Origin of the sequence: Zobellia alginiliquefaciens (assembly GCF_029323795.1) — a bacterium.
Lineage (GTDB): Bacteria > Bacteroidota > Bacteroidia > Flavobacteriales > Flavobacteriaceae > Zobellia > Zobellia alginiliquefaciens.
This window is the reverse complement of record NZ_CP119758.1, coordinates 2,825,900-2,883,570: the sequence shown is the minus strand read 5'-3', so window position 1 is coordinate 2,883,570 and position 57,671 is coordinate 2,825,900. Positions and strand designations below refer to the sequence as shown.

The window sequence follows — 57,671 nt, the reverse complement described above, 5'->3', positions numbered from 1 at the left end:
CTTTATTTGTTGATTCCCGTTACCATAGCCAGTAGTTGTGCCTTTATGCTCCCCATGGCCACACCGCCCAATGCCATAGTATTTGCCAGTGGCTACATAAAAGTGAATGAGATGGCACGGGTAGGTATTATCCTGAACGTTATAGCCGTTGCCCTTTTGGTTTTGATGTTTCAATTTGTAGTGCCCTTATTATTTTAAAATCGATTTAAATACATTGCCTTGCATCCTTATCATTTTAAGGAAAGGTGTGTCACCCAGAAAAACAGGATTTTATGAGAAGTTCTGTTTGCTTGTACCTTCATTTTCTTATTTTTATCAAATTCGATGTAACAAAAAAATAGCATTGTCATTTACCCACTAATTTAATCGCTCTTGATGAAAAAAATTTTTCTCCCCTTATTGTTCCTTGTTCTTTTCAGCAGTCATATCATGTACCTGAAATTGGACTCTTATTTTTTGAAACCCAACAAATCTGCTACCATTCAACTGTTTAACGGCACTTTTGACAAGAGTGAAAATGTAATAGACAGAAACCGCATGTTAGATGTTAGTCTGCTAAACAATGGTCAGAGAATTAAGGTAGAAGAATCTCAGTGGAGCGAAAAGGATAGTATTACTTTTTTAAATTTTAGAACCGGTGACCCCGGAACTTATGTGGTAGGAGTTTCTACGGCACCTAGGTCTATTGAAATGGACGCGGAGGCATTCAACACCTATTTGGAACATGAGGGCATACAGGATATGCTTGCATGGAGACGTGACAATGACGCTTTAGACGGTGATGCCGTTGAGCGATATTCCAAACATGTAAAAACCATTTTTCAAGTTGGGGATAAACGTACGGATGATTGGCAGAAAGAACTAGGGCACCCCATTGAATTTATACCGCTTGACAATCCGTACGAATTAAATACCGGTGACGATTTTAAATTTAAACTACTATTTAACGGTAAACCTTTAGCGAACCAGTTGGTGTACGCCAATTACAAAGGCAGCTCGGAAGAACACAGTCACGGAGCATCCGAAAAGGAGCATAGCCACACTGATAATCAAAAAGAAGTCCACAGTCACGAAAGCAACGAAGCAAAACACAGTCACGATCATACTAAGGAAGAAACACACAGCCACGGAAAAAACGAAGAAAAACATAGTCACGACCATGGTAAAGAAGAAGAACATAGCCATGACCCAGAAGTAGGTGGACACACCCACACTTCCGGACAGCAGCTTAGAACCGATTCCCAGGGAATGGCAACCGCTAAGCTTACTGCAGATGGAATTTGGTATCTACAGACCATTCACCTAGAAAACCTGGAAGATGAAGAAATTACACATGAATCCAACTGGTCTACCTTAACGTTTGAAGTTTCTCATGCACACGGCACGGATACGCATACCCATGCCCCGGCAGAAGAAGAATTTCCTTCTTACGTCTATTGGGTAGGTAGCTTATTTTTAGTAGCCGTATTATTCTTTTGGTTTAACAGAAAAAAATAAATGAGTCCACATTTAAAAAAGCTTCCGGTAACATTACTATTTCTATTTACTCCATTTTTATTGGCTGCTCACGGCGTTAGTTCTGCGGACCAAGAAATACTTAATAACGGTGGTTTGCTCTCTTATATTTATGTAGGGGCAAAACACATGGTTACCGGCTATGACCACCTCTTATTTTTAGTAGGGGTCATTTTTTACTTAAGCGGGTTTAAAGACATTGTTCGTTTTATTACGGTTTTCACCATAGGGCACAGTATAACCCTAATTGGCGCTACCTATTTGGGTATTAAGGCCGATGAACATTTAATAGATGCCGTTATTGCCTTAAGTGTCCTGTATAAAGGGTTTGAAAATTTAGGAGGCTTTCAGAAATACTTAAAATTTGAATCGCCCAACCTTTTATTAATGGTCTTTATTTTTGGGCTTATTCACGGGTTTGGCCTATCTACAAGATTACAATCTTTTGATGTGGGGAACTCTCAGTTTCTGGCTAAAATCGTTAGTTTTAACGTTGGCGTAGAACTGGGACAGATTTGCGCATTGATTCCTATTGTTTTTATAATAACCCAATGGAAGCCTAAAAAAAGTTTCAATGCCTTTTACAAAGCCGCTAATGTGTATCTCATCATTGCCGGAATAGGGCTATTTATATATCAGATGTACGGTTATTATTATGGTGGCCATTAAACAACATATTCTTACATGTTACCCTATAAAATGGAAGTTGGGAACAATATATAAGTAAACTACCTCGGGGCAAGCCCGCGAGGCATTAAAAGGAATACACCTTGATTTCGAGGCAAGCTTCGGAGCATTTAATCTCCATTATCGGGTAAAAAACAAAACCCCTGTTTTCTCACAGGGGTTTCGCTAGCTAATTCAAATAATTTACAATGGTTAATTGTTCCTTATATACGGATTATATCCGCTTGGTAGATGTTTCTTTGTATCAAAATCTAGAGAAACTTCATCGTTCTCATCAATATAATTAAAACCTTCTACATTCTTAGGGAATGCATAGGCATTAAAGTCTTCTGGAAGGTATTTTGTAGTGCTTAAAATTACTTTAGCATCAGACTCTATAAAATCTATTGCATCTAGGTTTACATAAATTTCGTTGGCATCAAAATCCTCGGGCAGATAATCCGCTGTATCAAAGCCAAGGTCAAAATCAGTATCCTCTTCAATATAGTTTATAGAATGAATAACCGTATCATCTTTCTCTGTTAATGGATCAGCCGCAAAAACTCCGTTTGCAAATATAAGGCCCAATAGCATGCTTATTTTTAAACTCTTCTTGTTCATAACGTTGTAGGTTTGTTTATGAGTCTATATAACGCAGAAACATCTCTTTATTGTTCTTTCTATTTTGTGGGAGCTTTCCTAAAAACACCTAAATAACCATATTCGTAAAAAGTGGACTAAAACGATAAGAACTTCGCATTTTAACATCTTTCAATTTGCCATACACGCACGTAACTTGTTGTTTTTTTATATCGAAAAAATTCACACTTTATTTCCGACATTCCCCACCTAACAAGCGGATTATAAGCTAATCGGAATTTTTATACCGTACACCGAAGCTTGAAAAAAAGGAACGATTAAGAAAAGGCAAGTAAATTTTGTTTATAGCATCAAAATCAGTTTAATCAACCTTAAAAGATAAAGTATCTAAAAATATTATATTTACAAGCATTAGTAGGAATCCTGTATCAAGCCGGCTCCCTTTTTCAAGTGTAGTACCTAAACTTCTAACCAAAATTACATGCTCAAAACAGTTTTTACCCAATTGGTTTTTTCTTTATTAGTTATCAGCTCCCTATCCGCGGAAGCGCAAATTTTCAAAAAGAAAAAAGACAATACTGAAAAGTCGGATAAAAAGGGAGATGACAAAAAGGACAAAATAAAACCTTACAACAAGGTCATTACCAAAGATGCCAAAACGGACAAAGGTCTTTTTGATGTACATGTAGTTGATGAAAATCACTTTTACGAAATACCGGATTCCCTTTTTAACAAAGAAATGTTGATGGTGAGCCGTATTTCTAAAACGGCTACGGGAATTGGTTTTGGTGGTGGAAAAATTAACACCCAAGTGCTTCGCTGGGAAAAAAAGTCTAAAAAAGTTTTACTCCGTGTGGTGAGCCACGGTGTTGTCGCCGCAGATTCCTTACCGGTACATGAAGCCGTTGTAAACTCCAATTTTGAACCGGTACTCTTTGCCTTTGACATCAAAGCCCTTAAAAAGGACACAGTTAATCCTTCTACGGTAATTCAGGTAAACGAACTTTTTGAAAAAGATGCACAAGCTTTGGGTATGCCCGATTCTTACCGGGAAAAATATAAAGTCTCCCGTTTGGATGAGGCTAGAAGTTATATTGAGTCCATTAAAAGTTACCCCTTAAATGTAGAAGCACGGCATGTAAAAACATACTTGGCAAAAAAACCGCCCAGTAATGGCAGTTTAGGTTCAATTTCCATAGAGATTAATAATTCTATGATTCTTCTTCCTGAGGAACCTATGAGACGCCGGTATTTTGATGAGCGTGTTGGCTGGTTTGCCAGTACCCAAACGGATTATGGTTTGGATGTTCAAGAAAGCAAAACCGTGAAATTTTTGGATCGGTGGCGTTTGGAAGTCAAAGATGAAGATTTGGAAAAGTTCAAAAATGGAGAACTGGTAGAACCTAAAAAACAAATAGTTTATTATGTTGATAGGGCTACACCCAAAAAATGGATTCCTTATATAAAACAGGGTATTGAAGATTGGCAGGTTGCTTTTGAAGAAGCCGGTTTTAAAAATGCCATTGTTGCAAAAGAGCCACCAACTGTTCTGGAGGACCCGGATTGGTCTCCGGAAGATGTACGTTATTCTGTAGTACGTTATCTGGCATCACCTATTCCTAATGCTAACGGACCGCATGTAAGTGACCCACGAACTGGGGAAATCTTAGAATCGGATATTAACTGGTACCACAATGTTATGACCTTGTTGCGCAACTGGTTTTTTGTGCAGACCGCCGCTATAAATCCAGATGCCCGCGGAACCGAATTTAAAGATGAAATCATGGGACGTTTAATTCGGTTTGTATCCGCTCATGAGGTGGGACACACTTTAGGTTTGCCCCACAATATGGGTAGTAGTGTTGCATACCCAGTAGATTCTCTACGCTCCGTTTCATTTACCAAAAAATATGGCACGGCCCCATCTATAATGGATTATGCCCGTTTTAACTACATAGCTCAGCCAGAAGATGGCGATGTGGCCCTGATGCCCGATATTGGGGTTTATGATAAATATGCCATTAAATGGGGTTACAAGCCAATTTTAGATGTTTCCACTGAAGAAGAAAATAAGGTTTTGGACTCTTGGATTTTAGAGCATGCAGGTGACCCTTTGTATCGGTTTGGACATCAACAAGTGGGTGATGTTGTTGATCCAAGTTCGCAAACAGAGGATTTGGGTGATGATGCCATTAAAGCTGGTCTATACGGGATAGAAAACTTAAAGCGCATAGTACCCAATCTTATTACATGGACAAAGGAAGATGGAAAAACCTATAAAGACCTGAACAAATTGTACGGTCAGGTCATCGCACAGTTCAACCGTTACATGGGGCATGTATCGAACAACATTGGCGGCGTTTATGAATATCAAAAAACCTATGATCAAGAAGGTCCCGTTTACATACCGGTTACTAAAGAACATCAGCAAAATTGTATGGCTTTTTTACAAGATCAACTTTTTGCCACACCCCAATGGCTTATTGACCAGAATATCTTTAATAAGATTCAATACTCAGGTTTTATAGAAAAAATCAGGGCTATGCAGACCAAAACCTTGGATAACATCCTAAGTTTAGGAAAACTACAACGTTTGGTAGAAAATGAAACCGCTAATAAAGCGGAAGCCTATAGTCTAACGGATATGATGAACCAACTGCGTAATGGCATCTGGTCAGAACTCAATACCGGAAACGCTATTGACACCTATAGAAGAAACCTACAAAAAGCACACATAGACCGGTTGGCATATTTGATGACCGCAGAAAACCAAAAGAAAAAACCTGATTTTGGCGGATATCAAAAATCTACGGTGGTGAACACCAGCCAATCGGACATTCGTTCGGTAGCCCGTGGTGAGTTAAGTAATTTACAACGAACTATTAAAAGGGCTATTGGCCGAACTTCGGATACGATGAGCAAATATCATTTGGAAGATGTAAACAAGCGAATAGAGCTAATACTTGACCCCAAATGATAAGCCAAGATAATTTTCTAAATAACATATTCACGCCTTCTAATTTTTCGGATGAAGAACTGGCCACAATTATTCCTAAATTTAAAAAAGTTACTTTCTCCAAAAACGACTTTATACTAGAAGAAGGAAAAACGGAAAATCACTATTGGTTTATTGAAAGTGGCTTTGCACGTTCTTACGTAATGAATACCGAAGGAAAAGACATCTCTACTAATTTTTATGCCGTTGGTGATATTGTTATTGATTGGACTTCTTTTTTCCTAAGAAACCCTACTAGAGAAAACATTCAAGCTTTGACGGATTGCGTATGTTGGCAGTTAGATTTTGATACTTTTCAAGAACTCTTTCACAGCATACGCAGTTTTAGGGAACAAGGGCGCACAACTTTGGTAAACAGTTATTTCGCTTTAAAAAAGCAAAGTGTAGCTATGATTGCGGACCAAGCTTCCGAGCGGTACCTAAAACTTTTAAGAGAAAAACCACATATTATTCAGAATATTTCGCTTAAACATATTGCTACATATTTGGGTGTTACGGACACTTCTTTAAGCCGAATTAGAAAAGAGATTTCGGGCGAATAGGTTTTCTTGCCCTATGACAAGTTTTATTTTTTTTAATGCAGGTAGCTTAGCCTCATCGAAATATATAAACCATAAAACTTTGACAATGGAAAATCTTCAAGACTTCATGTTGCTATTCCGGATGCAACCTAGCACCGAACACCCCACTACTGACCAATTAAGTGAAATGCAGCAAAACTGGGGTTCTTTTATTGGTGGTATTGCTGCACAGGCTAAACTTGTAAGCACAACTCGGTTGGCTTTTGAGGGAGCTACAATTGACAACCAATTAAATGTTAGCACAGGAATTAGCATAGCGAACAACGAGACCCTAAGTGGAAACATGGTCATTAAAGCAACCACCGTTAAAGAGGCTACTGAAATAGCAAAAGGATGCCCTATTCTTGCCATGGGCGGTTCTGTAGAAGTGAGAGGCATAATACCAATGGAAGCTTAAATCTGGCAAAAGATGAAAACAATTTTTGAAAACGAAACAATTGCCGAGTTAGTGGATAGAATAAACTCCCTTCAAGAACACAATCAAGCTCAATGGGGCAAAATGAACGCTTACCAAATGCTTAAACATTGCACATTAGGCGAAGAATTGTTCCATGGTAAAAAAAGCTACAAGCGTTTGTTTATTGGGAGGCTGTTTGGCGGCATGGCGTTGCGCAGTATTTTAAAAGACGAGCAACCGATGAAAAAAAATCAACCTACCCATCCTGAGTTAAAGATTACGGGTACGGGCAACTTTGAAAACGAACGCAAAAAATGGATTGAATTGCTTCAAGAATATGACTCCTTTTCAAACCCTGATTTTGTACATCCGTTTTTTGGAAAAATGACCACAGAGCAGATCGGAGTTTTTGTTTACAAGCATACGGACCATCATTTAAGGCAATTTGGAAACTAACGCTATGCTACAGTATCTATTTATTGCGACTACCCTTTTATCCTTAATTCTGTTCTATCAAGCAACCGGAAAAGATAAAAGGGTTCTTGTTTTTAGTATACTTTGGCTCCTTCTTATAGGTGTAATTGCATACAACGGATATTTCGAAAACACCGAAATAAAACCGCCCCGGTTTATTTTTGCTATTATACCTTCCTTCTTCGTTTTTGCATGGATTTATAAATCTATAGCTATAAACTCACTCATACCTAAATTTTTAGTAGCCGTTCATATGGTTCGCATACCGGTAGAACTCATACTCTACCAATTATTTCTACAGAAGAAAGTCCCAATATTAATGACATTCAAGGGGTGGAATTTTGATATTATAATGGGTATATCCGCTGCAATTATTCTTATTTACATGACGTTTACCAAAAAAACGTTATCTAGACTTTTTCTCTTAACCTGGAATGTGTTAGGACTTGTATTACTAACCACGATTGTCTTGATTGCCATACTTTCATCACCACTACCTATACAATTACTCGCATTTGACCAACCCAATCTAGCAGTTTTACAATTCCCATATATTTATCTACCCACTTACATTGTTCCCATAGTTTACGTTACACACATTTTGGCAATTCAGAAAAGTTAGAATTTATATAGGTAAACTTGTACGCAACAACATTTAAACTCAAAACAGCTCTAAAATGGACATTATTCGGTTCTGTGTATCGACCAAATACATGAAATTCTGATGAAATGATTTTGCAAACAACAAGTTTGGACAATTTGACCACATCCTATGGTGGCTTTACAACAAGCTTTTCACCCGCCTTATTGTTTTATCTAAATTAGTATCAGAATCAAAAAACATACGCCATGTCTCAAAAACTTAAAAGTTCTTTATACCTAGCAGGATTCGTAATTGCATCAATTATTTATTACAATCAAACCAATTCTGAACAGTCTCCCCAGACTATAGAAATGGCATCTGCAGATATGGAACAAGTTATTTCCCCGGAGGCACTGGATTAGAATACACAAACATTGAACGACCTACTATGTGAGGGCGAAGAAGCACTTCTTCGCCCTTTTTTATGCTCTAAAACCACCTCTAATTACCTGTTAATTAATTGATAAAAAAACAACGGACGTTAAACCATTCTTCATTTTCCCACTCTAAGAAGTATAATCATTAAAATTAAAAACATGAAAAAGATACTTGTAGCATTAGTATGTATGGTTGGGCTTACCGCAATGGCCCAAAGAGAAAAAGGACATGGTAGAGATCAAATGAAAGATTTGACCGCAGAGCAAATGGCCACACTTCAAACTAAAAAAATGACTTTGGCATTAGACCTTACCTCTGGTCAACAGCAGAAAATAAAAGCCATTCATTTGGAAGAAGCAAAAGAGCGTAAAGCTAAACATGAAGAACGCAAAGCACAGAAAGAAGAAGGTGAACGTAAAAAACCTACTTCTGAAGAAAGATATGCCATGCAGAATGCAAGGTTGGATAAAATGATTGCCTTTAAAGCGGAAATGAAAGAGATACTTTCTGCTGAGCAATATGAGAAATGGGAGAAAATGCACAAACGCAGAGGGAAAAAGCACTCCAAAGAGAACAAGGGAGAGCGTAAAGCGAGGAGATAAACAGAACAAGTTCATTTCTAAGAAAAAAGAGTTGCCGCAGTGCAACTCTTTTTTTTGCGTTTAATTTTATACATATTTATTAGGTTTACAGTACCGTAAAAGAACTACTCTATTCTTTTAAAACTTAGAACCTACCTATGATTATCTCAATAAAAAATACCATCTCTCAGGTCTATAAACCCTTAAGTTTATCTCTAGCAAACCTTGAAACCGAAATAGAAAGTCAAGATTATGATGCTTGTAGGTTTCATCTTGGGTCAAAAATAATTATCTTTAGGAAAGCGAAAATAACTCCAAAGAAAGTTGGACAATTTGTTACTTTCTGGAAACGCGCTAAAACGGGTGTAATTTGTCCTTTTGAAGAAAGCGATCATTTCGACTTTTTTGTAATAGCTGCCAGTAAAGATAATTTTTCCGGGCAATTCGTTTTTCCAAAAAAACTCTTGCTAGAGAAAGGTATTATCTCAACCGGCAAAAAAGAGGGCAAAAGAGGTTTTCGTGTATATCCCCCTTGGGATGTGACAAAAAGTAAACAGGCCATTACAACTCAAAAATGGCAGGAAAAGTACTTTTTTCACATCCATGATACACTAGACGAAAATAGAATACGAATGCTTTATAACTAGCATAAATGCTAATCATAAAAACTGACCTATGAAAACAATGACCTGCAAGCAATTAGGGGGAGCCTGTGACACAAAATTCTCTGCTAACACCTTTGAAGAAATAGCTGAATTGAGTAAAAAACATGGAGCGGAAATGTTTCAAAAGAAAGATTCCGCCCATTTAGAAGCTATGAATGACATGCGCAATCTCATGCAATCGCCCGAAGGTATGCAAGCATGGTTTGAAAACAAACGAAAAGAATTTGCTTCACTGCCCGAAAACTAGTGATTAAAATTCTATCTTTTTTAAAGCGGCCACGGTGGCATCAATATCATCATACGTTAAGGCATCATTTAAGAAGTAACTCTCAAAAGCACTTGGTGGCAGGTAAATACCGTTCTCCAACATACCATGAAAGTACTTTTTAAAAGTGTCATTATTTCCTTTTGCAGAACTTTCAAAATCAACAACCTCATCTTCTGTAAAATGAACAGATATCATACTACCAAATCGGTTGATTTGATACGGAATCCCTTTTTCCTTTAAAACGGCATCTAAACCTTCATGAAGGTAAGCCGTCTTTTTAGCCAAGCTTTCAAAAACTTCCGGATTATTGTTCAATTCAGTAAGCATAGCCAATCCTGCAGCCATTGCTAATGGATTTCCACTTAAGGTTCCTGCCTGATACACCGGGCCTTCAGGTGCCAAATGCGACATAATTTCGGCGCGTGCGGCAAAAGCACCTACAGGCAAACCGCCACCAATAACTTTACCGAAACACACGATATCGGCATCTATACCCAAAACTTCCTGAGCACCACCTTTTCCTAAACGGAAACCGGTCATCACCTCATCGAACAACAAAAGGATTCCTTCTTCGGTACAAAGTTCCCGAAGACCTTTTATAAACTCATCCGAAGGAATAATACATCCCATATTACCCGCAACCGGTTCAATAATTACCGTTGCTATTTCACCTTTATTGGCCGCAACCAATTCACGAACACTCTCTAGATCGTTGTACTTTGCCAACAAAGTATCTTTTGCCGTGCCTTGGGTAACACCAGGGCTATTAGGACTACCAAAAGTAACCGCACCACTACCCGCTTGTATTAAAAACGAATCTGAATGACCATGGTAACAACCCGCAAATTTTATAATCTTATCCTTTCCGGTATATCCACGTGCCAAACGAACTGCACTCATACAGGCTTCCGTTCCGCTATTTACGAATCTAATTTTATCAATATTAGGTACCATTGAAACAGCCAATTGGGCAAGCTGGGTTTCAATTTCGGTAGGCATACCAAAAGAAGTACCTTGCTTTGCTTTCTCGATTACCGCATTTATTACGGGTTCATGAGCATGTCCCAAAATAAGGGGGCCCCAAGAGGCAATATAGTCTATCAACTTATTACCATCTTCATCATACAGGTAAGCGCCTTTAGCTTTCTTTACGAAAATTGGATCACCGCCAACTGCTTTAAATGCACGAACGGGTGAATTTACACCTCCTGGAATATATTTTTGTGCCTCTGCAAACAAGGCGCTACTTCTTTGATATAACATCTATTTATTGAAATTTTGTGTCTTTACAGTAAGTTTTTGACCAATGGCCAAATTATTATCATACATGTAGTTCCATCTTTTTAAATCATCAACGGAGACCGAATATGACCTAGATATAGAGTATAGCGTATCTCCCTTCTGAACTACATGAACTTGACTTTTGGCACGAATAGCAACAACCGGCGCTTCTTTTCTTTGTCCGTAGCCTTGCTTCGCAATTTCAGTATCAAAAGCATACAATTTATAACGCTCAATTAATGAAATTAGCTTCTGTGGATAATGCTTATCCGTGGCATATCCGGCCTGTCTGAGACCCTTTGCCCACTTTTTATAATCATCATTTCTATAATCGAACAAAAAGGCATAGCGAGAACGGTTTCTTAAAAAAATACTATGATCACGATAGGAGTACATGGGGTGATTGTATTTCCTGAAGCACTCCCCTTTCTCATCATCATCATGAAAATCATAATCGCCCTCCCAGCCTGTGTGACATTTTATCCCAAAATGATTGTTTGTTTTTAGTGCCAAAGCGCCTTTTCCAAGTCCACTTTCCAATAGTCCTTGTGCCAAGGTGATACTTGCTGGAATACCGTAAGCCTTCATTTCCATCTGAGCGACTTCGGAGAAGGTTTCAATATACTCTTCCGGCGAGTTAATCGTAAAACGAATGAACTTACCGGTATCTTCGGGCATAGGATAAAGTCCATCGTCAGTAATCTTCGTTTCTTTCTTTACGACTACAGCCTCAGTTCTCTTAGGAGGAGCTTCTTTTCGGGTAGAAACCGTTCGTTTGGCCTTACATCCTATAAAAAATATACTTAGAAGCGATGCTATTATCAGTCTACGTATCATACGTTTATTAATGGTAGTTTTTTCTTTTGCAAAATGCGATTCATTCCTTCTATACCCTGTAGACCTCCTGTGTGGATAGCCAAAATATTAGTTTTTGGAGAGAAATAATCTTTTTGGACCAAATCCATTATTCCAAAAAGTAATTTTCCCGTATAAATGGGATCCAGCTGAATTTTCGTCTTCTTAAAAAAAGTATTCATAAAGTCCACCAGCTCCCCAGTAACCTTGGCATAGCCCCCAAAATGATAATCGGATTGCAATTCCCAATTATTTCTTGCTGCGAATTTACAAATATCTTCTTGTAAAAAATCGCCTTTGAGTGCTGGAAACCCCAAAACTTTTTGTGAACTAGAAGCCGCATTGCTAATACCGGCAATTGTACCGCCTGTACCTACAGCACAGCAGATTACGTCAAAATCAGCATCGGCAGGGGCTAGAATCTCCTGACACCCCTTTATGGCCAAAGGATTGGTTCCTCCCTCCGGTAAAAGATAAAAATCTCCGAATTCATTTTTTAGCTCCTCTAAAAAATTGGGGGTTTCCTTTTGCCTATAGAGATCCCGTGAAACAAACTTAAACTTCATACCATGGGATTGGGCCAACTTTAAAGTACTGTTCTCCTGCCATTTTTGAGCAATTTCTTCTCCTCTAATAACGCCAACAGTCTTCAAATTGTGAATTTTCCCTGCATAGGCAGTTGCCGCAATATGATTGGAAAAAGCACCTCCAAAAGTCAAAAGTGTACCAAAACCTTCTGCTTTTGCTTCCTCTAGATTGTATTTTAGCTTTCTGTATTTGTTACCAGAAATTAAGGGGTGGATGCGGTCTTCCCTTTTAATAACAAGAGAAACCCCTTTTTGGGCCAGTATTGGCAAATGTACTTCTTGATTGTCAGTTGTTACACGCATATTTCACAAAAGTAGTGTGAAATACAGTACTATTAAAACCTAGCAACAACTATGCTTAATAGATTAAGCTTCTTTTCTGTATAAATATTTAAAGAAACTAAATGCATTACGTTCACTCGTATAATTTAGGTTCTTCTCATTTGAGTAGGCCTCCCTCTCAAAGCTAATATTCTGGTACGCCTTATAACTATCCAAATAGAATATGGTACGTATTAGCCATTCCGAGATATAGAAAAAGTAGAAGAAAACAATCAACAGTTCTTGTTGTTGTTTTAAATGAATCTTCTCATGATTGATCAAAACAATATCTTCTTTGAGCTCATCATGTTTTAAAATGATAAAAGGCCAAAGTGATAGACCAACATAGTTCTTATAAAAAAAATGTTTAAAGACTAAGATCATAATCAAAGGTTTAAACGGCACTTAACAAAGTTAATTGTTACTAGACCATCTTATTCGATAACACAACTTTGCCGCTATAATTGTAATCATTCGTTAAAATACTGCTAAAGGCTATAAGATGTACGTTTTTAGAATCCTTTTTAGCTCTTTATCAACAATAATGCAGTAATTTTAATCTAGAATGAAACGGAAGATAAGTTAATGAAAAAAATAATTCCGCCAGAAGAAGGCGACTTCTACCTATCGGAAGAAGGGTATAGAGTTTTTACAAAACAGTATCATTTAAAGAGAGGCTATTGTTGCGAGAGTGGTTGCAGACACTGCCCATATGGTTTCGACCCTAAAACGAACCGTCAATAAACACCGTTGTTCGGCATGATTTTTGAGACTATTTTCCTGAAGAAAATGATGTATTAACACCAAATACGATAATTAGTTATGAAAAAGATTAAAATTTTAGTGGTGCCCATGCTCGTGTTGCTATTTTTAAGTTCGTGTACCTCTGTACGTGTGCTTTCTGACTACGACAAAGAAGCCAATTTCAACAGTTACAAATCCTATGCTTTTTATAAGACCGGAATTGACAAAGCCCAAATTTCCGATTTGGACAAAAAGAGAATCCTTAGAGCCATTGAGTCCGAAATGACCAAACGTGGCTTTACCAAATCTGAAAACCCAGATATTTTAGTGAGCATCTTCACTAAGGAAAAAGAACAAGTTGATATCTACAACAACTACTGGGGTGGTGGTTGGGGCTGGGGCTGGAACCCATATTACTGGGGGCCAGGCTGGGGCGGTGGCAATAATGTCAGCACCCGCACCGAAGGTTCATTATACATAGACCTAATAGACTCAAAAAGTAAAGAATTAGTTTGGCAAGGTAAGGGTGTTGGAAACCTAACAACCACCGGTAACATAGCCAAAAAAGAGGAGCGTATTCAAGAATTCGTATCTGAAATTCTAATGCAATACCCACCTAATATTGTGGCCACTAAATAATGGGAATAAATTAGGCACACCAAAAATACCAAAGCTCTTTTAATCAAAAGAGCTTTTTTTAGGTCTTTCTCGTTTATCGAAAAAGAATTAAAAGAAAAAACCCTATCTGCCCTTTTTTGTACCTTTATAAAAGAAACCCTCTAGTATGACGTACACTAGCAATCCTGTTTTAGACAAACTGCCCGTGCATTTGCAGCAGTATATAAAACCGCAAGACTATAGTGACTATTCCGCTATAGACCAGGCTGTTTGGAGGTACGTAATGCGTAAGAACGTGGATTACCTAAATAAAGTAGCCCATACTTCCTACTTGGAGGGCTTACAAAAAACGGGGATTTCCATTGACTATATTCCTAATATGTACGGCATGAACCGTATTTTAAAAGAAATAGGTTGGGCAGCGGTTGCTGTGGATGGTTTTATACCGCCATCTGCATTTATGGAATTTCAGGCATATAATGTTCTTGTCATTGCTTCTGATATTCGTCAACTAGACCATATAGAGTATACTCCTGCACCAGATATAATTCATGAAGGAGCTGGTCACGCCCCTATTATAGCTAATCCTGAATACGCCGAATATCTAAGACGATTTGGCGAAATAGGTTCCAAGGCCATTTCTAGTGCCAAAGATTACGAATTATATGAAGCTGTTCGCCACCTTTCTATCATAAAAGAGGCCCAAGGTACTCCACAAGATGAAATTGACAAGGCTGAAAACCGAATTAAAGAGCTACAGGAGAACATGGGCGAACCCAGTGAAATTGCACTCATACGCAACTTGCACTGGTGGACCGTTGAATACGGGCTTATAGGCACACCGGAAAATCCGAAAATATATGGCGCTGGACTCCTTTCCTCTATTGGCGAAAGTGCTTGGTGCATGACCAATGAAGTTGAAAAAAAACCCTATTCTTTAGATGCCGCCTATACTTCTTTTGATATTACAAAACCACAGCCCCAGCTTTTTGTTACTCCAGATTTCGCTTACCTAAGTCAGGTTTTAGAGGAGTTTGCGAATACCATGGCTTTGCGAAAAGGCGGTTTGAGCGGAATAAACAAATTGATTGCATCCAAGGAACTAGGTACAATAGAACTCAGTACCGGACTACAGATTTCAGGTAATTTTGATAAGGTCATATCATATGAAGGCAAACCTGCTTTCTTTCAAACCTATGGGCCAACCGCACTCTCTTTTCGCGATAAAGAGCTTGTGGGGCATAGCATTAAAAAACATGCCGCTGGCTTTGGCTCTCCAATGGGTAAACTAAAAGGTATTAACCTGGCCATAGAAGATATGAGCCCGCTAGACCTTAAGGCCTATAACATTTTTGAAGGACAACAAGTTTCCTTAGCTTTTGAGGGTGAAATTAACATCACCGGAGAAATTATTACAGGGACTCGAAATTTACAAGGCGAAATCATCTTGGTCACCTTTAAAAATTGCTGCGTCACCCATAAAGACAAGGTACTTTTTGAGAGTGATGATGAACTGTACAGCATGGCGGTAGGCAGGGAAATAGTATCGGCATACAACGGCCCTGCGGATTTAAGCAGTTTTAATTTGGTTACCCATGAGGTTTCATCCACCACTATAAAACCAAAAAATAATACTTCGCATTCGCAATTAGAAGCATATTACGAGCAGGTTCGTCAGTATAGAGAAGGCAAAAATATTACAATTTCCAGGCACAAAGTATTTGAAGCCATTAGGGATACGTATCCTAATGATTGGTTATTACCTGTAGAACTTTACGAGTTAGCCAAAGAAAATGGAGACCATGACTTTGCCCAAGAGATTTCATCTTATTTACAGACCGTAAAACTAAATAACCCCAAAGTAGGCCATTTAATAGATGACGGTCTGGATTTGGTAAACCATAAATTTAAAACCGAGGAATTGAACTAAAACCAATAATTTCTTAATTGACCCCAAACTAAAAAACCGTGAAACCATTACTTTTTATATTACTTACACTTACTAGATTAGGACTTATGGCCCAGCCAGAAGCAAATTATGACGAAACCAAAGTACCCAAATTCTCGGTACCGGACCCTTTAACAACATTCAGCGGAGAAGCAATTACCACCAGCCAAGAATGGGAAGAAAAGAGAAAACTGGAAATCTATCAGTTTTTTGAAAAGCAGATTTACGGAAAGGTACCTGCCCTATTGGATGAATATTCATTTAAGGTTATCGAACAGGATAATAAAGCTTTAGGAGGAAAAGCCCAGCGTAAACAAATAGCGGTTGGCCTAAAGAAAAACAACCGTACGCTCAATTTCAACATCCTTTTATATTTACCTAACGGAAATGAAAAAGCACCGGTATTCCTAGGCTATAACTTTCACGGGAACCATACGGTAACAGATGACCCAAATGTTATTATTCCCGAAGCATGGAACGAAAACAATGCGGATTTAAAAATTAGCAGCAACAAAGCCACGGAAGCCTCTAGGGGCGTACGAATGAACCGTTGGACCATAGATAAAATGCTGGACAATGGGTATGGACTGGCAACCGTTTATTACGGTGAAATAGACCCAGATAAAAATGACTTTTCAGACGGTTTGCATAGTCTGTTCTATGATGAAGAACAGACCAAACCCAAAACCAATGAATGGGGCAGTATAGCAGCTTGGGCCTATGGTCTTAGCCGTGCCATGGATTATTTGGAGAATGACACCAATATTTCCAATGTTATTGTTTTTGGACATTCTAGATTAGGAAAAGCAGCATTATGGGCCGGAGCTACGGACGACCGTTTTTCTGGAGTGATAAGCAATAATTCCGGTTGTGGCGGCGCCGCATTATTTAAGCGGAAATTTGGCGAAACCATAGGTCACATCAATAATTCGTTTCCACATTGGTTTTCTGCAAGTTTTAAAAAATATAGCAATAAAGAAGAAATTTTACCGGTGGATCAACACCAGCTTTTGGCACTTATAGCGCCAAGACCTTTATATATAGCAAGCGCTGTTGAAGACGAATGGGCAGATCCCAAAGGTGAATTTCTTTCTACACAATATGCATCTAAAGTTTATGGCCTTTACGGTAAGAAAGGAATTGATTTAACGGACTTTCCTGAAACGGACCGTCCCATTCAGCAAACTATGGCTTACCACATGAGAAGCGGCAAGCATGATGTTACTGCGTATGATTGGGACCAATATATGAGTTGGGCAGAGACTTTTGCAAAATAAAACTCAAGTTGATTTTAATCATTAAAAAGCACTTCAGGCAGATTCTGCTCTACAGGTTGATTTTTGTATGACAGCGTCCACCCCATGGAATTCGTCAAAATATAGAATTTCTGCAGCTCACTAATCAGCCGGTTTTCAGCATTACTTTTTAATGAAGATGCTTCTACTTTTTTCATAAGTGAAGCCTTTACATTTTTTTTGATTTTATTATAATCGGAAGCCTCAAACATGTTTAGGTAATCGGAAGTGACATCATAATATTCAAAATCAGGATTGATTTTCACTTCGGCTTCAGGTATGCTTTTAATATGTAATGTCTTGGTTGACTCGTCTACTTCAAATTCAATTTTACTTAAATCATAAGCTATGGTCACATCAGCATTTACAACAACCAAGGCTTTCTTTTCTGCGGATATAAAAGGACCGAAAAGCATTTTAGAGTCTTTGTAATTGTACACTTCGGCAAAATGGCCTTCGGTAACGATCAACTTGCTCACATTGTCTATCTGCGTCTGAATAAGCATACTATTTTCTTCGAGGATGGATTTTTCCTCCCTATCCTCAATACACGAACGAAAAATTAGAACAGTGGCCAAAGTAATTAAGACTCCTACTAATACTTTTTTCATAGAAAAACAATATCATCAAAATTAAGCAAGAAACAATATGTAATCTTATCTTTTTAAGGAAAAATGACCCGAAAGACGCACCCCTGTATCCTTATTAAGATATTGAAACCAATAATCAGATGAAGGCATTGACTTTCCATTGTAAAAACCGTCCCAAGATGAATTAAAGGTATTTGGATCTAATTGCTTTAATAACTTTCCGTAACGATTATAAATAAAAATATCTATATCACCAGTACCAGAAAGTTTTGATATATCCCAAATATCATGATAAGAATCATTATTAGGAGTAAAAAATTTGGGCAAGCCTAAAGATTCTACATCTTGACATGCAACAGGGTCAATACTTACGGAAAATCTCGATTGACCAAAACAACCATTCTCTTCGGTAAAAATATAAATGGTCATGGACTCTAAAATTTCATCACCTGCCAGTAAAATTGCCCCACCTCCATCGGCTTCACTATAGTAATCTTGCCCATCAGGTAATGTTGGCAATGTATATGTTTGACAAGTAACAACGTCATCTAATTCAGTAACCGAAACCTTAGTAACATCCACTAAAAAACTACTTTCATCAAAACAGCCTCCCAATCCTGATTCACTTTCTGCATAAACATATATTATCTGCGATTCGGTAATTTCATCGCCAGCATTGAGTAATGAGCCCGTACCACCTGTTGCAGTATAATAGTTATTACCAGAACTTAGAATTGGCAAGGTGTAAACATTACATTCATCAACATCTGGTAATACATCAGCAACAACCAAAGGGTTAACAATAAGACTAAAAACAGTCTCATTTAAACAGGTTTCAGATGCTTCAACTACCACTGTAATGTCTTGCTTGAATGCAGTAGTATTATCAAATGAATTTGACAATGTAAATGGGTTTCCTGTGGCATCAAAATAAGATACCGTTAACCCTGTCTGCCCCCCAATAACCTGAGACTCTATAGCCACCAAGTCTAAATTAAATGTAGCAAAACCATCGGCATCCGTATCACATACTACTATATCATCAATATTGTTTGCAGTTGGTCCGCTGTTGTTTACGGTTAGTGTAATTGGGTTTCTCTCCAGTACCAAATCAGTTACTATAGTACTACTAATTTCACATGTATAAACGCCAGAATCTGCCATTTGAATGTTTGTCAATACTAAATTTGGGGTGTTCGAGGCTGGTATAGCAATACCATCTTTAAACCACTCATATATATTTGCACTGCCGCTAACGGTTGTGCTTAAGGTAATTGTACCATCAACACAACTGGTAACATTTTCAGAATCATTCACCAAAGCTTGCGGATTATCTTCAAAAAACAAAAAGCCATCATAATAACTAAATTCATCTTCAAAATCTCCAAATTGAAAACGATTGCCATTAAATCGTAATGTGGTCTCATTAAAAAAAACAAAACTAGGAATTTCACCCTCAATGTTATTATTCTTAATATTAAAAGTACTCAGATTAGTCAAGTTTACTAAACCTGCAGGCAATACACCTTCTATGTTATTATCATTAATATCAAAAACATCAAGATTAATTAAGTTTGAAAAAGAATTAGGTATTGTACCCGTAAAATTGTTTTGACCCAACGATAAAGTTAATAGCGATGGAATATTTCCAATTTCCGCAGGTAAATCTCCCTCAAATTGATTAAAACGAAGTACTAAGGACTCTAATGAAACTAAATTTTCAACCAATGGAGAGATAACCCCTTCTAAGTGATTAAATTGCAGTAGTAAAGTCCTTAAATTAATTAAATCATAAATGGCTTCTGGAATTGCCCCCGTTAGATTATTATATCTCAAAGACAAGGAGGTTAAATTTGAGAGAAGTCCCAATTCAGAAGGTATTTCACCCGTAAGCTCGTTAAAAGAAAGTTGGAGAACCTGTAGACTATTTAAATCTCCCAGTTCTACGGGTATAGTTCCTGTGAGTTGATTTTCTGAAAGTAACAAAGATTCTAAACTACTTAAATTACCAAGTTCGGATGGTATTGTACCACTCAAATTATTTGAGTTCAACCATAAACTTTCTAAATTGCTTAAATTCCCAAGTTCAACAGGTATGATTCCTGATAACTCATTACCATTTAAAATCAAAACTTCTAAATCTAGAAGCGTTGCAATGCTGTTAGGAATAGGACCTGTCAGACCAGATTGATCAGAAAGATCTAAATCAACTAAGTATTGTAAATTTCCAATTTCAGCTGGTATTGTTCCTATTAAGTTATTACCTGTATTATTATTAACATCCAACAATAATTGTGTAACATGACCTCCAATAACGGTAATCCCAAACCAATTGGTAACATCGGTATCTATTAAGGGAGTAGCAAAGTCCCAATCATTTGTAGGATCGACATCTGTTTCGCTAATCCAGTTAGCACCTCCGGTGGAATTATATAATGCTTGTAATGCCTCTAATTCAACTAAGGGAAGTTGCGCATTAGCATTAGCTACACAAAACAAGCATATAATAAGACAACCTAATCTTTTAATCATTATTGACATAAAACGGAAAAATACCTAAAAAAATAGTTTCTCATTTTAAAACCCTGAAAAACTCGACAAAATTCATATTTGACCTAGAATTGTATATGAGGGAATTCTTTCTGAATTTCTGATTTTAAAACATTTAGTTTCATAAGGAATTTCTGATGCTGATCAGAATTTTCATTAAAGGGTTTATGTAGCATCCCTTTTTGAACCTTTTCTATTTTCTTCATAGTTGAAGATGTATTTGATGCCAGCCATACCTCAACAAACTTTTTCCAAATATAATTGACGGCCAGTGCGTTTGGATGCACCATATCCTCTTTATAAAAGCGATAATCACGTAGCTCATCCATTTGTATCTCGTATGAAGGAAAATAATCCGCCTTTAACGTCGAAGCGGAAACAACCTCATGAACAGCAGCTACTAAATGTGCCTTGCTCCGTTGATTTTCAACAAAACCATCTTTTAGGTGACGTACCGGTGATACGGTAAAAATAAATTGGGCATTGGGATTGAGAGATTGTACCGAAGCCATGATACTGTTGAGACTCGCAACAATCTCTTCAATACGCATCAGCTCTTTTGAAAACTGTTTTTGAGGAACTTTATGGCAATTGGCTACCACTGCATCTGTTTCCGCATGTCTATACACCCAAGCCGTACCCAGTGTTATGCAAATATGAGTAGCTTGTTTCAGATGATTTGCAGTTTGCTCAATTCCTTGGTTTAAGGCATTAAGTAGACTATCTTTAGAAACAGCACTTAAATCTGAATGGGCATCATAGCACTGCCAGCGTTCGTTGAAAAAAAACACATCATCTTCCGTATAGACCTTCCCTAAAACGGCTCGAGAGACCAGATTGGCTATAGCCAACGGATGAAACAAAATACCAAACGGATTCTGAAGTTCACGAAACTTATAATACCTGAACTTTTGCCCTATGTTTTCCGAAAAACAAGAACCTAACAACACTAACCGACTGTCATAATCAATTTGGTTTTGGGCCTTTTGTAAAGGTATTTGGGTTTGCAACTTTATTGTCATCGGGTTAGTGGTTTAAAACTTAAAAAAGTGAAGTTGCTCCATGAAAATCTCAGATACAATCTTCTCACAACTTAAAGTTGATAGATTCAAAAAAGCTCTGAAGTCTTTAATAATGAACGTTTTTTTCGATTTAATTCTATTAATCGCCCATCTATATTTGAAAAAACTTCTTCTATAACGCCTGTATTTCCTTTAACGCGAATTGTAATATTGCCCTTAGAATCTAACCACCAAGTACCATACTTTTTGTCGTCAATCATAGGGTTACCATCAACGTAGTCCACCCATAACCAAACAGATTCTCCTCCCTCTTTTAACTGAAAAACTTCAACTGATTTATCCATACTAGCACCAATAACGCTTACCTTATAATTACCTAAATGATTTTTTATTTGTTCTTTAATTTTGATGCTATTAATAGAATCCGTTTTTTGAACAACTATTCTATTTGAAGCCTCGATACTGTCAATTTTTGATAAATAACGTTTTGCTAGCAGACCATCTTTATCTGACTGATTAACCATCTTAAGTTGATTCTTAGCAAGAGAATAATTTTCAACTTTAAAAGACTCAATCCCTAATTGCAAAAAGTTCGGCTCATCCGCACAAGAAATCGAGAAAATCAAAATGAATAATACTTTTGACATATTTTTCATAGAATTTGGTTTAATTGTATTCTTTCTAGGCGAATATGTTTATCCCATTAATTGAATCAGTATTCCCATTATACCAATTACTAGACATAAAGGAATAAATACTTTTGAATCTGCTTTTGCGAATGTGGTGTGATTTATTTTCTTAAAAAAACCAACATAATTAAAATCGCCTATGGCACGTAAAATAAAAATAGAAGGAATAAACCAATATCCATAATTTATAAACCAATTTGGAACCTGAAATTCTATCAATCTTGATTTCAAAAGATAAACAAGACCAAATGAAACCAAAACAAGACCTACTATTAATGTTGCTATTTTAGGGATAGCCAGTGAGTTCTCCTCGTTTTCTCTTGTTGGAATTACTTTCTTCAATGCCCAAACCCCACCAAAAAGCCAATAAAAATGAATACCGCCAAGAGAAATAAAAATTAAGAATAGAATCACCGATAAAATCATGACAATCATACACACAGATTTTGAAAAATTACTTTATTGGTTTAACTAGCCCAAAGTCATAGAGGACATATATTCCGCATGGATTAATCCTTTTGTATTCTTAGGAATAGGATTTATACATATTGCTTTAATAGCCGTTGAAAATGGTATTTTGGCCAAATGGTAAGAAAATATACTCATGCTAAAATTAATATTGATGTGAGAGGACAATTCCACTAAACCATACCCCCTATGCCCAATTATGAATTTTAAAGATAGTTTTTTAGTTTGACAGGGATATTCAAAAAAATTAGAACACCCTAGAGAACAACCAAACTCTTTCCGACATTTACCGTTAGTGTTTTTCTTATTTCATATAAAAATTTGCTTCAATACATTTTTAGACGTAATTTCTTACCTTTAGATACGTTAAAATAGACATACTACACTACCCGAAAAATGTTTTTAAAGTTTTATTGTAAGATTTTTACTTTTTTCATTCTTTTTCTTTCCATACATACGGTTAGACCTCAAGATGCAACATCCTTTAATTTCCAACATATAACAGAAGGAATATCGCATAGTACAGCTACTGTTTTTTTAGAAGATAGTTACGGTTTTATCTGGATCGGAACTAGAAACGGACTGAATAGATACGATGGTAAGGATTTTGAAATATTCAACAAAACGCTAAATGGTGTAACGGGACTTACCCACGAATACGTAGTTTCCTTATATGAGGATGGTGAAAATATACTAATTAGCACCAATGATGGCCTAAGTTTATACGACCGCAGTTTAAATCTAGTAGTTCCATATCCCTTTAAGAAAGAAGGAAAGAAAATTGAATCCAAAATGTTTCAAGGGGTAACAAAACTACATGGCTATTTATGGCTTGGCACGGAAAAAAGCGGGCTATACAGATATCAACCCAAAACGGGAGATGTAAAACACCTTAAACTTCCAAATGACTATGTAAAATTAAAAAGCAAGCGCATAGACAGAGTACTTAAAATAATGCCCTTGGCCAACGACCATATGTTGGTTATTACCACCTACAATATTTTAGTAATAAACAAGGATATGGAAATCCAAAACAGATATCAGCAAACAGATGAAATCTTTGCGGCTACCACCATAGATAAAAACAAATATTTGCTAGGCACCCTCAATGGATCTCTTGTACAACTAGAGGTAGATCAGAATTTAAAATTACTTATCAATAGGAAAGATGTTAGTCCCGGTTATTGCATCCGTTCCTTAACTAAAAGCAGCAATAATCAATTATGGATAGGAACAGAAAACAACGGCCTCTATATCTACAACCAAAATTTAGAACAGGTACAACATATAGAATATAGTGTTTCCAAACCCAATTCCATCTCGGGCAACTCTATTTGGGCTCTATTAAATACGCGGAACGGCATTATGTGGGTTGCTTCCTATAGAAGTGGCCTTAATTTCCACGATCCTGAATTATTTAAGTTTGAACATTTTACTTCAGACCCACTAAATCCTAAATCTTTAAATAACAAGTTGGTAAATTGTTTTAGCGAAGATCCTTATGGGAATATATGGATAGGAACGGACGGTGGCGGATTAAACTATTGGAACAGAAGTTTAAATACGTTTAATGATTATTCTATAAAGAACAAAAATTTTGGCAGTGATGTGGTGCTTTCATTATTACAAACAAAACAAAACGAATTATGGGTCGGCACTTGGACCAACGGTATTCTCATCTTTGATACGAAAAGCAAAAAGTACGAAGAATTAAATACCCAGAACTCATTTTTGAAATCCAATATTGTAGTTAACCTCTTAAAGGATAAAAATGGTCATATATGGGTTGTCCATTATTTTGCGGGTGTACAGGTTTTTAACCCAAAGACAGACGAACATGAAGACATTACCCTGACCTCAGAAGTAGATGGTACGGAAATAAAGTCGTTAAACACCATATTTGAAGATAACCAAGGTAATGTTTGGATAGGCACTCTTAATTCCGGCTTGTTTAAACTATCAGAAAACAACGGTACCTGGACAAACACGCATTATCACATTAAGAATTCGCTAAGCAACAATTTTGTCAACTCCATTATACAGGATACCGAAAATACCATTTGGGTCGGTACCCAAGGAGGACTTAACAAATACATACCGGAAAATGATTCTTTTGAGATAATCAACAAATCAAACGGACTTAAAAATGATGCCATTAAAGAAATTATAGATAATAAGAACAAACATCTATGGTTAAGTACGGAGGAAGGTATTATTAGATACCATACGGATACCGGGAAAACAATGGAATATGGCGTAGTTGATGGTCTGCAGGCCAACCAATTTAACCCAAACGCCTCACTGGTTACCAGCAAAGGAGAGTATATATTTGGGGGCGTAAACGGATTTAATATTTTTACCGCCAAGGATGTTGTGAAACGAAAAGATAAACTTACCCTGTTTATTTCCGACCTTAAAATTTTCAACAAATCAGTTCTACCCAATGATGAATTTGGTGTTTTAGAGAAGGATATTAGCCAAGTAGATTCCCTTACCCTCAACTATGACCAATCCGTAATAAATATTGATTTTAAGGCTCTTACCATGAGACACCCAGAAAGTGTTGACTATGCCTTTTATTTAGAGGGGTTTGAAAAAGACTGGAACTATGTAGGAAACAATCCCAGTGCCACATATACCAACCTAAACCCCGGAGAATATACGTTACGCATGAAATCTACCAATTCCGATGGTGTTTGGGTAGATAATGAATTGAAGTTGCACATGACCATTACCCCGCCCTATTGGCAAATGTGGTGGTTCCAGTCTTTATTGGTCGTACTGGTTTTACTATTACTGTATTTAGCCTATTACCTCAAAGTCCGAAATATCCAAAAAAATCAAAAAATATTGGTTCAAAAAGTAGCGGAACGTACTAAGGAACTAAGGCATCAAAAAAACAAACTTGAAGAAGCCGCAAGTAGCTTAAAATCAAAAAACAAGGAAATTCAACAATTTACCTTTGCCGTGTCCCATGACCTAAAAAGTCCGCTTAACAATATTAAAGGTCTTGCCGGTCTTGTACCCATATCCATTGAAGCAAAAGATTTTGAGACAGTAGAAGAATATCTCAACTTAATAGATATTTCTTGTGATAACATGAGCGCATTGATTTCGGATATCACCAAAATTGCGGAATTGGGTAAAGTCGAAAATAAAAATGAACTGTTGAACACCAATGATATATTGAATTTGTCCAGGGATTTGATTAAGGGAAATCTGGACAAAGAAAAAGTTGAGCTTACTATTGCGAACGATTTACCCAAAATATATGGTGACCGCAAACGCATAACCCAGATTTTCAGCAACTTCTTGGATAACTCCATCAAATATATGGGGGACCAAAAAAATCCTAAAATATCTGTTGATTATATTGATAATGGGGACACTAACAGCTTCTTAGTACGAGACAATGGATTAGGGATGAATGAAAACGCCCTACAAAATCTATTTACTCCATTTGAACGTTTTCACAAAAATACAGAAGGCACAGGCTTGGGGCTTTATATGGTGAAAAAAATAGCGGTTTCTCATGGAGGAACCATCGTTGCAGAATCTGAAGGAGTCGGGAAAGGAACCACCTTTAAGCTTACTCTACCAAAAGCGGAAATAGCGATGGGAGAAGCATTGTAGAAATTATTAACGATAAAACTTGATAAACTAAAACGCAATTGTTTTTTTCACAAAGCACTCAGGAGTATTAGATAGATAACTTCTTAATTACTTGTTTGACAACTAAAGCCACTGATTCTTTTGTGATATCTCTATCTTTACAATATTTACTCTCCAGCCAGTCAACAACCGATTTTGCCCCTTTACTCGCATTGCACGATATACAGCACAGGGCTATATTATGAACTCCGTTTATCCTAATATCATTGATAATATGCTCCCAAGATTGTTTAGTTTTTCTAGAAGAGTTATCCTGCGTAAAGGTTATACCACAATACACACAATCCTTATCTCTTTCAATAACAAAATTTTCTACTTCAGTTGGAATCCCCCATCTATTGCCCATATTCTAATCTAGGTACTGCCTACTTTTGGCAAGCGCCTCATCTAGACCTTCCGGATTTTTACCGCCTGCCGTAGCAAAAAACGGTTGGCCTCCGCCACCACCCTGAATGAACTTACCTAACTCTCGTACAATGGTACCCGCATTTAACTCTTTTGAAGCCACTAGCTCTTTAGAAATGTAGCACGACAACAATGCCTTGCCATTCTGCTCCGTTCCAAAAAGAAGGAATAGATTGTTTTGGTTCTGTCCCATTTCAAAACATAAGTCTTTTATTCCAGCGGCATCCAAATCTATTTTCTTGGCTAAAAACTGAACACCGTTTACCTCTTGCAATTCGTTCTGTAAATCGCCTTTCAGGTTTTTCGCTTTATCCTTTAGAAGTGCTTCCACTTCCTTTTTTAGTTTGGCATTCTCCTCCTGCAATGTAGACACTGCTTTTACAGGATCTTGTGCATTGTTCAATTGCGATTTTATCTCTGAAAGCATCCTATCATTATCTGCAAAGAAATCTTTTACCGCATCGGATGTAATCGCTTCTATACGTCTAATACCTGATGCCACAGCACCTTCCGACTTGATTTTAAAATGCCAGATATCACTGGTATTCTTTACGTGCGTACCTCCACATAATTCAATGGATTGCCCAAAACGCACGGTCCGGACGGCATCGCCATACTTCTCTCCAAAAAGCGCCATGGCACCTTCTTTAAGTGCATCTTCCATTGGAATGCTTCTTTGCTCCTTAAATGGCAATTGCCCAGCAATACGGGCATTCACAAAATTTTCAACTTCCCGAAGTTGATCTGGTGTCACTTTTGAAAAGTGAGAAAAATCGAATCGCAAATATTTGGAATGTACCGCAGAACCTTTCTGTTCCACATGCGTACCCAAAATCTCTCGTAAAGCTTGATGCAGCAAATGCGTTGCCGTATGGTTCGCTTGTGTACGTTCGCGCTGCTTCTTATCTACAACCGCCTTAAATGTTCCGCTCGTATCCGACGGAAGGTTTTTAGTAAAGTGAATAATTTCATTATTCTCTTTTTTCGTATCCAGAATATAGACCACATCGCCATTTGGCATTTCCAAATACCCCTTATCCCCTACTTGACCACCACCTTCAGGATAAAAAGGAGTAAGATTGAAAACCAACTGATACTGCTCTCCTGCCTTTTTAGAAGTTACTTTTCTGTACTTTACCAATTTTACATTGGCTTCTAATGCATCATACCCAACAAATTCTTGCTCTAAGTCTCCCGAAAGAACCTCCCAGTCATCCTTGGAAATCTCTGAAGCCGATTTTGAACGGTTTTTCTGCTCCTGCATAGCCTCTTCAAAGCCTTTTTCATCAAGGCTTAGCCCTTTTTCAGAAAGGATAAGTGCCGTTAAATCTATAGGAAAACCATAGGTGTCATAAAGTTCAAAGGCTTTTCTACCATTTACTTCTTTCCCTTTTACATTTGCTATAACTTGGTCTAAAAGAACAAGACCCTGATCTAAAGTTTTTAAGAACGAATGCTCCTCTTCTTTGATTACATTTTCTATCAACTGGCGCTGCTCCTTCAACTCTGGGAAAGCGTCTCCCATATTTTCCGTCAACACGCTCACCAAACGGTACATAAACGGTTCTTTTGTATTCAAGAACGTAAATCCGTAGCGAACGGCACGCCTTAAAATACGCCTAATAACATAACCAGCACCTGTGTTGCTAGGCAACTGACCATCTGCAATGGAAAAAGACACCGCACGAATATGATCCGCAATCACACGGATTGCAATATCCGTTTCTTCTTCTTTACCGTATTTGCTATGGGTTATGGCCTCTATTTCACGAATGATAGGTTTAAAAACATCGGTATCGTAATTGGATTGCACCCCTTGGAGCACCATACACAAACGCTCAAACCCCATACCCGTGTCCACATGTTTTGCCGGTAGCGGTTCCAAAGATCCATCTGCCTTACGGTTATATTGCATGAAAACCAGGTTCCATATTTCAACCACCTGCGGGTGATCCGCATTGACTAATGACGCACCGGAAACCTTGGCTTTTTCTTCGGCAGAACGGATATCCACATGTATTTCGGAACAAGGGCCGCATGGGCCTTGATCGCCCATTTCCCAGAAGTTATCCTTTTTGTTCCCCATAATGATTCGGTCTTCGGGAACAATGGCCTTCCACAAATCAAAAGCTTCGGTATCTAACGAAAGTTTATCCGCATCTTTACTTCCCTCAAAAACAGAAACGTATAAAGAGTCCTTATCTATTTTTAAGGTTTCCGTAAGTAATTCCCACGTCCAAGAAATAGCTTCCTCCTTAAAATAATCTCCAAAACTCCAGTTCCCCAACATTTCGAACATGGTGTGGTGATACGTATCTTTCCCCACTTCTTCAAGATCGTTATGCTTACCACTTACTCGTAAACATTTTTGCGTATCTACAGCTCTAGGACTTTTAGGAATACTATTCCCCAAAAAGAACTCCTTAAACTGGTTCATGCCCGCATTGGTGAACATCAGCGTAGGATCATCTTTGATAACCATAGGGGCAGATGGAACTATTTTATGCTCTTTTTCTTTAAAAAAATTCAAGAATTGAGATCGGATTTCCTTGGAAGTCATAGAAAATTATAAGGTTTTACAAAATTGAACGTTTTAAACGAAACTATTTCTATATTTGTTTATCCCGCTAAAACAGCACAAAAATAGGATAAAATCAATACATGTCTAAAGTAAAGTACTATTACGATCCAGATACGCTTTCGTATCGTAAAATAGAGCCTAAAAAATCTAGGCGCTACCGTAATATTGCCCTGTTTTTTATTGGATCTTTCCTTTTTGGCCTCATGTGCCTGGTATTTTTAATGAATACCAACCTCATAAATACGCCAAGAGAACTTTCTCTATCTCGTGAAGTAAAAAATTACGAGTTACAGTTTGAACTCCTGAACAGAAAAATGGGGCAAATTGAAGAAGTGCTGGCAAACATAGAAGATAGAGATAATAATATATACCGATTATATTTTGAGGCCAACCCCATACCCGAAGAGCAGCGCAGAGCTGGTTTTGGTGGCGTAAACCGCTATAAGTCATTAGAGGGTTTTAATAATTCTGAAATGGTTATTGCAACTTCTAAGCGTTTGGACATCATTAAAAAGCAGATGGCAATTCAGTCAAAATCATTGGATGAAATCACCAAACTTGCCGAAGAAAAAGAAAAATTCTTAATGGCCATACCTGCCATTCAACCGGTTACCAATGAAAGCCTTAGAAGAATGGCTTCCGGTTTTGGTTGGCGTTCGGATCCATTTACAAAAGCACGTAAAATGCACCGAGGCATGGATTTTTCCGCACCTAAAGGGACACCAATATATGCTCCTGGAGATGGAAAAGTTATTCGTGCCGATAATGGCTCGTCAGGTTACGGCAAGCACATTCGTATAGATCACGGTTACGGATTCAAAACCCTCTATGGGCATCTTAGCGAGTACAATGTAAAAAAAGGTCAACAAGTAAAACGTGGAGACCTCATTGGTTTTGTAGGCAATACCGGACGTTCAGAAGCACCACATTTACACTATGAGGTGTGGAAAGATGAGGAACGCATCAACCCTATCAACTTCTATTACGGAAGTTTATCGGCTGAAGAATTCAAAAATATGCTAAAATACGCAGCTCAAGAAAATCAATCTTTGGATTAATGCAAATAGATCTCCCAGAAAAAAGGTACTATGGCATTGGCGAAGTCGCCAAGGCTTTTGACGTGAACACTTCCCTGATTCGTTTTTGGGAAAAAGAATTTGATGCGCTCAAGCCTAAGAAGAACGCGAAGGGGAATCGTAAATTCACCCCTCAAGACATAGACAACCTAAAACTCATTTATCACTTGGTAAAAGAGCGTGGCTTCACTTTAGATGGCGCAAAAACGCACTTAAAGGAGAATCGACAAAAAACGCTTAACAACTTCGATATCATTGATAAATTAGAGCGAATTAAAGTAGAATTGACCAAAATTAAGGATCAATTGTAACTTTTTGGCTCATTTGAGGTCTTATACCTTAAATGAACTATTTCTCTTAGAAAACACATTAACTATAACCAAATATTTTTGAAATGAAAAAAGGATTAATTGCACTTATTGTATTGGTAGTCATTGCCTTTGGTATTTATAATTGGGCCGTTGGTTTTAACAACACCGCAGTAGAATTGGAAGCAAATGCAAAAACCGCATGGTCTAATGTAGAAAGTGCTTACCAACGTAGAAACGATCTTATTGGCAACTTGGTTAAAACCGTACAGGGCGCTGCAGATTTTGAGCGCGGCACCTTAACCGATGTTATTGAAGCTAGAGCAAAAGCAACCTCAACATCTATTGATGCCAACAATTTGACACCCGAAAAAATGGCCCAGTTCCAGCAGGCACAGAGTGGACTTACAGGTGCTTTGAGCAAATTAATGGTAGTGGTAGAACGGTATCCGGAACTGAAAGCAAACCAAAACTTCCTTGAACTGCAAGCACAACTGGAAGGCACCGAAAACCGCATTAACGTTGAACGAAACAAGTTTAATGAAACCGTAAACCTTTACGATATTCACATCTCTAAATTCCCTGGGTCGTTCTTGGCAGGTATTTTCGGATTTGAAGATATGGCGCGCTATAAAGCAGATGCTGGCTCCGAAAACGCACCAGATGTAGAATTTGACTTCAACTAAGATATGTCTAGAGTAGAAGCATTTTTAACTGCGGAAGAAGAACAAGAAATTGTTGAGGCTATACATATAGCCGAGAAAAATACTTCTGGCGAAATCAGAGTGCATATTGAACCGCATACCCGATTGGAAGCTATTGAACGGGCCAAGGAAGTGTTTCTACTTTTAAAAATGGATAATACCAAAGAAGCCAATGGCGTCTTGATTTACGTGGCGGTAAACGATAGAAAATTTTCCATATTCGGAGATAGCGGCATCAACAAAGTGGTACCCAATAATTTTTGGGACTCTACCAAAGATGCTATTCAAGATCAATTTAAAAAAGGAAAGTTTAAGCAAGGAATCATTGACGGAATTTTAAAAGCCGGAGAAGAACTGCAAGCCCATTTTCCATGGCAACAGGGCGATAAAAACGAACTCAGCAATGAAGTATCTAAAGGGTAGTCTACTTACAATCGTACTCTTTTGCTTTACTCTAGTTACGGCTCAGTATCAAATTCCCGATAAGCCGAAACTAGAGACTAGTGTCTATGATTATATTAATCTTTTGAGCTCTGGTCAAAAACAGAAATTAGAGCAAAAACTGATTCGTTATTCAGATAGTACCTCTACGCAAATCGTAATTGCCATTATTAGTTCTACGGAAGGAGAAAATATTAACTTTCTGGGCGCTCAATGGGGCGAAAATTGGGGAATAGGCCAGAACGATAAAGATAATGGAATACTGGTTCTTTTAGCTAGAGACGACCGACGGATAGCTATTAACACAGGGTACGGCGTAGAATCGCGACTAACCGATGCCCTATCGCGACGGATAATTGACCAAGCCATATTACCTGCATTTAAACAAAACGACTATTACGGAGGCTTAAATGCTGGCTCTGATGCTATTTTCCAAGCCCTGAACGGTGAATTTACCGAAGACCGCTCATTTAACGATGGTAGCGGTTTTCCTTTGGGTAAATTTTTGCCGTTTATTATTTTCTTCATTATTCTGATCATCTTATCAAACCGAAACAAACGTGGCGGCGGTGGACGCAATGGTGGAAAACGTGGCAGCGGCCTTGACCTTTGGGACATTATTATCCTAAGCAACATGGGGCGTAGTGGTGGCTCCGGAAGTTTTGGAGGTGGTGGTTTTGGAGGAGGTTCCGGCGGCGGTTTTGGCGGTGGCTTCGGTGGTGGTGGCTTCGGCGGCGGAGGTGCTTCCGGTGGTTGGTAAATTTTGAATTTTATCATTACACGGATTGACGCAACCTTTTTTCCAGCAGCACATCTTGTAGGAAAATCGCCGTGAAGAAGTTACTTTTTGCTATACCCCTATTTTTTATTCTTTCGATGTGCAAGTCCGATGATGTAACAGATTATGACTGTTCAGCAGTATTGTGTGAATCTGGCTTCTCTAATCTGGACTTGGAACTTGTGGACAGTGAAAGTAATGTGAATCTACTGACTAATGAGACCTATTCTGCTTCTGACATAACTATCTCTGGAAATGAAACTGTAGAATTTTCAATTCAAGTTGTATCCGAAAAATCAGTTTTAACCCTGTCCGATTCCGAATGGGATACTGGAACTTATGATTACGTTTTATCCGTTGGGGATAAAAATAGTCTCGACCTAACTTTAAAATTAGAACGGTCAGGCGGTAAAGGTTGCTGCTCAAACACCCTTTTACTAGATTCTTTTGAGATTGACGGAGAAGTTCAAGAAGAAGATACATTTTTAACATATAAAATCCCTATAAACAATATAGACTAGTCTAAATCACTTATAGGGATAATAATGCTAATAATTCTTCCGAAGAAAATGAAACTTTTAAAACTTCGTTTATTTCTTCCTCATATAAATTGTAATCGGCACACCGCTAAAATCGTAATTTTCTCGCAACTTATTCTCTAAAAACCGCTTGTAAGGTTCACGAACGTATTGTGGTAAATTACAAAAGAACGCAAACTGCGGATAGTTGGTAGGCAGTTGTGTGATATATTTAATTTTTACATATTTATCTTTATAAGCTGGTGGCGGTGTACGCTCAATAATTGGTAACATTGTGTCATTCAGCTTACGGGTCTTAATTTTTCTAGACCGACTTTGATACACCTCAACAGCAGTTTCAATCGCTTTATAAATACGTTGTTTAGTTAATGCCGAGATAAATAAAATGGGTACATCTACAAAAGGTTCTAACGCCTGTTTAATACGTATAGTGTACTCTTTCATGGTGTTGGTTTCTTTGTCCTCTACCAAATCCCATTTATTAACTAGAATAACGATACCCTTGTTGTTGCGTTGTGCCAGCCAGAAAATATTCTCAACCTGACCGTCAAAACCACGTGTAGCATCAAACATCAACAAACAAACATCACAATGCTCAATAGCACGCACGGAACGCATAACTGAGTAAAACTCCAAATCTTCTTTTACTTTGGCCTTCCTTCTAATACCCGCCGTATCTACAATATTGAAATCAAAACCAAAACGATTGTATTTAGTGTCAATACTATCTCTTGTGGTTCCCGCAATATCGGTTACGATGTAACGGTCTTCACCAATGAGTGCGTTTATAAATGACGATTTACCGGCATTTGGTCTACCCACTACGGCAAACCTGGGCAGCTCACTCTCTTCTTTCTCTTTTTCAGGAAGAACTTCTACCAAATCATCAAGCAAATCTCCTGTACCACTACCGTTAATACTTGATAAAGTATAGTAATCACCTAAACCCAAGGCATAAAACTCTACTGCATCTTCGGCACGCTTGGCATTATCCACTTTATTCACTACCAAAAAAACCGGCTTTTTAACCCTACGTAGCAGGTTGGCCACATCCTCGTCCATTCCGGTAATGCCGCTTTCTACATCTACCATAAAGATAATGGCATCCGCTTCATCAATAGCGAGTTCTACTTGCTTATCAATTTCCTGCTCAAAAATATCGTCGCTACCTTGAACATAACCACCCGTATCTATTAAGGAAAACTCTTTTCCGTTCCAATCACTTTTTCCGTAATGACGGTCACGGGTTACCCCACTTACGGCATCGGTAATAGCTTCCCTTCTTTGAATCAAACGGTTAAAAAATGTTGATTTCCCTACATTTGGTCTCCCTACAACGGCTACAATCGCACTCATACTTCCTTAAATTTGCTGCAAAAATAGTATTAATCCCGATGGAATCGTAATTCTAAACAACTAATCGTAAGTAAATTAAAAAGACAATCCCCAAATTTCAAAAAGAAACATGGGGATTCTATAATTTTCAGTTCGTTAAAACCGACTATTTTATCTCAAAAATAGATACGGTATTAGATACTTCATTGGTGATAACCAAAAGGTTTTCTCCATTAGGCGACTCTTCAGCAGGGATAGTTAAAAGTCCCTCAGGAGCAACATCTTGCGTATTGAAAATCCACTTTAAGAATACAGGTGCGGACGGACTTGAAATATCATATACAAACGCTCCACCCGTTCTTTCCAAACCTACGAACAACAAAGTAGACTCTCCTACTTTAAGAGTTGTAACCGATTCTGGCTCTGCACCTTTATCATCACTTCTACCATCAGCTTCACCCTCATCATTATTAAACAAAGCAGGAGCAATTTCCAATGTTTTTCTTCCTATTTCATCACCACTATCATAAACCATTTGCCCTTGAGGAGACCAGATTGTAAACGAACGTGCCCCGTAGGAATAGATTTTATCAAAATCACCATCACCGTCCGTATCTCCATTAGCCGTTGTAGTCTTTAAACGACCTAAATTTCCTTCAGCCTGTAATTCTTCAGCATTTGGAAAAGCCGTAGCATCCAACTCTAAATCCTCTACTCTTACCTCTTCAGAATACCCGTCATAATCACGAGAATCACCTTCATTTGCAGAAATGATGTATCCTGCACCTCCTATTTTAGCAAACGTAATAGCATCTGGGTGGTAAAAACCTAACACAGGCCAAGTCTTAAAATTACCCACAATATCATCCTTATTACTAGCGTCCATAGCATTTTCAGCAAGCGAGTGATCTTTTACCCCCAACCCAAAAACATCCGTTAGGGTCATTGAAGTTAAATCCACTACAGCCATACCGTTATTTTCCTGTAAACTGATGTAGGCATACTTACTATCATCAGAAACCGCCACGTATTCTGGCTCAATATCCTGCGCCACCGAAGCCCCAGGACCAAAAACCCGAAAATCGTTTCCTATGGTTTGACCGTTGTAATTGGTAAAGAACAAAGTATTCACCTCATTTTTCTCAAGGTCGATTACCGAAATAGAACCTTCAGGGTCTACCGTATAATCGTCGTTTGGCTCACCTTCATTGGCTGCAACAATATATTTTCCATTAGGACTGAAGGTAACCATATCCGGTAATGCTCCGGCAGGATAAGAGGTTTCCAAGGTCATAGTAGCAGTCTCGTACACCTCAATTGTTCCGTCTGCTTGCTTGTTGTCGTTCTCTACGGCAATCGCCAAAAGTCCATCATGAACCGCAACACTATTTGGAGTACCGCTTAAAGCAATAGATGCTTGTTTTGCAGGGATTGTTGGTTCAGAAATATCCCAAACGGAAACTTCACTTTCCACAGGGTTTACAACGAACAGTTTACCAGTCTTGGCATCGTAAGCACTAATTTCGGCAAAACCTTCATCTCCGGTACCGTTTGTAAAACCACCGATTCTAGTAAAAGAAAGGTTGGACGGATCTACGACCTCTTCATCTATAGGGTGGCCGACAAGGTCTTCTAGTTTTTCACAAGAAAAAGTAGCTAATGCAATAAGAATAAGCGGAATACTTTTAAATTTTTTCATCTTCAGGTTGGTTATTAATCACCAAAGATTAAATTTCAGGGTCACTTAAAGGTTAGCTAAAGAATAACCAATGTTTACTAGAATGCAACGAAATGGTTAACTACATTTAGTTATTGTAACCAAAGCGTTTTAACTGACGGGCATCATTACGCCAATTTTTATTGACTTTTACGTATAATTCTAAATGCACTTGTTTACCAAAAAACTTTTCTAAGTCCTTACGGGACTCTACCCCCACCCTTTTTAACGCAGCGCCTTTATGACCAATGATAATCCCTTTTTGAGAATCACGTTCCACCATAATTACGGCACGCATTCTAATGATATCCTCATCTTCAAAAAATTCTTCGGTCTCTATTTCAACGGAATAAGGAATTTCCTTTTTGTAATACATTAAGATTTTTTCCCTAATATTCTCATTTACAAAGAACCGCTCAGGCTTATCCGTAAGTTGGTCTTTAGGGTAATAGGCAGGTGCTTCCGGAAGCAATTCTATTATTCGTTCAAAAATATTTTTAATATTGAAGTTTGATAAAGCGGAAATAGGATGTAGTTCTACAGTGGGAAGCATTTCTTGCCAGTATTGCACTTGCTCCTCCAGCAATTCTTGGGTTGCGGTATCCACTTTATTCAGCAATAACAGAACAGGAATTTTGCTATTTTTTATTTTTTCAAAGAAAGCTTCATCCTTCAATGCCTTTTCACCAATCTCAACCATGTACAAAAGTACATCTGCATCTTCAAAAGCCGATTTTACAAAATTCATCATAGAAGATTGCAATTCATAGGCAGGCTTAATGATACCCGGCGTATCCGAAAGGATTACCTGAAAATCATCACCATTAACAATGCCAAGAATACGGTGCCTTGTAGTCTGTGCCTTGGAAGTAATAATAGAAAGTTTCTCGCCTACAAAGGCATTCATTAAAGTGGATTTTCCCACATTGGGATTCCCTATAATATTTACAAATCCAGATTTATGATTTCCCATACTTTATCTTTTAACGCATTCGCGGTTTTGATAGATTCCTATCATACATAACAATACTTCCGGCTACAGCCACATTAAGGCTTTTCTCCGATTTAAAACGAATCAAATGGTGCGACTTTTCACAAGCTAGGTTAGAAAGTCCGTGGTCTTCCGCTCCCAGCAAATATACGCATCGTCTTGGGTGTTCAAAAGTTTCCAGGTCAACCGCATTCGCTTTCATTTCTACCCCGACCAGCATAGCACCTTTGGGCAAATTGTTATAGAATGCCTCAAACGTATCATAATGAAAATAAGGCATGGCCTTCACGGCATGGTGCGTATCGCTTGCCTGTTTGGCATATCTATTACCAATCGTGAAGATAAAACTAGCGCCCAGATTTTGTGCCGTTCGCCATAATACCCCTAAATTTTCAGGCGTTTTTCCATTTTGGATACCAATACCAAAAAACTCATGTTCAAAATTATCCGTGCTCACCTTTTAACCTCTGAAAATATTTTTTTGCTTCGCTGTTCACCTTTGGTGCCAGCAAAAGTACGGCAATCATATTGGGTATGACCATTAAAGCATAGGAAAGATCTATAAGGTTTTTTACTAAATCCAAAGAAGCTACGGCTGCAAATACGATCATAAGTACAAAATACCAATTATAAAACTTCCCGATTTTTGCATTGGTCAAGAAAGAAAGACATTTTACACCGTAGTAAGAATATGTGAACAAAGTTGAAAAAGCGAATGCAGTAACTATTACCATGAGTAAAATATCACCATAACCGAACAGCGTGGTCTCAAATGCCGATAGTGTCATAACTATTCCGCTTCCATCTTCTAGATATGCACCACTTAATATAATAACTACGGCTGTGAAAGTACACACCAAAATAGTATCTATAAAAGGTCCGAGCATGGCTACAAGCCCTTCTTTAATAGGATTATCCGTTTTTGACTGCCCATGATACATAGGTGCACTACCCAAACCTGCTTCATTGGAGAACATAGCCCTACGAACCCCAATAATAACCAGACCCCAGAACCCTCCGGTAACAACGGTCTTAAAATTCCAAGCTTCCGTTATAATCAGTTTTAATGAAGGGATGATCTGCGAAGCGTTCAAGACCATAACAACAACCACCGCTACTAGATAAACCAATACCATAAATGGAACGATTGCAGATGCAACTTTGGCAATTTTGGTAAGTCCACCAAAAATCACAAAAGAAGTAACGACGGCCAGAACAACGCCTATTCCCAACTGCCAGTTGAAATCACCAAAATTGGCAATAGTTTCGTTGGGCTCCACCACACTCATAAATGTTTCCGTAAACTGGTTTGCCGTAAAAACACCCAAAAATCCGAATAAACCACAGACTGCAAAAAACAGCGCCAATGGTTTTGCTTTAGGACCCAAACCTTGGGTAATATAGTACATAGGCCCTCCTTGCAATTTACCATCAGAGTCCGTACTACGGAACATAATGGCCAGACTACAGGAATAAAATTTGATACACATACCAATAAGTGCCGTAACCCATATCCAAAAAACAACACCAGGTCCTCCGTCATGTATGGCAATGGCTACGCCAGAGATATTACCTAGACCCACCGTTGCCGCAACCGCAGCCGACAGGGCCTGAAAAGAACTGACATCTCCTTCAGACTTATCATTATCATACTTACCTGCCGTTATGGCAATGGCATGGCCAAAGTACCGATAGGGTAAAAACTTAGAATAGAAGACCAAAAAAAGTCCGCCACCAATAAGCAAAAGAAACATGGGCCACTCCGTAAAGGGCAGTGCTGCAGAAATAAAATCATTAATTGTATCCATAAATAGGCTTGCTAGTCCCGAAGGTATGGAATTTGGAGATTTTTTAGGGTATGCATAAAAAGATTCTGCTCTAAGTTTGGTTTTAAGTAAAAAACAGTTGTATATTTGTCGCCCGTTACGAATAGTAGCGCACCTTTATCTCGTCAGCGTAATGACCTGAAGTTGCAAGACAAGTGAGATAAAAACCCATATCGCGGGGTAGAGCAGTAGGTAGCTCGTCGGGCTCATAACCCGAAGGTCGCTGGTTCGAGTCCAGTCCCCGCTACTAAGCCGAAAGGCAATAAAACCAACGGTCCGTGTACGCACAGACCGTTTTTTTTATGCCCACTATTTCCGTAGTTTTACAAACAGTAAACGAAACAGTATACACTTTCCCCATGAAACCGAACTTTACCGAGCCTAAAATTTACACTGGCGGGGTAGATGTCCGTCAATGGTCCAAGCTCTCAAAAACAGAGCAAAAAAAAGCCCTTAAAAAACCTTGGTATGTCTATTTTTCCTTCCGCGATCCCAAAACGGGAAAGTTAAAACGTCAAGCGGGCATCAAAGGTGGAGCCAACAGATATACTACAAAAAGAGACCGACTTTCCTTTCTTAAGGTTCTTCAGGCCAAACTGCTTTTTCTCTTAAAGGAAGGGTTTGATCCGTACCAAAAGAATACCGAGCTGGAAAACAAGTTTAAAAAAAGGAAGGTTTCTACAGCCGACAATAAACCTGAAGCCCCACAAGAATTTAGGGCAACCCAAACCCTATCCCAAACGACAGTACCAGAAACCCCGACAGAGTTAATTAAAAAAGACCATACAGAAACTGACAAGACTCCCCAAAAGCCTAACAAAGAGAAAGAAAGTATTGAGGAGCCCTTAATATCCGTGGCCGAAGCCTTTGAACTGGCACTCAAAATAAAAAAGAGCATCCTCAACCAGAACTCGTACCCGAAGTACCGAAGCCGTATCAACAGGTTCCAAAAGTGGCTGGATGAAAACGATTATGATGTTTCCGATATCCGAAAGATAGACCGAAAAACGGTCATCTCGTATTTGAACGACGTATTGCAACAAACTAGCCCAAGGAACAGAAACAATACCAGAGCGGCACTTAGCTCACTGTTCAGCACGCTCGAAGAGAACGAACTGATTGGAGAGAACTTCATTCTTAAGATAAATGTACTTCGGTCCGTTCCCGAACGCAACAAGACCTACACGCCACATCAACTCAAGGAGATTGACAGTTATCTAAAGACCAACGACCCGTTGTTGCGTCTGTTCGTTCAGTTCGTTTCCTATAATTTCCTGCGGCCCATTGAAATCTGCAGGTTGAAAATCGGGGACGTGGACATACAGGACAAGAAAATATATGTCAGGGCGAAGAACAAAGTGGTGAAGATCAAGATTATTCCCGATATCATGATAAACAACATTCCGGATATATCGGACATGAACAAGGAACATTACCTGTTCACCCCAGAACGGATCGGTGGTGAATGGGAAACAGACGAATCTAACAAACGTGATTATTTCTCAAAACGTTTCAAGAAAGTGAAGGACCATTTTAAGCTTGGAAAGGACTATGGTCTTTATAGTTTTAGGCACAGCTTCATTACAGGGCTCTACAGGGAAATGGCAAAAACGGCCACATCCGAAGAGGTAAAGAGCAGGTTGATGCTCATTACGGGCCATACCAGTCCCCAAGCATTAGAGAAATACCTCAGGGATATAGATGCTGCATTGCCGGAGGACTATTCCAATCTCATTAAACCAAAGGACAACAACGATACGCCATGACCTATTTCGGACTCTTAAAAGATTTGGACCTGAACTCTATGACCATCAAAGAGCTTAGGCGCATACACCTTACGAAGGGACTTTTCCATCAGGTCAGGCGTATACCCCTTTCTTTGAATGGCAGTCCTAACCCCGTAACTTCTGAAAACAGTGAACCGGTATACGTACCTAATGCGGCATTGACAAAAGAATTTTACGGTTATATATTGGATGTATACGAAGATGTAATCGAAAACTCGCTGATCGGGTTCTTCTATTCGTATGAGGAGGACATACTCGGTCTCGATGCGGAAGAAAAAAGAAAAGTCGCCTTGCGCTATTACAAAGAGATCGTAAAGTCGGCCATTGAGGATAGGTTCGACATACTCCGAAATGGCAAATCCCCCGATGGTCATACAAAGATTAGTAGGGCAAAGAAACTGGAACTGTTCGGAATAAGACAGGAGGTCTTACAGGAGCGACTGACCACCGAAAACCAAATCCCCCTCTCCTATTTTCTTATAGGGGATGCTACCTATTTTGACGATTCCCTTGTCTATAAAATTCCTATTCTTGAGGAAGTACTTCGGTTCGAGGCTTCCCTTAAAATTCTCTTGATACTGAACGAGGAGTTCCAATTTGAGGGGGATGAATACCTAACTACCCATGAGAAGACACGGAACTTTGACGATAAAACAGGACCCAAGAAGACAAAGAAAAAAAAGACTCCCCTGATATCGGACGATGAGGCCATTGCGTTCTTGATAGATACGGTCTTTTCAAAACCATCAAAGTAGCACCACACATGTTCACCATAGGTGTGGTCCTTTCTTTATGGTTATTTTGAGTGGTTTAACCACACCATGTAACCCTATCGACAACCATACTAAGACTAATTACGACCATAGTAACCTTCTTAATGAATACATTTCAACTACACATAACCATACAATATCCGTAGTACTCATAAAATTTTCAGCTATTAACGATTATAAACATACCAAGCTGACTCTGTCTAGGAATACCTGTGTATATATTGTATAGATTAAGTAATTGCCTCCATATTTACAATTTCACTAAGTTTACAACTCAACAAAAAACTCATGAGATTATCACGTGTTTATTTCCTTTTATCGCTAGTACTTGTCTTTAGCGCTACAATTAGCTCATGTTCAAAAGCCAATGTTCCCAATAAAATAAATATTGGTTTCTCTCAAGCTATGACAAACGATGAATGGAGACAATCTATGAACAGCTCTATGGAGCTACAAGCTTCGCTATACCCTCATGTCAACTTAACTATTTATGATGCTAACTATGATGTTCAAAAACAAATAGCCGACCTAAACATGTTTATTGTGGACAGTGTTGATATTATCATAGTTTCACCAATTCAATCCAAACCTATAACTTCTACAGTAGAAAAAGCACTTAACGCAGGAATTCCTGTTTTAGTTGTCGATAGAAAAACTGATGATCAAAAGTATACAACCTATGTTGGTGCCGATAATATTGAAATAGGCAGAAACGCTGCCAAATATATAGCTTCCAATATACAAGATTCTTTAAGTGTTCTTGAAATAAAAGGGCTCGCCGGATCATCGCCTGCAGAAGAAAGAAGTATTGGCTTCCACCAAGTCATAGATGATTTTTCTGAAGTACAATTTGTTGGCACCATAAAAAGTAATTGGGAAAAAGAATCTATTGCTGATAATTTTCGACAGTTTTTACAGGACCATGGCCCAATAGATTTTGTCTTTGCCCATAACGATAGGCTAGCTCAAGGGGCATGGGAAATAGCACATAACCTAGGAATAGAAGATAAGATAAAGATTATTGGTGTTGATGGATTAAGCGGTTCAAATGGAGGCATAGAGCTAGTCAAGAATGGTGTATTGACAGCTACTATTTTATATCCTACAGGAGGAGCAGAAGCATTGACCACCGCTATGAAAATCTTAAATGGCGATAAAGTTCCTTTACACAATATTCTTTCCAGTACCGTAATCGACAGGTTCAATGCTGACATTATGCAAAATCAATTTAGCAAAATAAGTGAACAACAAAGACTTATTGAATCTCAGGTGTCTGCCATAAAACAGCAAGAAAAACAGTACTATTCTCAAAATAATACACTCAAAATTATTCTTGTTTTTTTCTTAATCATCTTAGGTCTTGCTGTCTATAGCATCTATTCTAAAATGAGTATTTCTAAAAAGAATAGACAATTGGAAATCACTAATGAAAAAATAACGGTCCAAAGAAATCAAATCGAAGAGATAGCAAATGAGGTAAAGGAAAGTAATGAAGCCAAAATGAACTTCTTTACAGGGCTTTCTCACGAATTCAAAACACCAATCACACTAATAATGAGCTCAATAGAGTCGTTAAGGGAGAAAAACAAAAAAGAAGGATACAAAAATAGTTTTGAAATAGAACTCATACAAAATAATTCAAATCGTCTTCTAAGGCTTATCAACAATTTACTGGATTTTAGGAAAGTTGAAGGTCAAAAATTTAACATTAGAGCTTCAAACACTAATATTTTCAAATTCACCAATAATATATTTCAAGAGTTTAAAGGTGAAGCCGACAAAAGAAGTATTAAACTTGAAATCAAGACCAACAATGAAGACCTCAACCTTTTTATAGATAGGAATTTAATGGATAAGGTTTACTTCAACCTACTTTCAAACGCATTTAAATTCACTCCCGATAACGGTAAAATTGATATTGAAATTAAAGATAATTTAAACAAAAGCAATGTATATATTCACTTTAAGGATAATGGAATTGGGATTCCAGATGAGGAATTGAATAACGTTTTTACTCCATTTTTTAAAGGTTCCAATAACAGAAAGAATAGTTCTGGCGTAGGACTACATTTGAGCAAGCAATTTATTGAGCTACACCTAGGTAAAATTGAAGTTCAGTCATACCATGGAACTGAATTTATAATTACCCTGTTCAAAGGAAACACTCATTTTAATGAAGATCAAATTGTTGTTGATCCTGAGTTAATTGACACAAACCTTGTTGAATACACGGAGGAAACCGTCTATGACGACGGACTCACTGAGTCGAAAGAAAGCTCTAACAATGAAGGATATTCCATTCTTTTAATAGAAGATAATCGCGATTTAACATTATTCCTAAAAAATAAATTGAGTCAAGAGTATATCATCTTAACTTCGGATGGAACTAATGCCCTAGAGCTAGCATTCGAACACATTCCAGATGTAATTCTATGTGATGTAAATCTACCTGATCAAAATGGTTATGAATTATGTGAAATTCTAAAAACTGACTTACGCACCTCTCATATACCGGTAATATTATTGACTGCATTGGGCAATAAAGAATCCTTTATTAAGGGATTACAATGTGGCTCTGATTTATATTTAACCAAACCCTTTAATTACTCAATCCTTACTCAATCTATTAAATCTCTATTATATAACAGAGAAAAGTTAAGATATTACTACACCAATAACATCCATAATATAGATCAAGGACACTCATTTGGAGATGCTGAACAGTCATTTGTCCGGGAGTTAAATCATCATATCAAAACCAACCTTGAAAACGCAGAGTTTTCTGTTGAGAATTTAGCAGAACTTTTAAATGTATCTAGGGTACAACTCTATCGAAAAGTAAAAGCTATGCTAGGAATGAGCATTAGTGATTACATATCAGACTACCGTCTCGAAAAAGCTAAGTCGATGCTCCAAACCTCAAATCGCTCCATATCAGAGATTGCTTATTGCACTGGTTTTTCTTCTCCAAATTATTTTTCCACCTCATTTAAGAGCAAATATGGTGTTACACCTGGCAGTTATAAAAAATCGCTTTAATCTTGTTGCTCGTAAACTTGTGAATGAATGTATCATTAGTGAAGGTTCAGTTACATAAGTATAAGTGCATTAATTTTAATCTGTTAAAATAAATAGCACAAAAACCTAGTAATCAGATATTTAGAGCTAAGCCAGTTTATGTTAACAGAATCACAACAAATTGTAACATTAGCAAATAAACAATTATAAAATTTAGAATAATATAGTCTTCGTATTTAATAATTGAGATATGAAGAAAATATTGGTGTGGTCTATCACGGCTGCTTTAGCAGGTTTCCTTTTTGGTTTTGACACTGTTGTTATATCAGGCGCAGACAAAAAATTACAAACTTTGTGGGGTTCCTCAGATGTGTTTCATGGAACAATTGTTATGGCCATGGCACTGTGGGGGACAGTAATTGGTGCCCTATTTGGTGGTATACCTACGAATAGATTGGGTAGAAAAAAGACTTTAGTATGGATAGGAGTTCTTTATACAGTTTCCGCATTGGGCTCTGCCTTAGCAAACGACCCACTTACATTTGCTGCCTTTAGATTTCTAGGTGGTTTAGGTGTTGGAGCATCTACTATTGCCGCACCTGCTTATATTTCTGAAATTGCCCCAGCAAAAGACAGGGGGAAATTAGTAGGCCTGTATCAATTTAATATTGTTTTTGGTATTCTAATTGCATTTCTCTCGAATTATTTGCTAAATGGTGTTGGAGAAAATGCTTGGCGCTGGATGTTAGGTGTTGAAGCAATTCCTGCTATTATCTACACTTTGTTCGTATTGACCGTTCCAAAAAGTCCTAGGTGGTTAATCACAAAACTTCGAACGGATGAAGCCCACGACGTTCTTAAAATAATCAATCCAACTACAGATATTGAAAAAGCTATTCTAGAAATAAAACAAGAAAATGACACCCGTGTTAATGGGGAGAACATTTTCATGAAAAAATATCGATTACCACTAGTCCTAGCCTTTTGCATGGCTTTCTTTAATCAAGCATCAGGAATTAATGCCTTTTTGTATTATGCTCCACGAATTTTAGAAGAAGCTGGTTTGGGCGAAAGCACCGCTTTGCTCAGCAGTATAGGTATCGGAATAACTAATTTACTTTTTACTCTTACTGGAATATTTTTAATAGATAAGGTGGGTAGAAAACAGCTTATGTATATAGGATCTATTGGCTATATCATATCCCTATCCTTAGTATCATGTGCATTCTTCTTAAATTGGGAGGGCATATCAGTTGCTATTTTCCTTTTCTTATTTATAGCTGCTCACGCTTTAGGACAAGGTACTGTTATTTGGGTATTCATTTCGGAAATTTTTCCAAACCACCTACGAGGTTCCGGTCAATCCTTTGGCAGCTCTGTTCATTGGGTTCTTGCAGCCGTTATCCCTTCGCTAATTCCCATATTATTCACTTCCATAGGAGCAGGGACCGTGTTCGCATGTTTTGCTTTTATGATGTTCGTTCAATTATTATTTGTTGCTTTTATAATGCCAGAAACGAAAGGTATATCATTAGAGATACTGAGTAAATCATTAACCCGGTCCCGGTCTATGACTGGTACGAATAAAGACTCTAAATAATATAAAAATCATAAAAATTAGAACTCAAACAACTGTAGAAACCATGAAAAAAAGTAACTCAAAAATATTAGTGATTATTATTCTTTGTACTGTTTTCGCCTGTAAGGAACAAGCAAATAAACAGGATAAAGAACCAAAAATTTCAAACACACAAAATCAGGAAACTGAAGAAGTATTGTATCGTCCAAATTATCATTTCACACCAGATGTAGGTTGGATGAATGATCCAAATGGAATGTTTTATTATAACGGGTACTATCATTTATACTACCAGCACTACCCTGACGGAAACAAATGGGGTCCGATGCACTGGGGACATGCGACAAGCAACGATATGATTAAGTGGAAAGAACAACCTATTGCTCTATTTCCTGATGAAAAAGGTTATATCTTCTCAGGTAGTGCAGTGGTAGACATAGAAAATACTTCTGGTTTTGGCACAGATGGAAAAGTACCTATCATCGCAATTTTCACTTACCACAATAAAGAAAGAGAAAAAGCAAAGAGGCTAGATGTTGAGTCACAAGCCATTGCTTACTCCCTTGATGAAGGACTTACATGGACAAAATATTCAAATAACCCAGTCATTAAAAACCCTGGAATCAAAGATTTTAGAGACCCAAAGGTATCGTGGAACGCAGAGTACAAAAAATGGGTTATGGTACTTGCGGCACATGATAAAGTTATGTTTTACAGCTCAAAAGATTTGAAGAGTTGGGAACTACTATCAGATTTTGGTGACGACTTATCTAAAAAGGTAGGTACTCATGGCGGTGTTTGGGAGTGTCCAGATCTATTCCCTCTACCTATAGAGGGCTCAAACGAAACAAAATGGGTACTATATGTTAGTGTGAACCCCGGAGGTCCTAACGGAGGTAGTGCTACACAATACTTCATTGGCGATTTTGATGGCACAACATTTACAATGGACAAAGAGTTTGAAGAAAACCTCAATAATAACCATAATTTTTGGATCGATTTCGGTAAAGACAATTATGCCGGGGTAACTTTTTCAAATATTTCCTCTAAAACAAATGGCAAATTTTATATGGGCTGGATGTCTAATTGGGAGTATGCCAATGATGTTCCTACAGAAACTTGGAGGAGTGCTATGACATTGGCAAGAGAAATTAAAATGATAAAAGACAACAACTCCTATAGATTATCTTTCAAACCCGTAGAAGAAATCAACTCATATAAAGGCAAGAAATTCAAGAAAGAGGATATTAAAATAAAAGAACCTATAATTTTACTACAATCGGCCAATGCAAGCCTATCCCATTCAATTATCGACTTTGAAATATCAAATTTTGAAAATCAAGGCTTTACTTTCAAGTTGTCAAATGATAAAGAAAATAATTTACTCTTTGGTTATAATGAAAATAGCAAAGTTTTTTTTATTGACCGTTCCAAATCTGGCAAGACTGATTTCTCTGAAAAGTTTTCTAAGAAAATTAGCGTTGCCAAACGAATATCTAACAATAAAAAATTAACGGGTAAAATCATTTTAGACAAGACATCCATTGAAATATTTTTTGATGGTGGATCTACCGTCATGACCGAAATTTTCTTTCCAGAAACTCCTTTTGAAAAACTGTCTTTGGAGTCCAATAAGGGCTTAACTCTAGAAACTTTAATTGCCAACGAACTTAATATTAACTAAATATTACTCAATCATGAAACTTAAACTTTTTTTATTATTCATTCTTTTTGCTCCTTTAGGCCTTTGGGCTCAAGGACAAATTACAGGTAACGTCACCGCTCAAGATGACGGAATGCCGCTGCCTGGAGCCTCAGTTATTGTTTCCGGCACCAATAATGGTACAACTACAGATTTTGATGGCAACTTCACATTAAACGATGTACCGTCAGATTCCAAACTTATCATAAGCTATATTGGTTTTGTACGTATAGAAGTTCCTGTCGATTCACAGTCTACCTTTAACATCGCCATGGAATCCGACACCCAGATGTTAGATGAAGTTGTGCTGACAGGCTATACTACTGAGCGTAAAGCTGATTTAACTGGTGCAGTTACCGTAGTTGAACTTGCTCCCGTAGAAGGGCAAAGTATGAGCTCCGGTAATGCCATGCAAGCACTACAGGGTAGGGTTCCAGGGCTTTTTGTAGAAAAATCAGGAAACCCAAACGGCACCAGTAGCCGTATTTTGATTCGAGGAGTAACAACTTTGGGTAACAACGACCCACTGTATGTTATTGACGGAGTACCAACTGTAAGACAAGAGGTGTTTTCCGGAATCAACCCTAGCGCAATAGAATCTGTACAAGTATTAAAAGATGCCTCGGCATCGTCAATTTATGGTTCTAGAGCGGGTAACGGAGTTATTATCGTCACAACAAAAAACAGTACCAAAGCTGGTGGCGATGAAAAGTATAGAGTAAGTATTAATTCGAATATTTCAGTTCAATCAGAAAAAAAGCAGCGCTACGATATGCTAAATTCCGTACAAAGGGGAGAGGCATTATGGAGAGCTTCGGTAAATGATGGGGCCGATCCAACTGGTGGTTATGGTGAAATATATAATTTTGATTGGAATGGGGATTTCAACAATCCAGTGCTTAATAGTGTAACTCTTCAACCTTATGTTGGTGGTGATACCAATGTACCAGCAGGTGATACAGATTGGCAAGATGCCTCATACGAAACAGGCTATGTTTACAACAATGAGATTTCAATATCTGGAGGTACCGATAAGTCATTTCATTTACTTAATCTGGGCCATCTAAAAAATACCGGTATTCTAAAACATACGGGGTATGAAAGGTTTTCTGGAAAGTTAAATTCTAATTTTAAGTTGTTCAACGATAAATTAAAAGTTGGTATCAATACATCCTTCACAACATCAGATGAAACCTTAGCTTCCACAGATATAGGTAGTTCTCCAGTACCGGGACTGGCTATTAGCCTAGCCCCTACTATACCTTTATTTGATAGTAACGGAAATTATGGTGGACCACTGGGTGCTGGTTATTCCGATCGTAACAACCCAGTATTGATGCAATATTTAAACAGATGGGACAATACTGAGCGTACTAACATATTTGGTAATGTCTTTGCTGAACTTAAATTAATTGATAATCTAACATTTAGAACCAGCATTGGTCTCGATTATAATGATTTTGAAAATAAGGATATTGAACCCAAGGTGTCAAACGGATTCGTAAATAGAGCCAATAATAGATTAATACTTAACACCAATAAATTTACAAGCGTTGTTTTTACCAATACCCTTAATTACAACTTGGAAATAGGCAATCACCGCATCGGTTTATTACTTGGTGCAGAATCTATAAAGAATAACTTTAAATCGGTAAATGCAGTTGCCGATGGATTTGCGGTTGAAACAGAATCTTATTTTGTCTTAGACGCAGCAACAGGAGCTAAAACTAATACAGGCAGTACAAGTGGAAGCAGTTTGTTATCTCAATTTGGAAAACTAAACTATGCCTTTGGTGACAAATATTTAGCCTCAGTAACTGTTCGTAGAGATGGATCTTCAAGGTTTGGCGAAGAAAACCGGTATGGTGTTTTTCCTGCAGCGACTTTAGGCTGGAGAATAAGCAGAGAAGATTTTTTCAATGATGAAAGCTTCGTATCTGATCTAAAGCTTAGAGCCGGGTATGGTCAAGTAGGTAACCAATCTATAGGAGACTTAGCTAGATTTGGACTTTATGAATCTAGATACGGCCCAAACCAGGATCAATACGTCCCAGATTTTTTTAATCAATACTATAATGTGGGCACCGCATACGATCTAAGCGGAAATAATACGGGTACTCTACCCTCCGGCTTTGTTTCCATTCAAGCCGCCAACCCTTCATTAAAATGGGAAACTACCAAAGAATTTAACTACGGAATAGATTTTGGACTGTTCAACAATGCCGTAGTAGGTACTTTTGATTATTTCACTAGAGAAACAAGTGATATTTTGATTACACCACCCATTGCCTCTGTAATTGGAGAAGGTCAACAACGTGTTTTAAACGGAGCTACAACCGAGACTAAAGGGTGGGAACTCTCTGTAGCATATTCCAAAATGTACGACAACAGTTTTTCTTTTGGAATTTCCACAAACTTTGGAGCTTTTAAAGATGAAATTACTTTTCTTCCCGAAGAAGTTAGAGCAGGGTTTCCAGGAACAGCTGAAAACTCAATCTTGGGTCATTCACAATTTTCAATTTTTGGTTATAAATCGGATGGCTTGTTTCAAAGTCAAGATGACATTGACTCTAGTCCATCCCAAGTCGGAGCAAGACCTGGCGGCTTAAAGTTTCAAGATTTAAACGGTGACAATATAATAGATTCAGATGACCGGGATTTTATCGGAAATACTTTGCCTGATTTAGAATACGGCGTACGAATAGATTTAGGATACAAGAACTTTGATTTTTCTGTATTTGGCTCTGGCGTTTCAGGAAGAATAGGCCAAGACCCTTACATTCAATGGAATAACTATACTCAAGGAAGAGAAAATGCCGGACTAGGGGTACTTAATGCTTGGACGCCTACGAATACCGGTTCAGACATCCCTTCTTTATCATTGGCTTTCAATGATTTAAGAACATCTGATTATTTATATAGGGATAATTCATACTTCAAAATAAGAAACCTACAAATAGGCTATTCTTTACCAGAAGACATTATAAGTAAGCTTTGGGGTATGACATCTTTACGTGTGTACTTCCAAGGAGAAAACCTCTTTTGGTTTACTCCAAATGATTATATAGGCTCAGATCCGGAACGTACAACAGTTAATACTATTCCAGTACCAACTGTCCTATCCTTAGGTCTTAATTTGAACTTCTAACAAATGAAAATCATGAAAAAAAATAGTATATATATAGCCGGCATACTGATCCTATTAATGTCGACCTCTTGTGAAAAGGACTTTTTAGAATATGAACCAGAGGGTGTTCTATCTAATGAAAACGTTGCAACGGCAGAAAATGCCGAATCTCTTGTGGTAGCTGCTTACGCAGGTATTGCAAATGATGAAATGGTAGGCCCTCTAACCCACCAGTGGGTATATGGCAGTGTACGTTCCGATGATGCCTATAAGGGCGGAGGGGGACGTGGGGACGTCGATGTGGTTGACCGTTATGAACAATACAATTTAACAATCCCTGATTATGGAGATTGGATGGCTCCTAGAACATGGACCAATTATTACAAAGCTATTTCCCGTGCCAACTTTGCGCTATCAGTTATCAATGAAATTCCAGATGCAGAATATGGTGACAAAACCTTAAGGCAAGCAGAACTCCGCTTTTTAAGAGCTCATTCACATTTTATGCTAAAACAGCTCTTTAAAAAAATACCCTTTATTAAAGAAGGACTTACGCAGGAAGAAATTTCCCAGATAGCTAACGATTTGCCTAATGAAGACTTATGGAATCTAATAGCTGAAGATTTTATTTTTGCGTATGAGAACTTGCCTCAGTCACAAGATGAGGTAGGAAGGGCTGATAGAAATGCCGCAGCAGCTTATTTAGCAAAATTAAGACTTTATCAGGCCTACGAACAAAATGACCAGCACGAAGTCACTGCTATTAATGCTGCTAGATTACAAGAAGTTATAGATTATTCTAATGAGGTTACCGCCAGCTTAGAATCAGATTATGGAAACAACTTTTTAGATGGTTTTGACAATGGTTCTGAATCTATTTGGGCTGCTCAGTTTTCAATCAATGACGGTACTAAAGTTAGCAGGGTAAGTTTTGTTACGGGGTTGAACTCTCCCCACGGTTCCGCACTTTACGGCTGTTGTGGCTTTCATTTGGCGAGTCAAAACATGGTAAACGCTTTTAAAACCGATGCAGATGGGCTTCCTCTTTTGGATACTTTTAATGATGAAGACATCTTGAATTCAGTAAATGAAAATGGGATAGTCAACCCTGCTTCAGGATTAACTGTTGACCCCAGATTAGATCATACGGTTGGTGTACCAGGGCGCCCTTTTAAGTATAGAAATACCGTGAATGAAGCAGGTGATATGGTTTACAACTTTAGCTGGGCTAGAGACCCAGGTGTCTATGGCTATTTTGGCAACATGAAAGAACAACAGTCGCCAGATTGCTCTTGTTATGTTAAAGAAGGACCATTTGTTGGCACTTCTAAAAACGTTGATTTCATTAGATATGCAGACATTCTATTATTTAAGGCCGAAGCTTTAATACAATTGGACAGATGGGATGAAGCCCTACCCTTAATCAATGAGGTAAGGACACGTGCTGCAGCAAGTACTCAACGACAAATAGATGCTGGAGCTACCGATATTTATAATATTCAACCATACACCTCTTTTCCTAATAAGGATTACGCTTGGAAAGCTTTAAAATTTGAAAGAAGATTGGAATTTGGCATGGAGGGCCCTCGCTTTTTTGATTTGGTAAGATGGGGAGAAGCCGCAGATGTGTTAAACGCATATTTATCCGAAGAAAAAACTAAAAGAGATTTCTTGTCCAGTGCTGAATTTACAGCCGGTCGTGATGAATACTATCCAATTCCACAAAGAGAAATAGATTTTACTGGAGGGCTCTATGAGCAAAATCCTGGTTATTAATAAAAGTTGAGTTCGTTGAGTTAGTTTGATCAAAGCACGGAGAATTAATACTTCGTGCTTTTTTAAGTAAAAAAATGAAAAAAATTAAAGCAATTTGTTTCGGTGAAGTTCTGTTCGATATATTCCCAACTCATTCAAAAATTGGAGGTGCACCTTTAAACGTATCGTTACGTCTGCAATCATATGGCATCGACTCCTATTTAATAAGTGCTATAGGTAAAGACGAATTTGGAAAAAAAATAATTAGTTATCTAAAAAAGTATGACGTAAATACTAATGGAATTGAAATCAACCCGAAGTACGAAACAGGACGTGTCAATGTAGTTTTAAATGATAAGGGAGTTGCTTCTTACGATATAGCTTATCCTGTTGCATGGGACAAAATTTCTCTTAAATCAGAAGATATAAATTATATCAAAAAAACGGACTTCTTCATATATGGTTGCTTAGCGAGCAGAGATAAAACCTCGCTTTCAACATTGAGGGAATTGCTTAAAATAGTTTCGTATAAAGTGTTTGATGTTAATCTAAGAGCCCCTCATTATACAAATGAACTCGTTGCAGAATTAATGTTACAAGCTAACTTTATAAAATTTAATGATGAAGAATTGTTTGAGATTGCTGCTAATCTTGGATCCAGGTACAATTCTATGGAGCAGACCATAACATACATTTCTGTAACTACGAATACGGAAACTATTTGTGTAACCAAGGGTGCTTATGGGGCTGTCCTATATCACCAAAAGGTTTTTTATTATAATAGCGGATATAGGATAAAAGTACTTGATACGGTTGGGTCAGGAGATTCCTTTTTGGCATCTGTATTATTCAAATTATTTAATGGGAACGGACCGCAACAGGCAATCAACTTTGGTTGTGCTGTTGGCGCAATGGTGGCAAAAAGTGAAGGTGCAAACCCTATACTTACCATGAAACAAATTACAGAATTCATGAACCCTTAATAAACTATTAAATTGATGGATTAAACAGACGGTAACTTATGTCATGATACAGTAGAAAACCACATCTTTTTTATAAATAATGCCGTATGTTTAAATAGAACCACACCTATTCACCACACTTATGGAGTTTATTATGTTACCTTTCTGGATTGTAAAATGCACTACTCACCATATTGCAAACCTCAATTTTACCGGACTTAAACATAAAATTATTCAACACACCAAAACGTTTGTTGAAAATATGATATCATAATGTAGCCTTACCCTTTTTGTAGCCTTCCCTAAAAATGATATTTTTATGAATTTAGCGATGTCCTAAAAAGGGTAAGGCTACATTTAGGGAAGGCTACAGTTTGAACTCATATGTTGGATGTTTGTCTGAGTTCTCATAATTGAATCTTGTGTACTCAAGTGATTCAAGTATCAGATTATAATCTTGATTGTTTAGTTTCATATCTATTCAAATAGGTTCTTAATTCCATAACTAGATTCAATAAAATGATCTAATTTCTCTTGATTTTCTTCATTAATCAGTTGATCTATTTCTTCTTCAGAAAAATCATAAATACCAAATCTTTTAATGTAGTTTCTGCTCAATGAAAAGTATCCAGAACCATAAGGCTTACTTGAATTGATTATGTAAAACCAAAAGAGTCTTGAACCTAATATTTTTTTCATAAACAATAAGTCCCTTTCATTCTCACCGATAAGTGCAAGACCATTGTAAAACAATAGGTTTTCATCAAGACTTTCTACAAAATTTGGCGTTTTTGGCGTTATATGAGGAAAAAATAACTTGTGTTTTAATTTTTCCAATGATTGATTTCTTCCATAAGCGAACCAGTTTTCATATTTTCCATTTCCTTTATCTCTCTTGGCTAGGATGTTTTTTTTTGTGCTTAAGTATTTATAAGCTTTTGGAAAATCTTTTTTGAAAGTATCCTCTTTAATCAGTTTAACATTATCGCTTTCATGATAATATGGGAAGATTATCTTCTTCTTTAAATGTTCAATAGAATTAATTTTAGTTAGCTTATTAGGGTTGATAATTTCGTTACAAATATCTTTTTCAATTGGATACACGCTACCGTTTTGCAAGTAGAAATATTTATCATCTTCTTCAATAGGATCAAAAATAAAGATGTCATTTTTTAAAGTTGCAATTCCATTTCTAGTTTTGAATTTTTCGCCTAAAGGAGTGCCAATTGATTCAATTTTATTAAGGATCTCCATTTCTTGAAGATTCCACCCATTCAAACTACCTAATGAACTATAAGGGATTTTGTTAAATTTTATTTTTGAGGAGCCAAGGTTAGTAGGTATATCCAATTTTGAATATTCCAAGAATTCTGATTTTGTTTTTTTTATCAAACATAAACAAGTATAGGTCGATTTTGAATAAAAGACTTGTTGACCTCCAAAATCAATTAATTTAAATTCGTTTTTGTTATTTTGGAAATACTCTCTTAATGCTCTACCATTTATGCTTTTAAAAAAAGTATTCATAGTGATATATCCTAAATAACCTTTAGGTTTAAGAATAGATAACCCTATTTCAAAAAATGGAATGTATAAATCTGGATGTCCTGAGGAGCAAACATCCCATAACTTTAAATATTCTTTCGTTTCTTCATCTATATTTCGAGAGCAAACATATGGGGGATTCCCAACAATAATATCAAATCCTTTAAAGTCAAGAATACTCTCATTCCATTGGAAGTTTAGGGCATTACCATTGAATAAATTGAATTCAAATATTTCATTATCCTCTCCTTCTATAATTGATAATAAGGAAAGTAAAAGTTCTGATCTTCTAACAGAGTATTCTTGAATATCTAAGCCAAAAATATTGGTTTTGAATATATTAAAATATGTTTTATTTGTAATACGCTTGATTTTCTTTGCGGCATTAGATAAAAAACCTGCACAACCACAAGCGGGATCGCAAATGGTTATTTCATCAACATTTTCAAAATTAGAAAGTGTGTTCTCAAGAATGTATTCTCTAATATAATTAGGTGTATAAATAGCCCCAGTTACAATCTTTTCTTTCGGCGAAATAACAAATTCAAATAATTCGACTAAACTTTCAAAGCTAATGGTAGGATTGATTTGTAAAATAGCCTCTACACTTTCATAATCTTCATCTTCTTTCGAGATTAAATAACTAGAAATAAGTTTATTATTAACAGCAATAATATCATTGGAATACAAAAAGGACGAAACTATTAGTTTGTCTATTTTGAAAACATCATAAGAATATGTTTTTAGATATTTATGTATTTCCTTCTTCATTAATGAACAGTATATAAAGGAGTAATGTTAGGGATCGAATAGTCGGTGTGAGCGCCACCATTAAATGCCGCATAATAAGGCTTCCACATTCTTTTTTGAGCATTCTCAATAATTTCTATATATTCATCATCATTCAATAAATTTGCAATATTTGAAAAAGAATTTTTATTGTAGAAATTTGTAATTACGAAATGAAATGCAAGAAACAAATCCATGGGTGGGTGTGGTAGCCTAGGTGCACTAGTAAATACTGCAAGTTTAATATCATTATTATACTTTTCCATTCTGTTTCCACCGTTTTGAAAATGGTAGAAGGGATGTATTACTTTACTTAAATCTCCTCCAGTAATATGCCTATCTAAATGCCAACAATTATAAAATTCATCACTATCCCGATTCATAGCGACAATTTCTAATTGAAAAGTATAAGAATCTATGTCATTATTTCTATAATTAATTTTATCGTTATGAAAAGGATCTTGATTATCAAAGTCCAAATTATAATTGGGAATAAAATTTAAACTCATGTAGAATGTGAAATACGCAATTTCTGCCGGGATTGTTCCAGACACACATTCGTCTAACGTGAATTCAACTTCTTTTATGACATGAGATATATCCTCATTATTTCTGCATTCGAATTCGGACTCAAGTTCTATTAATTCTTTAGACTGGATGGGAATATCATACAGCCTAACTTTTCGGTTAAGAATTTTTAAATCCGCTAAGAAGTTACTTATTCCCCACATCCTCTTTCAATTTAGTTTCTAATGCCGCGATTTTTTGCTGATCATTTGGTTTAATATACTTACTATATCGCTTCGAAGATTTACCTAAAAAACTGATATATTCAGGTTCTTGCCAAACAAACAGGTCTCTATCGTAAAGCTCGTAACCATCTATATAATCAATAGGCATTTTCGTCTCTTTACAAATAGTCCAAAATTTTGAACTAATAGCAGAATAGTTTGATTTTTGAATTTTTTCAAGGGGTATTAACTTCTGTAAACCTGTAATTTTCTTAATAGAAGTAACGCGATCTTCTGCGGTTAGTCTTCTTAGTGATCTTTTTTGTTCATCTAAACTTTTAAACCATTCAGAAATGCTATCCGCCCACCATCTATCATAAACTTTAGAGAAAATTCCAGTATACTTTATATTTTCAAGCTTACTTAACAATTCTGGCCAATCATCAGATTCTTGCGAAACTCCTAACCTAGCTGAAAGCATATCAGGACCTATAAGAACACCGACTGACCTAATAATATTATGGTGAATGAAACTTGAGAATGCATAAACGTCTTCGGAAAAAAGTTTTTTAGATAAGCTGAATTCAATACGATAGTCCAAATTATCGTTCTTAAAATCCTCACTAATATCTAAAATCAATTTCAAGTCATTTTTTGATTCAATTATACATTTATAGCCTTCAATCACAGAGATTATTCTATCATTATACTTATCAGAGTGAAGTAAGTATTCTCCCTTAGGTACTGAAAAATCAAATAAATCTTGACTTGTGTAATC

Annotated in this window: 51 protein-coding genes and 1 tRNA gene (2 of these 52 running past the window's edge); 32 read left to right on the top strand and 20 right to left on the bottom strand. The window is 37.3% G+C overall.

The genetic code is table 11. From position 1 onward, the window contains the following. From P0077_RS12120 to P0077_RS12110, 3 genes are all read left to right on the top strand, one after another. Positions 1-198, top strand: the final stretch of a protein-coding gene (locus P0077_RS12120; protein ID WP_276165509.1) for an SLC13 family permease. It extends 1,233 nt beyond the left edge of the window; only the last 198 of its 1,431 coding nucleotides appear in the window; the start codon falls outside the window, past its left edge; its stop codon occupies positions 196-198. A gap of 177 nt (positions 199-375) precedes the next feature. After that, positions 376-1,497, top strand: a complete 1,122-nt coding sequence (locus P0077_RS12115) for a DUF4198 domain-containing protein (RefSeq protein ID WP_276165508.1) — start codon at positions 376-378, stop codon at positions 1,495-1,497. Further along, on the top strand, positions 1,498-2,184 hold the full coding sequence (locus P0077_RS12110) for a HupE/UreJ family protein (protein WP_276165507.1): 687 nt from the start codon (positions 1,498-1,500) through the stop codon (positions 2,182-2,184). A 210-nt stretch (positions 2,185-2,394) separates the two neighbouring features. Here P0077_RS12110 and P0077_RS12105 read toward each other — a convergent pair whose 3' ends face one another. Further along, the gene (locus P0077_RS12105) at positions 2,395-2,802 is read right to left on the bottom strand and encodes a hypothetical protein (protein ID WP_276165506.1); all 408 of its coding nucleotides are present in this window, start codon (positions 2,800-2,802) and stop codon (positions 2,395-2,397) included. Between the two features lie 460 nt (positions 2,803-3,262). Between P0077_RS12105 and P0077_RS12100 the strand changes: the two genes are divergently transcribed. The 9 genes from P0077_RS12100 (at position 3,263) to P0077_RS12060 (ending at position 9,763) form a co-directional block, all read left to right on the top strand. Further along, a complete protein-coding gene (locus tag P0077_RS12100; RefSeq protein ID WP_276165505.1) occupies positions 3,263-5,758 on the top strand; it encodes a zinc-dependent metalloprotease in 2,496 nt (831 codons plus the stop codon). Beyond that, on the top strand, positions 5,755-6,339 hold the full coding sequence (locus P0077_RS12095; protein WP_276165504.1) for a Crp/Fnr family transcriptional regulator: 585 nt from the start codon (positions 5,755-5,757) through the stop codon (positions 6,337-6,339). Before P0077_RS12100 ends, P0077_RS12095 begins: the two co-directional genes overlap by 4 nt. An 85-nt stretch (positions 6,340-6,424) precedes the next feature. Then, entirely contained in the window at positions 6,425-6,775 is a 351-nt protein-coding gene (locus P0077_RS12090; protein ID WP_276165503.1) for a YciI family protein, read from the top strand. Positions 6,776-6,787: 12 nt separating this feature from the next. Beyond that, complete coding sequence (locus P0077_RS12085) at positions 6,788-7,231, top strand: DUF1569 domain-containing protein (RefSeq protein ID WP_276165502.1); 444 nt, start codon at positions 6,788-6,790, stop codon at positions 7,229-7,231. Between the two features lie 4 nt (positions 7,232-7,235). Continuing rightward, positions 7,236-7,871 (top strand): DUF8737 domain-containing protein, encoded by a 636-nt coding sequence (locus P0077_RS12080; protein ID WP_276165501.1) that lies wholly within the window; start codon positions 7,236-7,238, stop codon positions 7,869-7,871. Between the two features lie 227 nt (positions 7,872-8,098). Further along, positions 8,099-8,254 (top strand): hypothetical protein, encoded by a 156-nt coding sequence (locus P0077_RS12075; protein WP_194526035.1) that lies wholly within the window; start codon positions 8,099-8,101, stop codon positions 8,252-8,254. A 174-nt stretch (positions 8,255-8,428) separates the two neighbouring features. Continuing rightward, positions 8,429-8,872, top strand: a complete 444-nt coding sequence (locus P0077_RS12070) for a DUF4890 domain-containing protein (RefSeq protein ID WP_276165500.1) — start codon at positions 8,429-8,431, stop codon at positions 8,870-8,872. A gap of 137 nt (positions 8,873-9,009) precedes the next feature. Next, positions 9,010-9,498 carry a MepB family protein gene (locus P0077_RS12065; protein WP_276165499.1) on the top strand — a complete coding sequence of 163 codons (489 nt, stop codon included), beginning with the start codon at positions 9,010-9,012 and terminating at the stop codon, positions 9,496-9,498. A 28-nt stretch (positions 9,499-9,526) separates the two neighbouring features. Beyond that, a complete protein-coding gene (locus tag P0077_RS12060) occupies positions 9,527-9,763 on the top strand; it encodes a DUF1059 domain-containing protein (protein ID WP_276165498.1) in 237 nt (78 codons plus the stop codon). 3 nt (positions 9,764-9,766) lie between these two features. Here P0077_RS12060 and hemL read toward each other — a convergent pair whose 3' ends face one another. The 4 genes from hemL to P0077_RS12040 all read right to left on the bottom strand — a co-directional run bounded on the left by hemL (position 9,767) and on the right by P0077_RS12040 (position 13,212). After that, positions 9,767-11,047: a glutamate-1-semialdehyde 2,1-aminomutase gene (gene hemL, locus P0077_RS12055; protein WP_276165497.1), complete on the bottom strand. Its 1,281-nt coding sequence runs from the start codon at positions 11,045-11,047 to the stop codon at positions 9,767-9,769. After that, the gene (locus P0077_RS12050; protein ID WP_276165496.1) at positions 11,048-11,902 is read right to left on the bottom strand and encodes a glucosaminidase domain-containing protein; all 855 of its coding nucleotides are present in this window, start codon (positions 11,900-11,902) and stop codon (positions 11,048-11,050) included. Further along, entirely contained in the window at positions 11,899-12,810 is a 912-nt protein-coding gene (locus P0077_RS12045) for a 1-aminocyclopropane-1-carboxylate deaminase/D-cysteine desulfhydrase (RefSeq protein ID WP_276165495.1), read from the bottom strand. Before P0077_RS12045 ends, P0077_RS12050 begins: the two co-directional genes overlap by 4 nt. 63 nt (positions 12,811-12,873) lie before the next feature. Beyond that, complete coding sequence (locus tag P0077_RS12040; protein ID WP_194526028.1) at positions 12,874-13,212, bottom strand: hypothetical protein; 339 nt, start codon at positions 13,210-13,212, stop codon at positions 12,874-12,876. 201 nt (positions 13,213-13,413) lie between these two features. Here P0077_RS12040 and P0077_RS12035 point away from each other — a divergent pair, with 201 nt between their 5' ends. From P0077_RS12035 to P0077_RS12020, 4 genes are all read left to right on the top strand, one after another. Beyond that, positions 13,414-13,572, top strand: a complete 159-nt coding sequence (locus P0077_RS12035) for a C1orf53 family protein (protein WP_194528118.1) — start codon at positions 13,414-13,416, stop codon at positions 13,570-13,572. Positions 13,573-13,650: 78 nt separating this feature from the next. Beyond that, a complete protein-coding gene (locus tag P0077_RS12030; protein ID WP_276165494.1) occupies positions 13,651-14,211 on the top strand; it encodes a DUF4136 domain-containing protein in 561 nt (186 codons plus the stop codon). Between the two features lie 145 nt (positions 14,212-14,356). Beyond that, positions 14,357-16,120: an aromatic amino acid hydroxylase gene (locus tag P0077_RS12025; RefSeq protein ID WP_276165493.1), complete on the top strand. Its 1,764-nt coding sequence runs from the start codon at positions 14,357-14,359 to the stop codon at positions 16,118-16,120. Between the two features lie 38 nt (positions 16,121-16,158). After that, entirely contained in the window at positions 16,159-17,415 is a 1,257-nt protein-coding gene (locus tag P0077_RS12020; protein ID WP_276165492.1) for a glucuronyl esterase domain-containing protein, read from the top strand. A 14-nt stretch (positions 17,416-17,429) separates the two neighbouring features. Here the strand turns inward: P0077_RS12020 and P0077_RS12015 are convergent, their stop codons facing one another. The 5 genes from P0077_RS12015 to P0077_RS11995 form a co-directional block, all read right to left on the bottom strand. Next, positions 17,430-18,044 carry a DUF4230 domain-containing protein gene (locus P0077_RS12015; protein ID WP_276165491.1) on the bottom strand — a complete coding sequence of 205 codons (615 nt, stop codon included), beginning with the start codon at positions 18,042-18,044 and terminating at the stop codon, positions 17,430-17,432. A 45-nt stretch (positions 18,045-18,089) separates the two neighbouring features. Further along, complete coding sequence (locus P0077_RS12010; RefSeq protein WP_276165490.1) at positions 18,090-20,555, bottom strand: T9SS type B sorting domain-containing protein; 2,466 nt, start codon at positions 20,553-20,555, stop codon at positions 18,090-18,092. A gap of 83 nt (positions 20,556-20,638) precedes the next feature. Beyond that, the gene (locus P0077_RS12005) at positions 20,639-21,595 is read right to left on the bottom strand and encodes a GSCFA domain-containing protein (protein WP_349292950.1); all 957 of its coding nucleotides are present in this window, start codon (positions 21,593-21,595) and stop codon (positions 20,639-20,641) included. Between the two features lie 86 nt (positions 21,596-21,681). Continuing rightward, positions 21,682-22,251, bottom strand: coding sequence for a hypothetical protein (locus tag P0077_RS12000; protein WP_276165489.1), 570 nt, complete (start codon positions 22,249-22,251; stop codon positions 21,682-21,684). A 39-nt stretch (positions 22,252-22,290) separates the two neighbouring features. After that, positions 22,291-22,719, bottom strand: coding sequence for a DUF3995 domain-containing protein (locus tag P0077_RS11995; RefSeq protein ID WP_276165488.1), 429 nt, complete (start codon positions 22,717-22,719; stop codon positions 22,291-22,293). A 429-nt stretch (positions 22,720-23,148) separates the two neighbouring features. Between P0077_RS11995 and P0077_RS11990 the strand changes: the two genes are divergently transcribed. Then, positions 23,149-26,385 carry a ligand-binding sensor domain-containing protein gene (locus P0077_RS11990; protein WP_276165487.1) on the top strand — a complete coding sequence of 1,079 codons (3,237 nt, stop codon included), beginning with the start codon at positions 23,149-23,151 and terminating at the stop codon, positions 26,383-26,385. 67 nt (positions 26,386-26,452) lie between these two features. On the opposite strand, the gene P0077_RS11985 is transcribed toward P0077_RS11990, so the two are convergent. Further along, on the bottom strand, positions 26,453-26,770 hold the full coding sequence (locus P0077_RS11985; RefSeq protein WP_276165486.1) for an HNH endonuclease: 318 nt from the start codon (positions 26,768-26,770) through the stop codon (positions 26,453-26,455). A 3-nt stretch (positions 26,771-26,773) separates the two neighbouring features. Further along, a complete protein-coding gene (gene alaS, locus P0077_RS11980; protein ID WP_276165485.1) occupies positions 26,774-29,389 on the bottom strand; it encodes an alanine--tRNA ligase in 2,616 nt (871 codons plus the stop codon). Positions 29,390-29,490: 101 nt separating this feature from the next. Between alaS and P0077_RS11975 the strand changes: the two genes are divergently transcribed. The 6 genes from P0077_RS11975 (at position 29,491) to P0077_RS11950 (ending at position 33,238) form a co-directional block, all read left to right on the top strand. Beyond that, a complete protein-coding gene (locus P0077_RS11975; RefSeq protein ID WP_276165484.1) occupies positions 29,491-30,468 on the top strand; it encodes a M23 family metallopeptidase in 978 nt (325 codons plus the stop codon). Continuing rightward, positions 30,468-30,797, top strand: a complete 330-nt coding sequence (locus P0077_RS11970) for a MerR family transcriptional regulator (protein WP_215939742.1) — start codon at positions 30,468-30,470, stop codon at positions 30,795-30,797. Before P0077_RS11975 ends, P0077_RS11970 begins: the two co-directional genes overlap by 1 nt. An 83-nt stretch (positions 30,798-30,880) precedes the next feature. Beyond that, positions 30,881-31,480, top strand: coding sequence for a LemA family protein (locus P0077_RS11965; protein ID WP_276165483.1), 600 nt, complete (start codon positions 30,881-30,883; stop codon positions 31,478-31,480). 3 nt (positions 31,481-31,483) lie between these two features. After that, positions 31,484-31,921: a TPM domain-containing protein gene (locus P0077_RS11960; protein WP_276165482.1), complete on the top strand. Its 438-nt coding sequence runs from the start codon at positions 31,484-31,486 to the stop codon at positions 31,919-31,921. After that, positions 31,902-32,699, top strand: coding sequence for a TPM domain-containing protein (locus P0077_RS11955; protein WP_276165481.1), 798 nt, complete (start codon positions 31,902-31,904; stop codon positions 32,697-32,699). Before P0077_RS11960 ends, P0077_RS11955 begins: the two co-directional genes overlap by 20 nt. Positions 32,700-32,815: 116 nt before the next feature. After that, positions 32,816-33,238 (top strand): hypothetical protein, encoded by a 423-nt coding sequence (locus tag P0077_RS11950; RefSeq protein WP_276165480.1) that lies wholly within the window; start codon positions 32,816-32,818, stop codon positions 33,236-33,238. A gap of 69 nt (positions 33,239-33,307) precedes the next feature. Here P0077_RS11950 and der read toward each other — a convergent pair whose 3' ends face one another. From der to P0077_RS11925, 5 genes are all read right to left on the bottom strand, one after another. Beyond that, a complete protein-coding gene (gene der, locus P0077_RS11945; protein ID WP_276165479.1) occupies positions 33,308-34,612 on the bottom strand; it encodes a ribosome biogenesis GTPase Der in 1,305 nt (434 codons plus the stop codon). Between the two features lie 145 nt (positions 34,613-34,757). Beyond that, positions 34,758-36,290: a choice-of-anchor I family protein gene (locus P0077_RS11940; RefSeq protein WP_276165478.1), complete on the bottom strand. Its 1,533-nt coding sequence runs from the start codon at positions 36,288-36,290 to the stop codon at positions 34,758-34,760. A 106-nt stretch (positions 36,291-36,396) separates the two neighbouring features. Further along, a complete protein-coding gene (gene era, locus P0077_RS11935) occupies positions 36,397-37,281 on the bottom strand; it encodes a GTPase Era (RefSeq protein ID WP_276165477.1) in 885 nt (294 codons plus the stop codon). Positions 37,282-37,291: 10 nt separating this feature from the next. Continuing rightward, positions 37,292-37,756: an RNA methyltransferase gene (locus P0077_RS11930; protein ID WP_276165476.1), complete on the bottom strand. Its 465-nt coding sequence runs from the start codon at positions 37,754-37,756 to the stop codon at positions 37,292-37,294. Then, positions 37,743-39,107 carry an alanine/glycine:cation symporter family protein gene (locus P0077_RS11925; protein ID WP_276165475.1) on the bottom strand — a complete coding sequence of 455 codons (1,365 nt, stop codon included), beginning with the start codon at positions 39,105-39,107 and terminating at the stop codon, positions 37,743-37,745. The genes P0077_RS11930 and P0077_RS11925 overlap by 14 nt, the downstream gene beginning before the upstream one ends. 192 nt (positions 39,108-39,299) lie before the next feature. Between P0077_RS11925 and P0077_RS11920 the strand changes: the two genes are divergently transcribed. The 9 genes from P0077_RS11920 to P0077_RS11880 all read left to right on the top strand — a co-directional run bounded on the left by P0077_RS11920 (position 39,300) and on the right by P0077_RS11880 (position 53,849). Then, positions 39,300-39,372, top strand: a tRNA-Met gene (locus tag P0077_RS11920). 55 nt (positions 39,373-39,427) lie between these two features. After that, the gene (locus P0077_RS11915; RefSeq protein WP_276165474.1) at positions 39,428-40,891 is read left to right on the top strand and encodes a tyrosine-type recombinase/integrase; all 1,464 of its coding nucleotides are present in this window, start codon (positions 39,428-39,430) and stop codon (positions 40,889-40,891) included. Then, positions 40,888-41,667: a hypothetical protein gene (locus P0077_RS11910; RefSeq protein ID WP_276165473.1), complete on the top strand. Its 780-nt coding sequence runs from the start codon at positions 40,888-40,890 to the stop codon at positions 41,665-41,667. Before P0077_RS11915 ends, P0077_RS11910 begins: the two co-directional genes overlap by 4 nt. A gap of 306 nt (positions 41,668-41,973) precedes the next feature. Continuing rightward, positions 41,974-44,724: a substrate-binding domain-containing protein gene (locus tag P0077_RS11905; RefSeq protein ID WP_276165472.1), complete on the top strand. Its 2,751-nt coding sequence runs from the start codon at positions 41,974-41,976 to the stop codon at positions 44,722-44,724. 229 nt (positions 44,725-44,953) lie between these two features. Beyond that, on the top strand, positions 44,954-46,303 hold the full coding sequence (locus P0077_RS11900) for a sugar porter family MFS transporter (protein ID WP_276165471.1): 1,350 nt from the start codon (positions 44,954-44,956) through the stop codon (positions 46,301-46,303). Between the two features lie 43 nt (positions 46,304-46,346). Continuing rightward, positions 46,347-47,966 carry a glycoside hydrolase family 32 protein gene (locus P0077_RS11895; protein WP_276165470.1) on the top strand — a complete coding sequence of 540 codons (1,620 nt, stop codon included), beginning with the start codon at positions 46,347-46,349 and terminating at the stop codon, positions 47,964-47,966. 13 nt (positions 47,967-47,979) lie between these two features. Further along, positions 47,980-51,132, top strand: coding sequence for a SusC/RagA family TonB-linked outer membrane protein (locus P0077_RS11890; protein ID WP_276165469.1), 3,153 nt, complete (start codon positions 47,980-47,982; stop codon positions 51,130-51,132). Between the two features lie 12 nt (positions 51,133-51,144). Then, positions 51,145-52,887: a RagB/SusD family nutrient uptake outer membrane protein gene (locus P0077_RS11885; protein WP_276165468.1), complete on the top strand. Its 1,743-nt coding sequence runs from the start codon at positions 51,145-51,147 to the stop codon at positions 52,885-52,887. 74 nt (positions 52,888-52,961) lie between these two features. After that, positions 52,962-53,849: a carbohydrate kinase family protein gene (locus P0077_RS11880; RefSeq protein ID WP_276165467.1), complete on the top strand. Its 888-nt coding sequence runs from the start codon at positions 52,962-52,964 to the stop codon at positions 53,847-53,849. Positions 53,850-54,305: 456 nt separating this feature from the next. On the opposite strand, the gene P0077_RS11875 is transcribed toward P0077_RS11880, so the two are convergent. The 3 genes in view from P0077_RS11875 to P0077_RS11865 are tightly spaced (each overlapping or abutting the next) and all read right to left on the bottom strand, a layout consistent with a single transcriptional unit that may run on beyond the window. Then, on the bottom strand, positions 54,306-56,144 hold the full coding sequence (locus P0077_RS11875; RefSeq protein WP_276165466.1) for an Eco57I restriction-modification methylase domain-containing protein: 1,839 nt from the start codon (positions 56,142-56,144) through the stop codon (positions 54,306-54,308). After that, positions 56,144-56,893 (bottom strand): hypothetical protein, encoded by a 750-nt coding sequence (locus tag P0077_RS11870; protein ID WP_276165465.1) that lies wholly within the window; start codon positions 56,891-56,893, stop codon positions 56,144-56,146. The genes P0077_RS11875 and P0077_RS11870 overlap by 1 nt, the downstream gene beginning before the upstream one ends. Beyond that, positions 56,877-57,671, bottom strand: partial view of a hypothetical protein gene (locus tag P0077_RS11865; RefSeq protein WP_276165464.1) — the 3' portion only. It continues 294 nt past the right edge of the window; the window shows 795 of its 1,089 coding nt (coding positions 295-1,089); its start codon lies off the right edge, out of view; the stop codon is at positions 56,877-56,879. Before P0077_RS11865 ends, P0077_RS11870 begins: the two co-directional genes overlap by 17 nt.

Coding starts and splice junctions, on each gene's coding strand:
- P0077_RS12115 (WP_276165508.1), top strand. CDS start 376: ATGAAAAAAATTTTTCTCCCCTTATTGTTCCTTGTTCTTTTCAGCAGT.
- P0077_RS12110 (WP_276165507.1), top strand. CDS start 1,498: ATGAGTCCACATTTAAAAAAGCTTCCGGTAACATTACTATTTCTATTT.
- P0077_RS12105 (WP_276165506.1), bottom strand. CDS start 2,802: ATGAACAAGAAGAGTTTAAAAATAAGCATGCTATTGGGCCTTATATTT.
- P0077_RS12100 (WP_276165505.1), top strand. CDS start 3,263: ATGCTCAAAACAGTTTTTACCCAATTGGTTTTTTCTTTATTAGTTATC.
- P0077_RS12095 (WP_276165504.1), top strand. CDS start 5,755: ATGATAAGCCAAGATAATTTTCTAAATAACATATTCACGCCTTCTAAT.
- P0077_RS12090 (WP_276165503.1), top strand. CDS start 6,425: ATGGAAAATCTTCAAGACTTCATGTTGCTATTCCGGATGCAACCTAGC.
- P0077_RS12085 (WP_276165502.1), top strand. CDS start 6,788: ATGAAAACAATTTTTGAAAACGAAACAATTGCCGAGTTAGTGGATAGA.
- P0077_RS12080 (WP_276165501.1), top strand. CDS start 7,236: ATGCTACAGTATCTATTTATTGCGACTACCCTTTTATCCTTAATTCTG.
- P0077_RS12075 (WP_194526035.1), top strand. CDS start 8,099: ATGTCTCAAAAACTTAAAAGTTCTTTATACCTAGCAGGATTCGTAATT.
- P0077_RS12070 (WP_276165500.1), top strand. CDS start 8,429: ATGAAAAAGATACTTGTAGCATTAGTATGTATGGTTGGGCTTACCGCA.
- P0077_RS12065 (WP_276165499.1), top strand. CDS start 9,010: ATGATTATCTCAATAAAAAATACCATCTCTCAGGTCTATAAACCCTTA.
- P0077_RS12060 (WP_276165498.1), top strand. CDS start 9,527: ATGAAAACAATGACCTGCAAGCAATTAGGGGGAGCCTGTGACACAAAA.
- hemL (WP_276165497.1), bottom strand. CDS start 11,047: ATGTTATATCAAAGAAGTAGCGCCTTGTTTGCAGAGGCACAAAAATAT.
- P0077_RS12050 (WP_276165496.1), bottom strand. CDS start 11,902: ATGATACGTAGACTGATAATAGCATCGCTTCTAAGTATATTTTTTATA.
- P0077_RS12045 (WP_276165495.1), bottom strand. CDS start 12,810: ATGCGTGTAACAACTGACAATCAAGAAGTACATTTGCCAATACTGGCC.
- P0077_RS12040 (WP_194526028.1), bottom strand. CDS start 13,212: ATGATCTTAGTCTTTAAACATTTTTTTTATAAGAACTATGTTGGTCTA.
- P0077_RS12035 (WP_194528118.1), top strand. CDS start 13,414: ATGAAAAAAATAATTCCGCCAGAAGAAGGCGACTTCTACCTATCGGAA.
- P0077_RS12030 (WP_276165494.1), top strand. CDS start 13,651: ATGAAAAAGATTAAAATTTTAGTGGTGCCCATGCTCGTGTTGCTATTT.
- P0077_RS12025 (WP_276165493.1), top strand. CDS start 14,357: ATGACGTACACTAGCAATCCTGTTTTAGACAAACTGCCCGTGCATTTG.
- P0077_RS12015 (WP_276165491.1), bottom strand. CDS start 18,044: ATGAAAAAAGTATTAGTAGGAGTCTTAATTACTTTGGCCACTGTTCTA.
- P0077_RS12010 (WP_276165490.1), bottom strand. CDS start 20,555: ATGATTAAAAGATTAGGTTGTCTTATTATATGCTTGTTTTGTGTAGCT.
- P0077_RS12005 (WP_349292950.1), bottom strand. CDS start 21,595: ATGACAATAAAGTTGCAAACCCAAATACCTTTACAAAAGGCCCAAAAC.
- P0077_RS12000 (WP_276165489.1), bottom strand. CDS start 22,251: ATGAAAAATATGTCAAAAGTATTATTCATTTTGATTTTCTCGATTTCT.
- P0077_RS11995 (WP_276165488.1), bottom strand. CDS start 22,719: ATGATTGTCATGATTTTATCGGTGATTCTATTCTTAATTTTTATTTCT.
- P0077_RS11990 (WP_276165487.1), top strand. CDS start 23,149: ATGTTTTTAAAGTTTTATTGTAAGATTTTTACTTTTTTCATTCTTTTT.
- P0077_RS11985 (WP_276165486.1), bottom strand. CDS start 26,770: ATGGGCAATAGATGGGGGATTCCAACTGAAGTAGAAAATTTTGTTATT.
- alaS (WP_276165485.1), bottom strand. CDS start 29,389: ATGACTTCCAAGGAAATCCGATCTCAATTCTTGAATTTTTTTAAAGAA.
- P0077_RS11975 (WP_276165484.1), top strand. CDS start 29,491: ATGTCTAAAGTAAAGTACTATTACGATCCAGATACGCTTTCGTATCGT.
- P0077_RS11970 (WP_215939742.1), top strand. CDS start 30,468: ATGCAAATAGATCTCCCAGAAAAAAGGTACTATGGCATTGGCGAAGTC.
- P0077_RS11965 (WP_276165483.1), top strand. CDS start 30,881: ATGAAAAAAGGATTAATTGCACTTATTGTATTGGTAGTCATTGCCTTT.
- P0077_RS11960 (WP_276165482.1), top strand. CDS start 31,484: ATGTCTAGAGTAGAAGCATTTTTAACTGCGGAAGAAGAACAAGAAATT.
- P0077_RS11955 (WP_276165481.1), top strand. CDS start 31,902: ATGAAGTATCTAAAGGGTAGTCTACTTACAATCGTACTCTTTTGCTTT.
- P0077_RS11950 (WP_276165480.1), top strand. CDS start 32,816: ATGTGCAAGTCCGATGATGTAACAGATTATGACTGTTCAGCAGTATTG.
- der (WP_276165479.1), bottom strand. CDS start 34,612: ATGAGTGCGATTGTAGCCGTTGTAGGGAGACCAAATGTAGGGAAATCA.
- P0077_RS11940 (WP_276165478.1), bottom strand. CDS start 36,290: ATGAAAAAATTTAAAAGTATTCCGCTTATTCTTATTGCATTAGCTACT.
- era (WP_276165477.1), bottom strand. CDS start 37,281: ATGGGAAATCATAAATCTGGATTTGTAAATATTATAGGGAATCCCAAT.
- P0077_RS11925 (WP_276165475.1), bottom strand. CDS start 39,107: ATGGATACAATTAATGATTTTATTTCTGCAGCACTGCCCTTTACGGAG.
- P0077_RS11915 (WP_276165474.1), top strand. CDS start 39,428: ATGCCCACTATTTCCGTAGTTTTACAAACAGTAAACGAAACAGTATAC.
- P0077_RS11910 (WP_276165473.1), top strand. CDS start 40,888: ATGACCTATTTCGGACTCTTAAAAGATTTGGACCTGAACTCTATGACC.
- P0077_RS11905 (WP_276165472.1), top strand. CDS start 41,974: ATGAGATTATCACGTGTTTATTTCCTTTTATCGCTAGTACTTGTCTTT.
- P0077_RS11900 (WP_276165471.1), top strand. CDS start 44,954: ATGAAGAAAATATTGGTGTGGTCTATCACGGCTGCTTTAGCAGGTTTC.
- P0077_RS11895 (WP_276165470.1), top strand. CDS start 46,347: ATGAAAAAAAGTAACTCAAAAATATTAGTGATTATTATTCTTTGTACT.
- P0077_RS11890 (WP_276165469.1), top strand. CDS start 47,980: ATGAAACTTAAACTTTTTTTATTATTCATTCTTTTTGCTCCTTTAGGC.
- P0077_RS11885 (WP_276165468.1), top strand. CDS start 51,145: ATGAAAAAAAATAGTATATATATAGCCGGCATACTGATCCTATTAATG.
- P0077_RS11880 (WP_276165467.1), top strand. CDS start 52,962: ATGAAAAAAATTAAAGCAATTTGTTTCGGTGAAGTTCTGTTCGATATA.
- P0077_RS11875 (WP_276165466.1), bottom strand. CDS start 56,144: ATGAAGAAGGAAATACATAAATATCTAAAAACATATTCTTATGATGTT.
- P0077_RS11870 (WP_276165465.1), bottom strand. CDS start 56,893: ATGTGGGGAATAAGTAACTTCTTAGCGGATTTAAAAATTCTTAACCGA.